Origin of the sequence: Amycolatopsis sp. H20-H5 (assembly GCF_035828755.1) — a bacterium.
Taxonomy (GTDB): domain Bacteria; phylum Actinomycetota; class Actinomycetes; order Mycobacteriales; family Pseudonocardiaceae; genus Amycolatopsis.
On sequence record NZ_JAYMZS010000029.1, the window covers coordinates 1 to 56,083 of the forward strand.

59 protein-coding genes and 1 pseudogene (1 of these 60 cut by a window edge) are annotated in these 56,083 nt (G+C 70.0%); 18 read left to right on the forward strand and 42 right to left on the reverse strand.

Annotation, left to right across the window (positions count from 1 at the left end):
* Positions 1-22: 22 nt before the first annotated feature.
* The 10 genes from QMK34_RS18075 to QMK34_RS18120 form a co-directional block, all read right to left on the reverse strand.
* Positions 23-1,300 carry a deoxyguanosinetriphosphate triphosphohydrolase gene (locus QMK34_RS18075; protein ID WP_326415208.1) on the reverse strand — a complete coding sequence of 426 codons (1,278 nt, stop codon included), beginning with the start codon at positions 1,298-1,300 and terminating at the stop codon, positions 23-25.
* A 27-nt stretch (positions 1,301-1,327) separates the two neighbouring features.
* Entirely contained in the window at positions 1,328-1,984 is a 657-nt protein-coding gene (locus QMK34_RS18080; protein ID WP_326415209.1) for a YdcF family protein, read from the reverse strand.
* Between the two features lie 46 nt (positions 1,985-2,030).
* Positions 2,031-2,636: a response regulator transcription factor gene (locus QMK34_RS18085; protein WP_326415210.1), complete on the reverse strand. Its 606-nt coding sequence runs from the start codon at positions 2,634-2,636 to the stop codon at positions 2,031-2,033.
* The gene (locus QMK34_RS18090; RefSeq protein WP_326415307.1) at positions 2,633-3,781 is read right to left on the reverse strand and encodes a sensor histidine kinase; all 1,149 of its coding nucleotides are present in this window, start codon (positions 3,779-3,781) and stop codon (positions 2,633-2,635) included. Before QMK34_RS18090 ends, QMK34_RS18085 begins: the two co-directional genes overlap by 4 nt.
* 86 nt (positions 3,782-3,867) lie before the next feature.
* On the reverse strand, positions 3,868-4,608 hold the full coding sequence (locus tag QMK34_RS18095; protein WP_326415211.1) for an ABC transporter permease: 741 nt from the start codon (positions 4,606-4,608) through the stop codon (positions 3,868-3,870).
* A complete protein-coding gene (locus QMK34_RS18100; RefSeq protein WP_326415212.1) occupies positions 4,605-5,552 on the reverse strand; it encodes an ABC transporter ATP-binding protein in 948 nt (315 codons plus the stop codon). Before QMK34_RS18100 ends, QMK34_RS18095 begins: the two co-directional genes overlap by 4 nt.
* Positions 5,553-5,718: 166 nt before the next feature.
* Positions 5,719-7,107: a glycine--tRNA ligase gene (locus QMK34_RS18105; protein ID WP_326415213.1), complete on the reverse strand. Its 1,389-nt coding sequence runs from the start codon at positions 7,105-7,107 to the stop codon at positions 5,719-5,721.
* Positions 7,108-7,200: 93 nt separating this feature from the next.
* Complete coding sequence (locus QMK34_RS18110; RefSeq protein WP_326415214.1) at positions 7,201-7,869, reverse strand: class F sortase; 669 nt, start codon at positions 7,867-7,869, stop codon at positions 7,201-7,203.
* 87 nt (positions 7,870-7,956) lie between these two features.
* A complete protein-coding gene (locus tag QMK34_RS18115) occupies positions 7,957-8,595 on the reverse strand; it encodes a class F sortase (protein WP_326415309.1) in 639 nt (212 codons plus the stop codon).
* Positions 8,596-8,601: 6 nt separating this feature from the next.
* On the reverse strand, positions 8,602-9,684 hold the full coding sequence (locus tag QMK34_RS18120; RefSeq protein ID WP_326415215.1) for a hypothetical protein: 1,083 nt from the start codon (positions 9,682-9,684) through the stop codon (positions 8,602-8,604).
* 204 nt (positions 9,685-9,888) lie between these two features.
* Between QMK34_RS18120 and QMK34_RS18125 the strand changes: the two genes are divergently transcribed.
* Complete coding sequence (locus QMK34_RS18125) at positions 9,889-10,311, forward strand: ArsR/SmtB family transcription factor (protein WP_442785170.1); 423 nt, start codon at positions 9,889-9,891, stop codon at positions 10,309-10,311.
* Between the two features lie 2 nt (positions 10,312-10,313).
* Complete coding sequence (locus QMK34_RS18130) at positions 10,314-10,733, forward strand: Fur family transcriptional regulator (RefSeq protein WP_326415217.1); 420 nt, start codon at positions 10,314-10,316, stop codon at positions 10,731-10,733.
* A gap of 401 nt (positions 10,734-11,134) precedes the next feature.
* Here the strand turns inward: QMK34_RS18130 and QMK34_RS18135 are convergent, their stop codons facing one another.
* From QMK34_RS18135 to hrcA, 19 genes are all read right to left on the reverse strand, one after another.
* Positions 11,135-11,854 (reverse strand): TIGR03943 family putative permease subunit, encoded by a 720-nt coding sequence (locus tag QMK34_RS18135; protein WP_326415218.1) that lies wholly within the window; start codon positions 11,852-11,854, stop codon positions 11,135-11,137.
* Complete coding sequence (locus tag QMK34_RS18140; protein ID WP_442785171.1) at positions 11,851-12,888, reverse strand: permease; 1,038 nt, start codon at positions 12,886-12,888, stop codon at positions 11,851-11,853. The genes QMK34_RS18135 and QMK34_RS18140 overlap by 4 nt, the downstream gene beginning before the upstream one ends.
* An 83-nt stretch (positions 12,889-12,971) precedes the next feature.
* Positions 12,972-13,415, reverse strand: coding sequence for a hypothetical protein (locus QMK34_RS18145; protein ID WP_326415220.1), 444 nt, complete (start codon positions 13,413-13,415; stop codon positions 12,972-12,974).
* A complete protein-coding gene (locus tag QMK34_RS18150) occupies positions 13,415-14,263 on the reverse strand; it encodes an isoprenyl transferase (RefSeq protein ID WP_326415221.1) in 849 nt (282 codons plus the stop codon). The genes QMK34_RS18145 and QMK34_RS18150 overlap by 1 nt, the downstream gene beginning before the upstream one ends.
* Before the next feature lie 39 nt (positions 14,264-14,302).
* On the reverse strand, positions 14,303-15,076 hold the full coding sequence (recO, locus tag QMK34_RS18155) for a DNA repair protein RecO (protein WP_326415222.1): 774 nt from the start codon (positions 15,074-15,076) through the stop codon (positions 14,303-14,305).
* A gap of 49 nt (positions 15,077-15,125) precedes the next feature.
* Entirely contained in the window at positions 15,126-15,623 is a 498-nt protein-coding gene (locus QMK34_RS18160; protein ID WP_326415223.1) for a CD225/dispanin family protein, read from the reverse strand.
* A gap of 74 nt (positions 15,624-15,697) precedes the next feature.
* Positions 15,698-16,663 carry an RDD family protein gene (locus tag QMK34_RS18165; protein ID WP_326415225.1) on the reverse strand — a complete coding sequence of 322 codons (966 nt, stop codon included), beginning with the start codon at positions 16,661-16,663 and terminating at the stop codon, positions 15,698-15,700.
* Positions 16,664-16,862: 199 nt separating this feature from the next.
* Positions 16,863-17,312 carry a DUF2752 domain-containing protein gene (locus QMK34_RS18170; protein WP_326415226.1) on the reverse strand — a complete coding sequence of 150 codons (450 nt, stop codon included), beginning with the start codon at positions 17,310-17,312 and terminating at the stop codon, positions 16,863-16,865.
* Complete coding sequence (locus QMK34_RS18175) at positions 17,309-17,677, reverse strand: CD225/dispanin family protein (RefSeq protein WP_326415227.1); 369 nt, start codon at positions 17,675-17,677, stop codon at positions 17,309-17,311. Before QMK34_RS18175 ends, QMK34_RS18170 begins: the two co-directional genes overlap by 4 nt.
* Positions 17,674-17,991, reverse strand: coding sequence for a CD225/dispanin family protein (locus QMK34_RS18180; RefSeq protein ID WP_326415228.1), 318 nt, complete (start codon positions 17,989-17,991; stop codon positions 17,674-17,676). Before QMK34_RS18180 ends, QMK34_RS18175 begins: the two co-directional genes overlap by 4 nt.
* 78 nt (positions 17,992-18,069) lie before the next feature.
* Positions 18,070-18,969: a GTPase Era gene (gene era, locus QMK34_RS18185; RefSeq protein ID WP_326415229.1), complete on the reverse strand. Its 900-nt coding sequence runs from the start codon at positions 18,967-18,969 to the stop codon at positions 18,070-18,072.
* Positions 18,969-19,304 carry a cytidine deaminase gene (locus QMK34_RS18190; protein WP_326415230.1) on the reverse strand — a complete coding sequence of 112 codons (336 nt, stop codon included), beginning with the start codon at positions 19,302-19,304 and terminating at the stop codon, positions 18,969-18,971. The genes era and QMK34_RS18190 overlap by 1 nt, the downstream gene beginning before the upstream one ends.
* Positions 19,297-20,649: a hemolysin family protein gene (locus QMK34_RS18195; protein WP_326415231.1), complete on the reverse strand. Its 1,353-nt coding sequence runs from the start codon at positions 20,647-20,649 to the stop codon at positions 19,297-19,299. The genes QMK34_RS18190 and QMK34_RS18195 overlap by 8 nt, the downstream gene beginning before the upstream one ends.
* 10 nt (positions 20,650-20,659) lie before the next feature.
* A complete protein-coding gene (gene ybeY, locus QMK34_RS18200; RefSeq protein ID WP_326415232.1) occupies positions 20,660-21,220 on the reverse strand; it encodes an rRNA maturation RNase YbeY in 561 nt (186 codons plus the stop codon).
* 2 nt (positions 21,221-21,222) lie between these two features.
* A complete protein-coding gene (locus tag QMK34_RS18205) occupies positions 21,223-22,308 on the reverse strand; it encodes a PhoH family protein (protein ID WP_326415233.1) in 1,086 nt (361 codons plus the stop codon).
* A 105-nt stretch (positions 22,309-22,413) separates the two neighbouring features.
* Positions 22,414-22,797 (reverse strand): HIT domain-containing protein, encoded by a 384-nt coding sequence (locus QMK34_RS18210; protein WP_326415234.1) that lies wholly within the window; start codon positions 22,795-22,797, stop codon positions 22,414-22,416.
* A 448-nt stretch (positions 22,798-23,245) separates the two neighbouring features.
* On the reverse strand, positions 23,246-24,013 hold the full coding sequence (locus tag QMK34_RS18215) for a 16S rRNA (uracil(1498)-N(3))-methyltransferase (RefSeq protein WP_326415235.1): 768 nt from the start codon (positions 24,011-24,013) through the stop codon (positions 23,246-23,248).
* A 6-nt stretch (positions 24,014-24,019) separates the two neighbouring features.
* A complete protein-coding gene (gene dnaJ, locus QMK34_RS18220; RefSeq protein WP_326415236.1) occupies positions 24,020-25,189 on the reverse strand; it encodes a molecular chaperone DnaJ in 1,170 nt (389 codons plus the stop codon).
* 54 nt (positions 25,190-25,243) lie between these two features.
* Positions 25,244-26,269, reverse strand: coding sequence for a heat-inducible transcriptional repressor HrcA (hrcA, locus tag QMK34_RS18225; protein ID WP_326415237.1), 1,026 nt, complete (start codon positions 26,267-26,269; stop codon positions 25,244-25,246).
* A 234-nt stretch (positions 26,270-26,503) separates the two neighbouring features.
* Between hrcA and QMK34_RS18230 the strand changes: the two genes are divergently transcribed.
* The 4 genes from QMK34_RS18230 to QMK34_RS18245 are packed head-to-tail and all read left to right on the forward strand — an operon-like array spanning position 26,504 to position 29,138.
* Complete coding sequence (locus tag QMK34_RS18230) at positions 26,504-27,019, forward strand: YbaB/EbfC family nucleoid-associated protein (protein ID WP_326415238.1); 516 nt, start codon at positions 26,504-26,506, stop codon at positions 27,017-27,019.
* Positions 27,019-27,336: a type VII secretion target gene (locus QMK34_RS18235; RefSeq protein ID WP_326415239.1), complete on the forward strand. Its 318-nt coding sequence runs from the start codon at positions 27,019-27,021 to the stop codon at positions 27,334-27,336. The genes QMK34_RS18230 and QMK34_RS18235 overlap by 1 nt, the downstream gene beginning before the upstream one ends.
* Positions 27,333-28,583 carry a hypothetical protein gene (locus QMK34_RS18240; RefSeq protein WP_326415240.1) on the forward strand — a complete coding sequence of 417 codons (1,251 nt, stop codon included), beginning with the start codon at positions 27,333-27,335 and terminating at the stop codon, positions 28,581-28,583. Before QMK34_RS18235 ends, QMK34_RS18240 begins: the two co-directional genes overlap by 4 nt.
* 6 nt (positions 28,584-28,589) lie before the next feature.
* Positions 28,590-29,138: a hypothetical protein gene (locus QMK34_RS18245; protein ID WP_326415241.1), complete on the forward strand. Its 549-nt coding sequence runs from the start codon at positions 28,590-28,592 to the stop codon at positions 29,136-29,138.
* A gap of 72 nt (positions 29,139-29,210) precedes the next feature.
* Here the strand turns inward: QMK34_RS18245 and QMK34_RS18250 are convergent, their stop codons facing one another.
* Positions 29,211-30,707 carry a CoA-acylating methylmalonate-semialdehyde dehydrogenase gene (locus QMK34_RS18250; RefSeq protein ID WP_326415242.1) on the reverse strand — a complete coding sequence of 499 codons (1,497 nt, stop codon included), beginning with the start codon at positions 30,705-30,707 and terminating at the stop codon, positions 29,211-29,213.
* A gap of 166 nt (positions 30,708-30,873) precedes the next feature.
* Here QMK34_RS18250 and QMK34_RS18255 point away from each other — a divergent pair, with 166 nt between their 5' ends.
* Positions 30,874-32,496, forward strand: coding sequence for a PucR family transcriptional regulator (locus tag QMK34_RS18255; protein ID WP_326415243.1), 1,623 nt, complete (start codon positions 30,874-30,876; stop codon positions 32,494-32,496).
* A gap of 59 nt (positions 32,497-32,555) precedes the next feature.
* The gene (locus tag QMK34_RS18260) at positions 32,556-32,927 is read left to right on the forward strand and encodes an SSI family serine proteinase inhibitor (RefSeq protein ID WP_326415244.1); all 372 of its coding nucleotides are present in this window, start codon (positions 32,556-32,558) and stop codon (positions 32,925-32,927) included.
* 43 nt (positions 32,928-32,970) lie between these two features.
* Here QMK34_RS18260 and QMK34_RS18265 read toward each other — a convergent pair whose 3' ends face one another.
* The 3 genes and pseudogenes from QMK34_RS18265 to QMK34_RS18275 all read right to left on the reverse strand — a co-directional run bounded on the left by QMK34_RS18265 (position 32,971) and on the right by QMK34_RS18275 (position 36,281).
* Entirely contained in the window at positions 32,971-34,488 is a 1,518-nt protein-coding gene (locus QMK34_RS18265; protein ID WP_326415246.1) for a DUF4153 domain-containing protein, read from the reverse strand.
* Between the two features lie 74 nt (positions 34,489-34,562).
* Positions 34,563-35,607, reverse strand: a pseudogene (locus QMK34_RS18270) (HAMP domain-containing sensor histidine kinase).
* Positions 35,604-36,281, reverse strand: a complete 678-nt coding sequence (locus QMK34_RS18275; RefSeq protein ID WP_326415311.1) for a response regulator transcription factor — start codon at positions 36,279-36,281, stop codon at positions 35,604-35,606. Before QMK34_RS18275 ends, QMK34_RS18270 begins: the two are co-directional and overlap by 4 nt.
* 239 nt (positions 36,282-36,520) lie before the next feature.
* Here QMK34_RS18275 and QMK34_RS18280 point away from each other — a divergent pair, with 239 nt between their 5' ends.
* The 4 genes from QMK34_RS18280 to QMK34_RS18295 are packed head-to-tail and all read left to right on the forward strand — an operon-like array spanning position 36,521 to position 41,305.
* On the forward strand, positions 36,521-38,113 hold the full coding sequence (locus tag QMK34_RS18280; protein ID WP_326415247.1) for an NCS1 family nucleobase:cation symporter-1: 1,593 nt from the start codon (positions 36,521-36,523) through the stop codon (positions 38,111-38,113).
* Entirely contained in the window at positions 38,064-38,906 is an 843-nt protein-coding gene (locus tag QMK34_RS18285) for a nitrilase-related carbon-nitrogen hydrolase (RefSeq protein WP_326415248.1), read from the forward strand. The genes QMK34_RS18280 and QMK34_RS18285 overlap by 50 nt, the downstream gene beginning before the upstream one ends.
* A 4-nt stretch (positions 38,907-38,910) precedes the next feature.
* Positions 38,911-40,296, forward strand: a complete 1,386-nt coding sequence (gene hydA, locus QMK34_RS18290) for a dihydropyrimidinase (protein ID WP_326415250.1) — start codon at positions 38,911-38,913, stop codon at positions 40,294-40,296.
* Positions 40,297-40,306: 10 nt separating this feature from the next.
* Positions 40,307-41,305 carry a TIGR03842 family LLM class F420-dependent oxidoreductase gene (locus QMK34_RS18295; RefSeq protein WP_326415252.1) on the forward strand — a complete coding sequence of 333 codons (999 nt, stop codon included), beginning with the start codon at positions 40,307-40,309 and terminating at the stop codon, positions 41,303-41,305.
* Positions 41,306-41,432: 127 nt separating this feature from the next.
* Here the strand turns inward: QMK34_RS18295 and QMK34_RS18300 are convergent, their stop codons facing one another.
* The 4 genes from QMK34_RS18300 to QMK34_RS18315 are packed head-to-tail and all read right to left on the reverse strand — an operon-like array spanning position 41,433 to position 44,292.
* Positions 41,433-42,671 (reverse strand): serine hydrolase domain-containing protein, encoded by a 1,239-nt coding sequence (locus QMK34_RS18300; RefSeq protein WP_326415254.1) that lies wholly within the window; start codon positions 42,669-42,671, stop codon positions 41,433-41,435.
* Between the two features lie 9 nt (positions 42,672-42,680).
* On the reverse strand, positions 42,681-43,496 hold the full coding sequence (locus QMK34_RS18305) for a siderophore-interacting protein (RefSeq protein ID WP_326415256.1): 816 nt from the start codon (positions 43,494-43,496) through the stop codon (positions 42,681-42,683).
* 56 nt (positions 43,497-43,552) lie between these two features.
* Positions 43,553-43,873: a hypothetical protein gene (locus QMK34_RS18310; protein WP_326415257.1), complete on the reverse strand. Its 321-nt coding sequence runs from the start codon at positions 43,871-43,873 to the stop codon at positions 43,553-43,555.
* A 5-nt stretch (positions 43,874-43,878) separates the two neighbouring features.
* Entirely contained in the window at positions 43,879-44,292 is a 414-nt protein-coding gene (locus QMK34_RS18315; protein WP_326415258.1) for an SgcJ/EcaC family oxidoreductase, read from the reverse strand.
* A 126-nt stretch (positions 44,293-44,418) separates the two neighbouring features.
* Between QMK34_RS18315 and QMK34_RS18320 the strand changes: the two genes are divergently transcribed.
* On the forward strand, positions 44,419-45,120 hold the full coding sequence (locus QMK34_RS18320) for a TetR/AcrR family transcriptional regulator (protein ID WP_326415259.1): 702 nt from the start codon (positions 44,419-44,421) through the stop codon (positions 45,118-45,120).
* A gap of 6 nt (positions 45,121-45,126) precedes the next feature.
* On the opposite strand, the gene QMK34_RS18325 is transcribed toward QMK34_RS18320, so the two are convergent.
* From QMK34_RS18325 to QMK34_RS18340, 4 genes are read right to left on the reverse strand one after another with little or no spacing between them, the layout of a single operon-like run.
* Positions 45,127-46,158 carry a GNAT family N-acetyltransferase gene (locus QMK34_RS18325; protein ID WP_326415260.1) on the reverse strand — a complete coding sequence of 344 codons (1,032 nt, stop codon included), beginning with the start codon at positions 46,156-46,158 and terminating at the stop codon, positions 45,127-45,129.
* The gene (locus tag QMK34_RS18330) at positions 46,155-47,237 is read right to left on the reverse strand and encodes a hypothetical protein (RefSeq protein ID WP_326415261.1); all 1,083 of its coding nucleotides are present in this window, start codon (positions 47,235-47,237) and stop codon (positions 46,155-46,157) included. The genes QMK34_RS18325 and QMK34_RS18330 overlap by 4 nt, the downstream gene beginning before the upstream one ends.
* On the reverse strand, positions 47,234-48,271 hold the full coding sequence (locus QMK34_RS18335; RefSeq protein ID WP_326415263.1) for a GNAT family N-acetyltransferase: 1,038 nt from the start codon (positions 48,269-48,271) through the stop codon (positions 47,234-47,236). Before QMK34_RS18335 ends, QMK34_RS18330 begins: the two co-directional genes overlap by 4 nt.
* Entirely contained in the window at positions 48,268-48,993 is a 726-nt protein-coding gene (locus QMK34_RS18340) for a hypothetical protein (RefSeq protein ID WP_326415265.1), read from the reverse strand. Before QMK34_RS18340 ends, QMK34_RS18335 begins: the two co-directional genes overlap by 4 nt.
* Positions 48,994-49,324: 331 nt before the next feature.
* Here QMK34_RS18340 and QMK34_RS18345 point away from each other — a divergent pair, with 331 nt between their 5' ends.
* The 5 genes from QMK34_RS18345 to QMK34_RS18365 are packed head-to-tail and all read left to right on the forward strand — an operon-like array spanning position 49,325 to position 55,365.
* Positions 49,325-50,338, forward strand: coding sequence for a glycosyltransferase family 2 protein (locus QMK34_RS18345; protein WP_326415266.1), 1,014 nt, complete (start codon positions 49,325-49,327; stop codon positions 50,336-50,338).
* Positions 50,335-51,552: an ATP-grasp domain-containing protein gene (locus QMK34_RS18350; RefSeq protein WP_326415267.1), complete on the forward strand. Its 1,218-nt coding sequence runs from the start codon at positions 50,335-50,337 to the stop codon at positions 51,550-51,552. Before QMK34_RS18345 ends, QMK34_RS18350 begins: the two co-directional genes overlap by 4 nt.
* On the forward strand, positions 51,549-52,829 hold the full coding sequence (locus tag QMK34_RS18355) for a hypothetical protein (protein ID WP_326415268.1): 1,281 nt from the start codon (positions 51,549-51,551) through the stop codon (positions 52,827-52,829). The genes QMK34_RS18350 and QMK34_RS18355 overlap by 4 nt, the downstream gene beginning before the upstream one ends.
* A 17-nt stretch (positions 52,830-52,846) precedes the next feature.
* Positions 52,847-54,664, forward strand: a complete 1,818-nt coding sequence (locus QMK34_RS18360) for a carbamoyltransferase family protein (protein WP_326415269.1) — start codon at positions 52,847-52,849, stop codon at positions 54,662-54,664.
* Complete coding sequence (locus QMK34_RS18365) at positions 54,661-55,365, forward strand: hypothetical protein (RefSeq protein ID WP_326415270.1); 705 nt, start codon at positions 54,661-54,663, stop codon at positions 55,363-55,365. The genes QMK34_RS18360 and QMK34_RS18365 overlap by 4 nt, the downstream gene beginning before the upstream one ends.
* Positions 55,366-55,466: 101 nt before the next feature.
* On the opposite strand, the gene QMK34_RS18370 is transcribed toward QMK34_RS18365, so the two are convergent.
* A protein-coding gene (locus QMK34_RS18370; protein WP_326415271.1) for an NADP-dependent oxidoreductase crosses the window boundary here: on the reverse strand, positions 55,467-56,083 show its 3' portion. 304 nt of this gene lie beyond the right edge of the window; the window shows 617 of its 921 coding nt (coding positions 305-921); its start codon lies beyond the right edge, outside the window; it ends in the stop codon at positions 55,467-55,469.

Genomic DNA, 56,083 nt, shown 5'->3' on the forward strand with positions numbered 1-56,083 from the left:
CCGACCACGGGTAGGGCCGGGGTCAGCCGTGGCGGCCGGTGTGCCAGGAGTGCCAGGCGTGGGCCTGGGCGTCGGTGAGGGAGGCGACCTGGTCGATCACCACGCGCAGGCGGGCGGCGTCGTCCGGGGCGGCGGCCCACAGCTGGGCGAAGATCGGGTCGAGGGGGTCCGGGGCCCGCGCGGTCAGCGCGGTGACGAGCTCGGCGAGCAGCTGACGCTGGCCGTCCTGCATCGCGAGCCGCCGCCGGTCGCTCATCACGTACCGCAGCGCAAGCGCCTTGAGCAGGGCGACCTCGCCCGCGACCTGCTCGCGCACCTCGAGCCGCGCGCCGTAGCGGCTGAGCGGGCCGTCGCCGTACGCCTGCCGGGTGCCGGTGACCGCGGCCGTGGCGAACCGCCCGACCAGCTCGCTGGTCAGCCGTTTCAGCGCGACCTGCGCGGCCAGCGAACCGTCGACGCCGGGACGGCCGAGCTCCGCGACCACCGGCAGGTCCAGCAGCTCCTTCGCCGCACCCTCCAAAGTGGACACCGACTGGGTCGAGAAGTGCTTGGCGGCGGCCTCCGCGACGGCGGCGCGCTCCTCCGGGTCGGCGAGCACGCGCAGCGAGATCCGGCCGGCGAGCACCCCGTCCTCGACGTCGTGCACCGAGTACGCCACGTCGTCGGCCCAGTCCATGATCTGCGATTCGAGACAGGTCGACCGGCCCGGCGCGCCCTCGCGCATCCACGCGAACACGGCGGTGTCGTCGGGGTAGACCCCGTACTTCGCCTGCCCCGGCAGGCGCGCCCACGGGTACTTCGTCGCCGCGTCCAGGCAGGCCCGCGTCAGGTTGAGCGCGGCGACCTGGCCGTCGGCGGCGATCACCTTCGGCTCCAGCCTGGTGAGGATCCGCAACGTCTGCGCGTTGCCCTCGAAACCGCCACACGCCTGCGCGACCTCGTCGAGCGCGCGCTCGCCGTTGTGCCCGAACGGCGGATGGCCGATGTCGTGCGCGAGACCGGCGGTGTCGACCAGGTCCGGGTCCGCGCCGAGCTCCTCGGCGATCCCCCTGCCGATCTGCGCGACCTCCAGCGAGTGCGTCAGCCGGGTGCGCGGGACACCGCTGACCTCGGCGCCCTCCCCCGGCCCGACCACCTGGGTCTTGCCCGCGAGACGCCGCAGCGCGGCCGAGTGCAGGACCCGTGCCCGGTCACGCGAGAACGCCGACCGCCCGTCCGCGCGCGCACCGTCGAGCACCGCGCCCTTGGCCGCTTCGGGCAGCAGGCGGGCCTTGTCGTGCTCGGTGTAGACGTCGCTCACCTGCACAGCTTAGGCGCGCGGCGGCCCTCAGGAGGTGAAGAAGAGGTCGAACAGGTCGTCCGCGGGCGTCTTGGTCAGCCGGTAGAACAGCAGCGCGCCGGTCTCCCGGACGATGTACTTGATCTGCGTCTCCCTGGCCTGCACGATCGGGCCGCTGTGGGTCGGCGAGGCCCAGGCCTCCAGCCCGAGGTCATCGGCCATGGTCCGCGCGCGGTACGAGTGCCACGGGTCGCTGACCAGCACCACGGTGTGCCAGCCCCGGTCGCGCACCTGCCCGGCGACAGCGCGCATGCTGCGCAGCGTGTCACTCCCCTCGCCCACGGCGAGCGTCGCGGAGACGGGCACCCCGCGCTTCTGCAGCCACAACGCGCCGGCCTCGGCCTCGGTGTAGTTGTCCTCGGCCTTCTTGCCGCCCGCGGTGACGATCGTGCTCGCGACCCCCGCCTCGTACAGCTGCTTCGCCTTGGCGAGCCGGGCCTGGAAGATCTCCGAGGGCCGCCCGTTGTACTGGGCCGCGCCGAGCACGACGATGACGTCGGCGTGCTCGCGGTCGTCGTCCCTGGCCACCTGCCACACGCGGAACGCGGTGCCGCCCACGACGAACAGCAGCAGCACCAGCGACCCGAACACGACCCGGCGCACCCAGCTCGCTCGCCCCGGTCTGGTCCGCTCGGTGCTGGTCACGCGGCCATCCTCCCACCACCGGCCGGAGGAGCCGTCGGGGCGCTCCCTACAACCAGCCGTGTTCTTCGGACAGGCGCACGGCCTCGGCACGGGTCCGCGCGCCCGTCTTCCCGATCGCGGAGGAAAGGTGGTTGCGCACGGTTCCCTCGGACAGGTGAAGAGCACGCGCGACGTCGGCGACCGTGCTGCCGTCCTTCGCCACCGCGAGGACGTCGTGCTCGCGCGCGGTGAGCGGGCTCGCCCCGGTCGCGAGCGATTCCGCGGCGAGCGCCGGGTCGACCACGCGGAGTCCACTGTGGACCCGGCGGACGGCGTCCACGAGCTGCTCCGGCGGTGCGTCCTTGACCACGAACCCGGACGCCCCGGCGGTCATCGCCCTGGCGAGGTAGCCGGGCCTGCCGAAGGTGGTGCAGATGATGATCCGGACCGACGGCAGCGCGCGGTGCAGTTCGGCCGCCGCTTCGAGCCCGTCCTTACCCGGCATCTGGACGTCCAGCAGCGCGATGTCCGGTTCGGACTCCTTCGCCGCCGCCAGCACCTCGTCGCCGGAACCGACCTGGGCGACGACCTCGATGTCGCTCTCCAGGTCGAGCACGGTGGCGAGCGCGCCCCGCACCATCGCCTGGTCGTCGGCGAGCAGCACCCGGATCACGCGAGACCCCCGGCGGGTTCCGCTCCGGAAACCGGGAGCTGCGCGGGCTGTCCCTCGACCTGGGGAACCTCGGCCCGCACCAGCAGCCCGCCCTTCGGCCGGACCGAGGCCACCACCGTGCCGCCGACCAGCTCCAGCCGCTCCGACAGACCTCGCAAACCGTTGCCCGGCAACACTTCCGCCGCACTCCCGTCGTCCTCGATCTCCAGCCAGGTCCGGCCGAACCGTACCTTCACCCTGGTCGCCCCGGAATGGCGGAGCACGTTCGTGACCGTCTCCCGCAGCACATAACCGAACGTCCGCTGCAGGTCCGGGCGCACGTTGTCGATCGCGTGCGGCAGGTCGGCGTCGATCTCCATGGCCCGCAACGCCGCCCGCGCCCCGGCCAGTTCGGCGGACAGCGAGACCTCGCGGTACTCCGACACCGTCGCCCTGATGTCGGACAGCGCGCTGCGGGACAGGCCCTCGACCTCGCGGATCTCCGTGATCGCTTTGCCCGTGTCACCCGAGGCCTCCAGCACGCGCCGGGCGAGCCCGGCCTTCACCGTGATCGTGGTGAGGCTGTGGCCGAGGATGTCGTGCAGGTCCCTGGCCATCCGCTCGCGTTCCCCGGCGACGGCGAGCGTCGCGATCTCCTTGTTGGCCGCGGTCAGCCGCCGCACCGCGCGGACCAGGCTCGCCAGGAGGAACATCGTGGCGGTGAGAGAAAGAATCGCGATCAGGTCACCCTTGCGCTCTTCGAAGCGGCCCGTCTCGATGACCCCGGCCAGGACGATCAGCAGCGCGAGGCCGTCGAAGATCAAGGCCCACGCCGGAGCCAGCGCGAACGCCAGCACCGCCGTCGCGTAGATCAGCACATACGGGTTCATGTCGAGCAGGAACGACAGCAGGACGCCGTCCGCGAGCATCAGCAGGCTGAACACCAAGGTCACGCGGCGCGAAGCCGGCGGCAGGAACAGCGGGAAGAGTGCGTAGCAGAGGTAGTAGAGCGCCGTGGCGGTCAGGAAAACCAGCTTGATCCCCAGCCCGTCGCCGTTCGCGACGACGCTCTGGACGGCGGGCACCAGCATCGGCAGCATGAACAACGTGCCACAGACCAGCCAGCCGATCGGGTTCTCCCGCGGGCCGGACGAATCGGGGGGCATGCCCTGCCACCAGACCGACTTGCTGTTCAGCCCGACCTCCGGCTGGCCAGGATAGTCCTGCTCCACCACGTCACCTCCCGTCCGGCTCAAACCCGAGCACTGTCCTTACGGTAACGCTTGATCATCAGCGCCCCCAGCACCACGGTGAACACGGCGAGCGCGCCCGCCGCCGACGCGAAGCTCACCGTCATCTCGTCGGTGACCACCGGCCGCACCAGCTGGGTCAGCCAGTACGTCGGCGTCACCTGCGCCACGGTGTGCATCCAGGCAGGCATCCCCTCGATCGGGATCCAAAGACCGCCGAGGAAACCCATGCCCATCATGGTCAGCATGCTGACCGGCTGCATCGACTCCGGCGTGCCGAACTGGCCGATCAGCAGCCCGAGCAGCACGAGCGGGATGGCGCCCAGCCAGATCCCGGCGATGATCCGCGCCCAGCCCGACGGGTCGATATGCACGTGCTCGACGAAGATCGCGACGACCGGCACGATGATGAGCGCGGGCAGCCCGACCAACATGGACGAAACGGCCTTGCCGCCGAGGTAGCCGGGGCCGCTCAGCGGGGTCAGCCGCAGCTGCCGCTGCCAGCCGCTGGAGCGCTCGATCGCCAGTTTCGTCCCGGCGGTCATCGCCGCGGCGAACGTGCCGAAGGCCATCATGTTGACCATGAGGACCTTGACCGTCGCATCGTGGTCCGGGGCACCGGCCTTGACGAAAACGCTGGCCTGCAAAAGGAACATCAGCACCGGGAAGGCGACGGCGAAGAGCACGAACCGCGGCGAGCGGAAGCTGCGCCGGGTCTCGGTCACCAGATAGGCGGGATTCATCGGCCGGTCTCCTCGGTGTTTTCTTCTGAGGTAAGGGAAAGGAACGCGCCTTCGAGGCCGACCGCGCTGATCTCGATGTCGCGCGCGCCGGGGACGGCGGCCAGCAGCGCGCGGAGGGTGGCGTCGGAATCGGCGCTGGAGAGCACGGCGCGGTCGCCGCGGAGTTCGTAGCCGGTGACCGCGGGCAGCCCCGCGATCACCGGCTCCGTCACCCCGGGCAGGACCGCCCGGACCGTGCGTCCCCCTGCCAGCGCACGGACCTCGGCGACCGAGCCGTCGGCGACGACCCGGCCGGACCGCATCAGCACCACGCGGTCCGCGAACTCCTCGGCCTCTTCGAGGTAGTGGGTCGCGAACAGCACCGTGCGGCCGGAGTTGGTGAACTCGTACATCGACTTCCAGAATTCCCGCCGCGTGCCGACGTCCATCGCCGCGGTCGGCTCGTCGAGCACGAGCAGATCGGGATCGCTGACCAGCGCGACGGCGAACCGCACCCGCTGCTTCTGCCCGCCGGACAGCTTGGTGGATCGCCGAACCCCCAGGTCCGCGATCCCCGCCCGGCGCAGCGCCTCGCCGACCGGCATCGGCTTGTGGTGCAGCGACGCCACCATGCCGACCATCTCGGCGACGGTCATGTCATCCAGCAGCGCTCCACCCTGCAGCATGGCGCCGATCGCCCCCTCGGCGACCGCGGCAGCGGGGGTGGAACCGAACACCGAGACGGTGCCGGAATCAGGTCTGGTGAGCCCGAGGATCATGTCGACGGTGGTGGACTTGCCGGCGCCGTTGGGGCCGAGCAGCGCGACGACCTCGCCAGGCGCGATGGTCAGGTCCACCCCGTCGACGGCGCGGACGTCGCCGTAGTGCTTGCGCAACCCGGTGAGGTGCACGGCCGCCCCCGCGGCCACTCCCGTTTCCCGGGGCTGGGTCTGTGTCTTGTGCATACCCGAAGCCTGCCGCCCGGCGGGCGTCCATCCGCAGGCCGAGCGTCACGACCTGGGGGTGACAGGTGTCAGGGGTGGTGGGCCCCCGATGTCATGAAAGGGTCTTTCAGGGCAATTTTTGCCCTGAAAGACCCTTTCATGACACTTGAGAGGCGGGAGCCGAGGCTCAGGCGCCGATCAGCCGCCCCGCCAGGTAGGACTCGAGCTGGTCGATGGAGACGCGCTCCTGGGCCATCGAGTCACGCTCGCGGACGGTGACCGCGTGGTCGTTGAGCGAGTCGAAGTCGACCGTCACGCAGTAGGGCGTGCCGATCTCGTCCTGACGCCGGTAGCGGCGGCCGATCGCGCCGGAGTCGTCGAAGTCGACGTTCCAGTGCTTGCGCAGGGCCGAAGCGACGTCCCTGGCCTTCGGGGTGAGGTCCGCGTTGCGGGACAGCGGGAGCACGGCGACCTTGAACGGCGCGAGCCGGTAGTCGAGCTTCAGCACCGCGCGGGTGTCGACGCCGCCCTTGGCGTTCGGCACCTCTTCCTCTTCGTACGCGTCGATGAGGAAGGCCATCATCGAGCGGCCGACACCGGCGGCGGGCTCGATCACGAACGGGCGGAACCGCTGTTTGGTCGCCTGGTCGAAGAACGACAGGTCGACACCCGAGTGGTTCGAGTGCGTGGTGAGGTCGAAGTCGGTGCGGTTCGCGACGCCCTCGAGCTCGCCCCACTCCTGGCCCGCGTTGAACGAGAAGCGGTACTCGATGTCGACGGTCCGCTTCGCGTAGTGTGCGAGCTTGTCCTTCGGGTGCTCGTAGTGGCGCAGGTTCTCCGGCTTGAGGCCGAGGTCCTTGTACCACTCGGTGCGCGTGTCGATCCAGTACTGGTGCCAGGTCTCGTCCTCGCCCGGCTCGACGAAGAACTCCATCTCCATCTGCTCGAACTCACGCGTGCGGAAGATGAAGTTGCCCGGCGTGATCTCGTTGCGGAAGGACTTGCCGATCTGGCCGATGCCGAACGGCGGCTTCTTGCGCGACGCGGTCTGCACGTTGAGGAAGTTGATGAAGATGCCCTGCGCGGTCTCCGGCCGGAGATAGTGCAGGCCCTCCTCCGACTCGACCGCGCCGAGGTGGGTCTTCAGCATCATCTCGAACGGACGCGGCACCGTGTACTCGCCACGGGTGCCGCAGTTCGGGCACGGCACCTCGGACAGGTCGTCCTCGAGGACGGTCTTGCCAGTGCGCGCCGAGAACTCCTCGGCGAGCTGGTCGGCACGGAAGCGCTTGTGACACGAGAGACACTCGACGAGCAGGTCGGTGAAGGCGCCCACGTGGCCGGACGCGACCCACACCTGGCGCGGCAGGATCACCGACGAGTCGAGGCCGACGACGTCGTCGCGGCCCTGGACGGTCGACTTCCACCACTGGCGCTTGATGTTGTCCTTGAGCTCGACCCCGAGCGGCCCGTAGTCCCACGCCGACTTGGTGCCGCCGTAGATCTCTCCGCAAGGGAAGACGAAACCACGGCGCTTGCAGAGGCTGACTACTGTTTCAATGGTTTTGGCGGGCACTCCACGCTCCGAAGCATGCGGGGACGGTTATTCGGACTGAGGGTTAACACTATCCGGCAGGCTCCGCAGCGCTTCGGGCGAGGTAAGCGAATGTCAAGGGTGCGACACGAGTGAAGCCGTGACGATCCGGTTGTCCTCGTAACCCTCGGTGCCGCCGACGTAGTCGCCACCACAGGTGACGAGTACCAGCCGCGGGTCGCCGTCCGGCCCGAACAGCTTGTCCGCCTGGCCGGCGAGCTGGTCCTTGTGGACGGTGACGACGTCGGAGATCCGGTACACCCAGCGGCCGCCGCCGGCGTCTGCGACGGTGACGTCCTGACCGGCCTTGAGCCGCCACAACTCGTCGAACGGGCCCCTCTTGCCCTTCCAGTTCACGTGCCCGGAGAACAGCGCGGCGCCGTGCGCGGCACCGAGTTTCTCGCCCCACCAGGCCGCCTCGCCGAGCCCCTGCGGGATGGGCAGCGTGCCGTCGCCGGTCAGCTCCTGGTACACCAGTTTCGCCGTGCCACCACCGGGAAGGGTGACCGTGCCCGGGTCCCGCTCGGCCGATCCGGCGGGCGCGTCGGCCTGCGTCGCCGAGGCCTCCTGTGAGGTGGAATCCGCCGCGGAGACGACGGAATCATCCTTTCCGGTGAATACCAGCAGCACCGCGACGAGCGCGGCGACCACGAGGACCCCGGCTCCGGTGAGGATCCAGCGCAGACCGGACCCCCGCGAGGGCGCTCCGCGGCCGGGCTGCGTGCCTTCGAACTGCTCCACCATCAGGGCGTACTCCTTCGTTCCACGTCTGCGGGCACCGCTAGGCACGCCGCGAACGGGCGACGAGGTTGCACCGAATGTCCGGTGCGGTCAGCGGGGGCCGGACACCGGGACGGCGGTGACGATCCGGTTGTCCCGGTAGCCGTCGGTGCCGCCGAGGTAGTCGCCGCCGCAGGTCACCAGCACGAGCCGGGGCGGGCCGTCCAGGCCGAACAGCTGTGCCGCCCGTGCGGGGAGCTCGTCCTTGTGCACCGTGACGAGGTCGCTGACGCGGTAGACCCACTGGCCGCCCTTGGCGTCGGCGACGGTGATGTCCTGGCCCGCCCGCATACTCCACAGCTCGTCGAACGGACCTTTCGCGCCAGCCCAGTTGACGTGCCCGGACAGCAAGGTGACGCCGTGGTCGGAGCCGAGCTTCTCGCCCCACCAGGCGGCGTCGCCGAGCCCGCGCGGGATCGGCAGCACGCCGGTGGAGGTGACCTCGGAGCGCACGAGCCGGGCGGAGCCGCCGCCGGGCAGGAGCACGGTGCCCGGCCGCTGGCCGAGGGCGGAGTCCGCGGGCAGCGCGACCGGGGCGCCGTCCTCACCGGGCAGCGCCGCGGGACCGTCGGCGGCGATCGCGGACGGCGTGGCCGCCGGATCGGCGGGCACCCAGGTCAGCACGATGATGCCCGCCGCGACGGCGAGGGTGGCCACCGCGGCCGAGAGTCCGGCCAGCCAGGTGCGCAGCACCGGCTACCGCCGCCGGACGGACCCGCGACGCCGGTACAGCAGCATCGCGACCGCGGCGAACAAAGCGCCGCCACCCAGCAGGCCCAGCCCGAGCGGAATCCGGGACGACGACTGCTCGGCGGGCGGCGGGAAAACGCCCGCCGGGACCTTCATCGGGGCCGCGGGCTGGTCCACCGCAGTGGTGTCGCCGCTGGCGGCGCCCGCGGCCTTGGCCGCGAATCCCTTCGGCAGCGAGCAGCTGACCCCGCCCAGCACGATGGCCACCCGCACGTCCCGCAGGTCCTTGTTGTTCGCGTCCCGGACGTGGGTGACGACGTCGACGCGCCAGCCCGCCGCGACCGTGACGCCGCCGTCGCGCCAGCCGTCCTGGCGGATCAGCTGGTCGAACGCGGTCACCTTGGTCAGGGTGAGGTCCGAGGTGGTGGTGTCCTTGCTGGTCCCGGCGACGTCGACGGCCGGGCCGAGCTTGACGCCCTTCACCTGCAGCCCGGCGTTGCCCGCCGGCACGGTGACCGGGCTGAGGACGTCCCCGGCGGCGCGGATCCAGACCTTGCTCGCGACCGACGAAGCCGAGGTGCGGTTCGTCGCGGAGCAGTCGACCGAGGTCTTGGCGCCCTGCAGCACGAGCACGGTGTTGTCGAGCGGTTTCGCGCCGCCGCGGGCGTTGTCGAGCAGCGCGTAGTTGGTTTCGGCGACGGCGGTGGGGACCGTGGTCGCCTGCAGGGCGGCGACGACGTTGTGGTCCCTGCTCGCGACACCGGCGGGGAACGCGCTCTGCGCCTGGGCGGAGAACCTGCCCAGGCTCAGCTCGTAGTGGCCGCCGAAGGCGCCCTTCTCCCCGGAGTCCTTCGGCACGGTGGTGCGGTCGGCGGACAGCTTGGACTGGCCGGGGCTGAGCGGCGAGCGCTGGGTTTCGGTGATGACGCTGCCGCCGCCGTCGACCTTCGCCGAGGCGACGTTGGCGAAGGACACCGGGCCGCTCTTCTCGTCCACCGGTTGCACGACCTGGGCGGACGCCGTGCCGGGGACGGCCACGAGGGCGCCGACGGCGCCGATCAGTGCCAGCTTGGTCACGAAACGAGTCATGCTCTCCCTCTGCTCCCCGACAACCGCGCCCTTGGAATCGCCGAGTCAACCTTGCACCGTTCGTGACAAGTTGCGAAGCGCTCTGGGCGATTCCTCACGAACTCACCCGAATGGAGTAGTAACGCCCGGCGAACCCGGACCGGGACCGGCGACGCCGACCCGTTGGCCGGGGAACACCTAGGATGGGCGGTGGTGTTATCGGGAATGACTTCGAGATTCATGGTTGAAACGACAGGCACGGAGGCGGTTATGGCGACGGTGATCCCGGGCGCGACCACGTCCGAACTCGCGGATGTGGCGGAACCGCATTCGCCGGGCCGCCCGCCGATCGCCCCCGGCCCGCCCGCGGCCGCGTTGATCGACGCGGGTGATCTGCTGCGAGCGCTGGCCGCGCCGGTCCGCATCGCGATCGTGCTGCAGCTGCGTGACGCGGACCGCTGTGTGCACGAGCTGGTGGACGCGCTGGACGTGGCCCAGCCCCTGATCAGCCAGCATTTGCGGGTCCTCAAGACGGCGGGTGTCGTCCACGGCGAGCGCCGCGGCCGAGAGGTGGTCTACCGCCTGGTGGACGAGCACCTGTCCCACATAGTCGTAGACGCGGTAGCCCACGTCCAGGAGGGGAAATGACGATGAGCTCAGCAGTGCCGGCGGCCCGGAGCTCAGCCCCGGTCCCAGGTCGCCGCTCGACGAAACAGCGCACGGCGGTGGTGGAACTCCTCAACGAGATCGACGACTTCCGCTCGGCCCAGGAGCTCCACGACGAGCTCCGCAAACGTGGCGACGGCATCGGCCTCACCACGGTCTACCGGACCCTGCAGTCGTTGGCGGAGGCCGACGAAATAGACGTCCTCCGCACCGCGTCGGGTGAAGCGATCTACCGTCGCTGTTCCTCCCACCACCACCATCACCTGGTCTGCCGCCTCTGCGGCCGCACGGTGGAGGTGGAGGGCCCAGCAGTAGAGCGCTGGGCGGAGAAAACAGCAGCAGAGCACAACTTCACCCAAATAACCCACACGGTAGAAATAGTAGGAACCTGCAACGCCCACTAAAAAACCAAAGCCCCTGAAGGCCACCATCACGGCGTAAAACGCCGTGATGGTGGCCTTCAGGGACAGTAAAACCCGAGCCCGACACGCACCACTAAAACCCCACCACCGCCGTGGTCCGGGACCACAGCGTCTCCGCGAGCCCCGCGAGCGGAGACTTCACCGCCGCGCGCCCTCTTTCAGGCCCGCCAGGGCCTCCCAACTCGCGACGGCAGGTCGCCCCCTAAAAGCAAAAGCCGCACTTACGCACGGTGCCAGGGGCGACCTGGCGGCGCGAGTTTGTAAGCGCGCTGGCCAAAAAACACAGGCTTCTAACCGCACCTCAGGACCCAACCAAAAACCCGCACCGCCGCTCAGTGCCAGGAGCGACCTGGCGGCGCGTGTGAGCACGCTGGCCAAAAAAACTAATACTCATAGGGGTCCTTAGGTGCCCCCACTCCACGCAGGGTAACGGGAGCCAAGTCCGGCGTGTAGCTGTTCCCTTTGGTCGCGCTCCCGGGCACCACCTGCCCGGTAACCTCGACCCAGGCATCCGAAGCGAACCGATCCGCGCTTCCCCCGGTCAACCGGACTGTCACCGGGAAAGCGTCAGCCGCACAACAACTGATCACCATCCGGGCGAGCAATGTCTGCCCGTCGGTATGCACGACGAACCCGGACAGTGAAACTGTCCGGCCGTTCAAGGTCCCGTTCCGATCCCACCCGGCCCGGCTGACGAACTCGTTGACCGCCAAGGGCACCACATCTCCCGGCGGCAGTGGCGGAAACGCCGCGGCGTCGGCCGCGACCGCGCTCTGCGGTGCCCTGGCCCCGGTCCGGGTGACGGAATCCGCGCCCAGCGCGGGTGGTGCCACCAAGAAGACCGCGAGCACGGGCACCATCAGCAGCCAGGCCGACCGCACCCGATGCTGATGGCCGTGTCCATCGTCCACATCGGACTTCCGGGTCCCCCGCAGGTCCCGCAGGATCGCGACGACGCCCAGCACGAGCATCACCACCCCACCGGCGATGATCCATGGCTGCTGCGAAGGCTTCACGTAGCGCAGGTAGTCCCCGTTGATGGCGATCTTCAGCAGCGCGCCGCCGAGCAGGATCAGCAGGATGTTCTGGGTCTCGCGTTTCACGCGCCGCCTCCGAGTACCAGCACACCGGCGAGCACGCCGCAGGTGATCGCGACCACGAACGTCACCGGCGCGAACCGCACGGCGAACGACTTGCCGAACGTCCCGGCCTGCAACGCGAACAGTTTGACGTCGATGGCCGGGCCGACCACCAGGAACACCAGTTTCGGCAGCATCGGCAGTGCGGACAGCGAGGCGGCGACGAACGCGTCGGCCTCGCTGCACAGGGCCAGCACCACCGCGAGCGCCGCCATCACCAGCACCCCGAGGACGATCTGGTCGCCGAGCACGCCGAACCACTTCGCGGGCACCAGCACGCCCAGCGCGGAGGAGATCAGCGCACCGAGCACCAGGAAGCCCCCGGCCTCGACGAGGTCCGTGCGGGCCGTCTCGGCGAAGGTCTTCCACCGCGCGCCGCTCTGGACCTCCGGCAGCCGTCGCAGCGCCCGTTCGGTGATCCATTCGAGCTTGCCCCACTTCGCCCACAGCCAGCCCATCACCATCGCGGTGGCGAGCGAGCCGAGGAAGCGCGCGAGCACCATCTCGGGTTTGCCGGGGAACGCGACGGCTGTCGCGACCAGGACGACCGGGTTCACCGCGGGCGCGGCGAGCAGGAAGGTCAGCGCCGCGGCCGGGGCGACGCCTTGGCCCATCAGCCTGCGGGCCACCGGCACCGACGCGCATTCGCAGCCCGGCAGGGCGACGCCCGCGAGCCCGGCGACGCCGACAGCGGCACCGGCTCGGCGTGGCAGCACCCGTTCCAGCACGCGGGCGGGCACGAACGCGGCGATCGCGCCGCTGATCAGAACGCCCAGCACCAGAAAGGGCAGCGCCTGCACGCAGACGGCGACGAACACCGTCGATCCGGTGCGCAGCGCCGGGACGTCGAAAACCCGCTGGAGCCAGCCCTGGGCCAGGATCGCGATGAGCAGGATCGCGCAGAGCACCTCGACCGAGGTGACCTTGAACCGGCGCCGGGATCCCCGCGGCCGGGATTCCAGGTTCTCCTCGGCGGCGTTACCGGAAATGGTTTCCACCCGGGTGATGATGCCAGGTGGGTCTCATCCGGGTCACGGCCGGACACCGCGCGACCGGTACGTCTCGTACGGTTTGCCGGTAACTATTCGGTCTCGGCGTCCGTTTCGCCGGGCACGAGCCCGAGCAGATCCGTCCGGAGCTGCGACGCGGTCGACACGACCAGCATCAGCAGGGTGCCCAGCGGCGTCGGGTCCATACCCTCGGCCGGGAACGCGTAGCGCAGGGTGATGTCGAGCCCGCGATCGGTGTGGACCACGCCGAGGGTGCCGAACAGGCCCTGGCCGGCCCGCTCGGCGGCCGAGGTGGCGATCGACGGGTCGTCGGGCAGGTCCCAGGCCACCACGCAGGTGAGGCTCAGCACGGTGAGGCCCTCGGCGAGCCTGGTCGCCTGGATGACGCAGGGGACGTCGGCGTGGGAAAACGTCAGCGCCCCGTCGTCGTCGACGTGGACCTCGAGATAGCGCTCCAGCGCTTCCCTCGCGGCTGTCAGCAGAGCCGCGGTCTCCGCCGCCTCGGTCGTGCTCATCACTGGCCTCCGGTCGCCGCTTCGGCGTCGTGTGCTCGGGCGGCCGCGGCGTCGATCGCCGCGCCGAAACGCCTGTCGCGCTTGGCGAATTCGAGGCAGGCGCGCCACAGGTGCGTCCGGTCGAAGTCGGGGAAGAGGGTGTCCTGGAAGACCAGCTCGGCGTAAGCGGACTGCCACAGCATGAAGTTCGAGGTCCGCTGCTCGCCGGAGGGCCGCAGGAACAGGTCCACGTCCGGCATGTCGGGCTGGTAGAGGTACTTCGCGATCGTGCGCTCGCTGATCTTCTCCGGGCTCAGCTTGCCCTCGGCCACGTCGCGGGCCATCCGGGTCATCGCGTCGGCCAGTTCGGCGCGGCCGCCGTAGTTGACGCACATGGTCATGTTGAGCGCGGTGTTGTCCTTGGTCTTCTCTTCGGCGACCTGGAGTTCCTTGATCACGCTGGCCCACAGCTTCGGGCGGCGGCCCGCCCAGCGGATGCGCACGCCGATCGAGCCGAGGTAGTCGACCTGGCGGCGGATGGTGTCCCGGTTGAAGCCCATCAGGAACCGGACCTCTTCGGGGCTGCGCTTCCAGTTCTCGGTGGAGAACGCGTACACCGAGAGCCATTTGACGCCGAGCTCGACCGCGCCGCTGGCGACGTCGATCATCACCGCTTCGCCGCGCTTGTGGCCCTCGATCCGCGGCAGGCCGCGCTGGTTGGCCCAGCGGCCGTTGCCGTCCATGACCAGCGCCACGTGCTTCGGCAGCAGCTCCTTCGGGATCTCCGGCGGCTTTGCCCCGGACGGGTGAACGTCGGGCGCACGCAGCTCGAACCGCGACGCTTTTTGTTCCCGTCCCCTGCGCAACACTGGAGTGCCTCCCTGATGGGTGAATCCGATCTTCCGACCCTACTGGGCCGTTTCGGGACGGGCGGGAACGGCCTCCCGCGCACGCCGTTCGACCAGGGGAAGCGATCGGAGTTGCCGTTCCAGGTGCCACTGCAGATGCGCGGCGACGAGCCCGGAGGCATCGCGGCGGGAATGCTGGAGCGAGGCCTCCGCGACTGGCCATTCGCCCTGCATGAGGGCGTCGAGCAGGGTCAGGACCTCGGGTGCCGGATGCACGCAGCCGGGCACGCGGCAGTCCTGGCACATCGAGCCGCCCGCGGAGACGCTGAACGCTTTGTGCGGCCCTGGCAGGCCGCAGCGGGCGCATTCGGTGATCGCGGGCGCCCAGCCCGCGTAGGACATGGCGCGCAGGAAGAAGGCGTCCAAGACGAGGGAGGCGTCCCGTTCGCCGCCGGCCAGCGCGCGCAGCGCCCCGACGACGAGGAGGTACAGCTTGAGGACCGGCTCGCCCTCTTCGGCGGACAACCGGTCGGCGGTCTCCGCGATCGCGGAACCCGCGGTGTAGCGCTGGTAGTCGGCGACCAGCTGCACCTGGAAGGCGTCGACGGTCTCGACCTGGGTGATCACGTCGAGCGTGCGGCCCGTGTAGAACTGCAAGTCGACGTGCCCGAACGGCTCCAGCCGCGCACCAAACCTCGAGGAAGTGCGGCGGACACCCTTCGCGACGGCACGGACCTTGCCGTGCCGCCGCGTTAACAGGGTGACGATCCTGTCGGCTTCACCGAGTTTGTGCGTCCGCAATACCACTCCGGTGTCGCGATAGAGGTTCACCACCCCGTCATCGTCCCACCATCGGGCGACAACGGCGCGCGGCGACCCGGCTTCAGCAGTAGCTGCCGTAACAGGAGCTGTACGTGCTCACCGCGGTGGCGGCGACGATGATCCACACGATGCTGAAGACACAGCTGATGCCGCCGACGATCGAAGCGATCAGGCAGAGCGTCTTCGTGGTGCGCGAGGCCTGCTCGGCCATCGCGTAGTTGCCCTGCATCTTGTAGGTCTTGACCTCGTTGGACTTGATGATCGCGAAGATCGCCAAGATCCAGAAGAGGAAGATGCAGCCGATCGCCCAGCCCTTGTAGTCCTTGATGGCGTTGATGTCGCCGCCACCGCCGTAACCACCCGGCTGCCCATAGGGCGCGGGCTGGCCGTAGGGCGCGGGAACGGCGCCATACGCCGGCATGCCACCGGAAGGCGGGCCGTAGCCGGGCGGGGGCTGCTGGCCGTAAGGCGGCTGTCCCGGCGGCGGCTGCTGGCCGTAGGGCTGCTGCCCGGACGGCTGCTGACCGTGAGGCGGCTGCTGCCCATAGGGATTGGTCATGACGTGTTCCCCAATTTTCGTGTTCTTCCGGCGAGCCTGTCCCGCCGGTTACCGGAAAAGCGTGCGGGCCGGACCTACTGCTGCTGCTGGTTCGGCGGGATCTTCTGCGTCTCGTCCGGCGTGCCGCCGGGCTGGATCATCTGCGTCCGCTCGACCGAGTCGAACGCGGACTCGGGCGGCTGCTGCTGCGGCCCGGTCCCCGGCTGGGGCGGCTGCGGCTGCTGGGCGAACCCGCCGGATTGCGGCGGCTGGCCGTACCCGCCCTGCTGGGGTTGACCGGGCTGGGGCTGACCGAAGCCACCCTGCTGCGGCTGACCGAAACCACCGGGCTGGGGCTGCTGCGGGAATCCGCCCGACTGGGGCGCCTGGCCGTACCCGCCCTGCGGCGCCTGGCCCGGCTGCGCGCCGAAGGGGGACGCGGGCTGTGCGGGCTGGGCGCCGTACGGGGCCAGGGGCTGGCCGTAGGGCTGCTGCTGCGCGCCGTACGGATTGCCCTGGGCGGCTGGGTCGACGTTGACGACGATGGTGCCGACGATCTTGTCCGAAAAGGTCTGGGACTTCGGGTCCCACGCCGGCCAGAGCCAGCCGAGGTAGCAGGCGACGTTGTCGACGAAGTGGGCGAGATCGCGCACGAACGCCATGCCCGCGCCCAGCGGCTGGCCGGTCTCCTCCTTGAGGAGCTTGATCTTGAGCACCCGCTTGCCGAGCGACTGGCCGGTGTTCCCGCCCTGGATCCACCGGTTGTAGATGGTCCAGCCGAGACCACCGAAAAGGCCGATCACCACGATGATGCCGCCGACGATGTTGGAACCGATCATCACCAGGTACCCGACCAGCATCACCCCGAGCATCGGGGCGAGGTCGATCAGATAGGCGCCGGCGCGCTGTCCCCAGTTCGCGTAGTCCTGCCGCAGGCCGCCGAACGGGGGCTGCCCGGGATAGCCATAGGGCGCGGGCTGGCCGTACGGCTGCCCGTACCCAGGCTGCTGCTGCCCACCCGGCGGCTGGCCGAAAGGCTGCTGGCCGTACGGATTGGTCATCGAAATCCCCTCGCTGGTTTCGTACGCCGCGCACGCGGTACCTCGTGCGGGAACCGGCCCGAATGTACGGCATCACCCCGCGCGCCACAGACCGGTGCGCGGATCGTACTAGGTCCGGCGCCGAATCCGGGGATCAACCCGCGCTCAGAGCCGTTTTCACCGGGCTTGGACGAGCTTCGGGGCCGCGCGGTTCCCCGGCTCAGACGAACAGACCGGTGAACGGGGCGAACGGCAGGTTACGCACGACGAACCAGAGCGCGAACACCACGGCGAACACCAGCGGTGTCCGCCGCCAGTGCAGCCAGCTGCTCACCGCCCGGCCGCGCAGCCGACCCGCCGTCCAGGCCGCCGTGCTCCAGACGAACAGCAGCACGACCACCAGCGAAACCGCGTTGTAGTGCAGCGCCGCCGGGATGTCACCGTGCAGCAGGCTGTACGCCATCCGCAGGCCACCACAGCCGGGACAGTCGATACCGAACAGCAACTTGGTGGGACACACCGGCGACGGCCCGCCCGGGGTGGTCGGGTCGGCCAGCCACACCGCGGCGCAGCAGACCCCTGCCCCGGCGACGACCGCCAGCGGCGGCACCAGCGCCCGGCTCCGCGCGCGCCAGCCCCGCGCGGGGACTCCCGTGTAGACAGTCGTCATCGCGCCGACACCACCGGCACCATCGTGGTGATGCTGGTGCCGATGATGACGACGAACACCACGATGAACACGACGTAGAGCACCAGCCCGACGCCCGCCGCGATGGCCGACCACATGGCCCACTTCTTCGCGTCGTCGGCGGCCTTGTGCGCCTCGGCGAAGAAGCCTTGGAACCACAGGTTGTTGACCTGGCTGGACTTCACGATCGACACGATACCCAGCGGCAGGCAGCAGAGCACCGTGGTGAGGATGGCCCACACCAGGTTGTTGTCCGGCGGCGGACCGTAGTTCGGCGCCCCGTAGTAGTACGGCGGCGGTGGTGGCGGCGGGCCCTGTGGCGGATAGGGCGGGTACTGGTTCGTCATGCGGCATCTCCCAGGCTCAGCACACCCACCACGATCAACACGGCCACCAGCACCCACAGCACCAGCCCGAAAACCGCCGCCGCGATCGCCCAGGTCCTGGCGGACCTGGCCGCGGCCAGCGCGGCCTCCGGCTGCTCGTTCGCCCACAGCCCGGCGACCTTCGCGGCCTGCACGATCGACACGACACCGAACGGCAGGCAGCACAGGACCGTCGTGACGATGCCCCAGACCAGGTTGCTGGCCGGGGGCGGCCCGGGGTTGTACCCGGCGCCCCGGCCCTCCGGCGGTGGCGGTGGAACCTGGCTCTCGGTCATGGTGTGGTGCTCCCCCTTCGCGTCACTGTGCTTCGGACTCCCGTCACCCGCGCCCGGTTCCCTGCCGGGCGAAGCTGCTCAGAAACCGAGGCGGCGCAGCTGCTTGGGGTCGCGCTGCCATTCCTTGGCGACCTTGATGTGCAGGTCGAGGTAGACCTTCGTGCCGAGCAGCGCCTCGATCTGCTTGCGGGCCTGCGCGCCGACCTCGCGCAACCGCTCGCCCTTGTGGCCGAGGATGATGCCCTTCTGGCTGTTGCGCTCGACGTAGAGGAACGCGTGGATGTCGATCATGTCGTCGCGGCCCTCGTGCGGCAGCATCTCCTCGACGGTGACCGCGATCGAGTGCGGCAGCTCGTCGCGGACGCCCTCGAGCGCGGCCTCGCGGATCAGCTCGCCCACCAGGGTCTGCTCGGGCTCGTCGGTCAGCTCGCCGCCCGGGTAGAGCTGCGGGCCTTCGGGAAGCTTCGTCACGAGCAGCTTCGCCAGCGCGTCGACCTGGAAACCGTCCACAGCGGACACCGGGATGAGGTCGGCGAACTCCATCACGTTCTGCAGCGCCATGAGCTGCTCGGCGATCTGCTCCGGGCGCACCAGGTCGGTCTTGGTCACGATGCCGACGATCGGCGTCCGCTTGGCGATCTTGGTCAGCTCGTTGGCGATGAAGCGGTCGCCGGGGCCGATCTTCTCGTTGGCCGGGATGCACAGCCCGACAACGTCCACTTCGGACCAGGTCGCGTGCACGACGTCGTTGAGCCGCTGGCCCAGCAGCGTGCGCGGCCGGTGCAGGCCGGGGGTGTCGATGAGGATGAGCTGGCCGTCCTCGCGGTGCACGATGCCGCGGATGGCGTGCCGCGTGGTCTGCGGCTTGCTGGAGGTGATGGCGATCTTGGTGCCCACCAGCGCGTTGGTCAGCGTCGACTTGCCGGCGTTGGGCCTGCCGACGAAACAGGCGAAACCGGAACGATGCGGTTCGGTCATCAGCGCAGCACCTCCTGCACGGCGCCGTCCGGGCCGGTGCGGATGATCGGGGCGTCCTTCGCCAAGTCGCGGACCGCGTGGACGGAGGACTCCTTGACGAGCGCGTCCGCGGTGACGACCACGGCCGCCTCGACGCCCTCGGCGCCACTCGACAGCGCGGCCGCGACGGCGGCCTGCAGGGCGGTGAGCTGGAACGACGGCTGGTCCACCGTGGCGGCCGCGTAGGTGCGGCCGTCAGTGTCCCGCACCGCCGCGCCTTCGGCGGCCTCGGTGCGGGCACGTGCCGACCTGGCCAGGGTCACCAGCTTCTGGTCCTCGGCGTCGAGGTCAGGCATGTTCGACACTCCTGTCGCGTTCATCGGGGTGGGGCACGCGGGTGCGGCGACGACCGGTCGTCGCGTCGGACACCGCTTCGGAGTCGGCCGGGTGCACGACCACCGAGGTGATCCGCATGCGTCCCCGCCGGTCCTTGCCCCCTTCGGCGAACAGCCTAAGGCCCGCAACCTCGGCTTCCGCCCCCGGTAGCGGAACCCTGCCGAGCCGCTCGGCCAGCAGGCCACCGACGGTTTCCACGTCGTGGTCGTCGAGGTCGATGCCGAACAGGTCGCCGAGGTCGTCGACGGACAGCCGCGAGGACACCCGCACGGCGCCGCCCTCGAGCTCCTCGACCTCGGGCCGCTCGTCGGTGTCGGACTCGTCGGTGATCTCGCCGACGATCTCCTCCAGCACGTCCTCGATGGTGAGCAGCCCGGCCGTGCCGCCGTATTCGTCGACGGCGATCGCCATGTGATTGTGGGAGAGCTGCATCTCCTTGAGCAGCTCGTCGAGCCGCTTGGAGTCCGGGACGAAGCCCGCGGGGTTCATCAGCTCGCCGACGAGCCGCTGCGGCCCGCCGTCGGCCATGTACGCGGGCATGAGGTCCTTGATATTGGCGACGCCGACGATGTCGTCGACCGATTCGTCGATCACCGGGAGCCGGGTGAACCCGGTCCGCAGGGCGAGCGCGAGGGCCTGCCGGACGGACTTGGTGCGCTCGATCCAGACGATCTCGGTCCGCGGCACCATCACCTCGCGGGCGACGGTGTCCCCGAGTTCGAACACCGAGTGGATCATCTCGCGTTCGGAGTCCTCGACGACGCCGCGTTCCTGCGCGAGGTCGACGAGCTCACGCAGCTCGACCTCCGAGGTGAACGGACCCTCGCGGAAGCCCCGGCCAGGGGTGATCGCGTTACCGAGGACGATGAGCAGCCTGCTGAGCGGCCCGAGGACCTTGCCGAGCACGCGGACGGGCCCGGCGACCAGGGTGCCGACGCGGTAGGGGTGCTGGCGGCCGATGGTGCGCGGGCCGACGCCGATGAGGACGTAGCTGACCACGACCATCACCACCGCCGAGACCAGCACGGCCAGCCCGAGCTGGTCGAACCAGTGCACGAAGACGACCGTGACCAGCACGGTCGACGTCAGCTCACAGCTCATCCGCAGGAGCAGCAGCAGGTTGATGTGCCGCCGTCGTTCGGCGATGACCAGCGCCAGCTGCCTGGCGCCGACGCGGCCCAGCCGGACCAGGCCTTCGGCGCGCGCCTGCGAGACGGTGCTCACCGCCGCGTCGGCCGCCGCGAACACGCCCGCGAGCAGGACCAGCGCGACGGCGACGATCAGCAGGGCCGTGGAACCACCCATGAGGGCCGCCTCAGGCAGGTGGTTCGGTGGCGGGCGACGCGGCCGCGTCGAGACCGGCCGTGCCGAGCAGGCGATCGTCCGCGGTGCGCTGCGCGTCTTGGCGCTGCAGCGCTGTCACGGCCGCCTGGAACTCGCCGAGGATCCGCTTCTGCAGGCCGAACATCTCCCGCTCTTCGGCGGGCTCGGCGTGGTCGTAGCCCAGCAGGTGCAGCACGCCGTGCGTGGTGAGCAGGTGCAGCTCGTCGATCAGCCCGTGCCCGGCCGCCTTGGCCTGGTCCTTGGCGAACGCCGGGCACAGCACGATGTCGCCGAGCAGTGCGGGCGAGGCGTCCGGTGCGTCGGGACGGCGTGAGGAGTCCAGCTCGTCCATCGGGAAGGCCATCACGTCGGTCGGGCCGGGGAGGTCCATCCAGCGTTCGTGCAGGTCTTCCATCACTTCGAGGGTGACGCAGAGGATGGACAGCTCCGCGAGTGGGCTGACCTCCATCTTGTCGAGCGCGAAGCGGGCGGCGGAGACGATCGACGCCTCCTCGACGTCGACGCCGGATTCGTTGGCGATTTCGATGCTCATGGTTAGCGGCGCTGCCCTTTCCAGCCGTTCGCGGGCGGGTCCTGGGCGTCCTGCACGGCCTGCCATTTCTCGTAGGCGTCGACGATGTCGCCGACCAGCTGGTGGCGGACGACGTCCTGGCTGGTCAGCTGGGCGAAGTGGATGTCGTCGACACCCTCGAGGATGTCGCGCACGACCCGGAGGCCGCTCTTCTGGCCGTTCGGCAGGTCGATCTGGGTGATGTCTCCGGTGACCACGATGCTGGCGCCGAAACCGAGCCGGGTGAGGAACATCTTCATCTGTTCCGGCGTGGTGTTCTGCGCCTCGTCGAGGATGATGAAGGCGTCGTTGAGGGTGCGGCCGCGCATGTACGCGAGCGGCGCGATCTCGATGGTGCCTGCCTGCATCAGCCGCGGGATCGACTCGGGATCGACCATGTCGTGCAGCGCGTCGTAGAGCGGGCGCAGGTACGGGTCGATCTTCTCGTTCAGGGTGCCGGGCAGGTAGCCGAGCCGCTCGCCGGCCTCGACGGCGGGGCGGGTCAGCACGATGCGGCTGACCTGCTTGGCCTGCAGCGCCTGGACGGCCTTCGCCATCGCCAGGTAGGTCTTGCCGGTGCCCGCGGGGCCGACGCCGAACACGATGGTGTGGGTGTCGATGGCGTCGACGTAGCGTTTCTGGTTGAGCGTCTTGGGCCGGATCGTCTTGCCGCGCCGGGAGATGATGTTCATGCTCAGCACTTCGGCGGGCGACTCGCCCTCGCCGGCGGAGAGCATGCCGACGGTGCGGCGCACGGTGGCGGGGTCGACCTGCTGGCCGCGCCCGGCGAGGGTCACCAGCTCGGCGAACACCCGTTCGCCGAAGGCGACGTCGGCGGGGGCGCCGCTGAGGGTGACCTCGTTGCCGCGGACGTGCACGTCGGCTTCGAGGAGTTCCTCGACCACGCGGAGGTTTTCGTCCCGGGAGCCGAGCAGCACGAGCGTGGCGGCGTCGGGGATGGGGAATCGGGATTGAGCCGCCTGGGGGGCGTTGGCCTCATCGGACTTCGATGACGCGGCGTCCCGTGGGACGTCGGGTCGGGCGGCTCCACCCTGTGCGGTACCGGCCACGTGGCGTCGGGCCTGCTTTCTGCGCTACGGAATCGGACACTGCTGACCCCACGATGCTAGCGGCACAGCCACCTCCGGCGCAGTCCGGTTTCCCGGAACCCCTCATCAGGGGGCGTGAGCCCCGAAAAACCCGAGCTGCTCCCCACCCAGAACATGCGCGTGAACATGAAAAACGGTCTGCCCGGCATCCCGATCGGTATTGAACACGACCCGGTACCCCGACCCATCGATTCCCTCGAGCTCGGCCACCTTGGCGGCCGACGAGATCACCTCGGCCAGCAGGGCCGGATCAGCAGCGGCCAGCTCGGCAACATTCCGGTACCGCTTCTTCGGCACCACCAGCACATGCGTCACAGCCTGCGCATTGATATCCCGAAAAGCCAGGGTCCCCGCGGTCTCATAGACCACCTCAGCCGGAATCTCCCGAGCAACAATCCGCTCAAAAAGCGTCTCACCACCACCACCATCACCATCACCATCATCACTCATACAACCACCCTAACGCCCCAAAATCTGGCCAAAAACAGGCCACACCCCACACCGGACACAGGGACACGGACAGCGACAGCGACAGGGGACACAGATACACGACCAGCGAGCAAAGCGAGCTAGGTCAACCCAGCAACCCACCCAACAGTTACGTACCGCACCGTGGGGGGTCCGGGGGGCTCGGCCCCCCGGGAGATACGCGGAAACCGCGTCCAGCGAAGGTGCAAAGCACCGAGTAGACGCCGCGGCGCGGTGGAGCCTGGGGGTCGCTCCACCGCTGCCGCGGCTCCGCCGGACCGAGGGGGGAGGTGTCCGGCGGTGTCACACGGGCGCGTCCGGGTAGGGGTCCCAGTAGCGCGCCCAAGCCTTGTGTTGCGCGTTAGTTAACGAGCGTAACGGCTCGGAGTGTGATCGCGCCATAACTCGCCGCAAATTTTCTGGCCAGTTTTTACTGCCAGCGGGCGGTGAGTGCGCCCAGTGCGCCCAGCGCAACCGCCGCGGCGGTGGAGGTGCGGAGGACGGTGGGGCCGAGGCGGATCGCGGTGGCTCCGGCTTGGGTGAGGGTGGTGAGTTCGTCGTCGGTGATGCCGCCTTCGGGGCCGACGATGAGGAGGAGGTCGCCGGTGGCGGGGAGGGTGAGGTCGGTGAGGCGGGTGGTGATGCCGGATTCGAGGACGAGGGTGGCGGACATCGTCTGGGCGAGTCCGGCGAGTTCACGGGTGGTCACCGGGTCGGCGACCTCGGGGACGTGGGCGCGGCGGGCTTGTTTGGCGGCGGCGCGGGCGGTGGAACGCCAGCGGCCCAGCGCCTTTTCCCCGCGAGTGCTGTCCCCTCGGGTGCCGTCTTCCCATTTGGCGACGCTGCGGGCGGTGCGCCAAGGCACGATCGCGTCGGCGCCTGCTTCGGTGGCGAGTTCGACGGCGAGTTCGCCGCGGTCGCCCTTGGCCAGCGCCTGGGCGACGGTGACGCGCAGGGCGGGCAGGTCCTCGGTCCAGCGGTGTTCGATGCCGAGGGTGAGTGACGCGTCGCGCCCGGCCTGGACGGCTTCGACGACGCAGCGGGCCATGCCGCCCACGCCGTCGGAGAGCACGAGACGCTCCCCCACGCGCAAGCGGCGCACGGTCGCCGCGTGCCGGGCCTCCTCGCCGTCGAGGCTGACGCGGCCCGTTTCGGGCAGCGACTCGGCGAGGAAGACCGGCAGGGTGGTCTCGGGCACCGTGGGTTACCGGTGGTTCTTGGTGCGCAGCTTGGAGAACAGGCCGCCGGGCTTGCCGTTGGCCGCCAGTGTCGGCACCTCTTCGCCGCGCTGCTGGGCGAGCTCGATGAGCAGGTCCCGCTGGGCGTCGTCGAGTTTGGTCGGGACCACGACGTCGACGTGGACGTGCAGGTCACCGCGGCCGTCGACGCGGCCGGAGGACCGCAGCCGGGGCATGCCCTTGCCGGTGAGCACGAGCTCGGTGGCGGGCTGGGTGCCGGGCTCGACGTCGAGCTCGTAGTCGCCGTCGATGAGGGTCTCGATCGGGATGGTCGCGCCCAGCGCCGCGGTGGTCATCGGAATGCGGAAGTTGCAGTGCAGGTCGTTGCCGTGGCGGACGAACACCTCGTGCGGGGCCTCGTCGATCTCGACGTAGAGGTCGCCTGCCGGGCCGCCGCCGGGGCCGACCTCGCCCTGGCTGGACAGCCGGATGCGCATGCCGTCGCCGACGCCGGGCGGGATCTTCGCGGTGACGTTGCGCCGCGCGCGGACCCGGCCGTCGCCGCCGCACTGGCGGCACGGGTCGGGGATGACCTCGCCGAAGCCACGGCAGACCGGGCACGGCCGCGCCGTGACGACCTGGCCGAGGAACGAGCGCTGCACCGACTGGACCTCGCCCGCGCCACCGCAGGTGTCGCAGGTCTTGGTGCTGGTGCCCTCGGCGGTGCCGCCGCCGCGGCACAGGTCGCACACGATCGCGGTGTCGACGGTGATCTCGCGGTCGGCGCCGGTGGCGCACTCCTCCAGCGTCAGGCCGAGGCGGATGAGCGCGTCGGAACCGGGCTGGGTGCGGCTGCGCGGGCCGCGACGGCTGCCGCCGCCCTGGCCACCGGCCGCGCCGAAGAAGGCGTCCATGATGTCGCCGAGGCCGCCGAAGCCGGAGAACGGGTCGCCGCCCCCGCCGCCACCGCGGGCGCCGCTGTCCATCGGGTCGCCGCCGAGGTCGACGATCTTGCGCTTCTGCGGATCCGACAGGACCTCGTACGCGGTGGTCACCTCGCCGAACCGGTGCTGCGCGTCCTCCGACGGGTTGACGTCGGGGTGCAGCTCACGGGCCATCTTGCGGTACGCGCGCTTGATCTCCTGATCCGACGCGTTCTTGGCCACCCCAAGAGTGCCGTAGTAGTCCCTCGCCACCGTCCTGCTTCTCCTTCTGCTTGCCCTGCTGCCGTCCGTGCGCCCGAAGGCGGCTTACCGGGCGGAGAGGATCTGCCCCACGTAGTTGGCCACCGCGCGAACCGCGGCGATCGTGCCCGGATAGTCCATCCTGGTCGGCCCGACGACCCCCATGCCGCCGAGCACCATGTCGTCCATCCCGTAGCCGATGGACACCACCGAGGTGCTGCGCATCTGCTCGTCCTCATTTTCCTCGCCGATGCGCACGGTGATCGCACCGGGGTTGCGCGCGGCCGCGAGCAGCTTGAGCACGATGACCTGTTCTTCGAGCGCTTCGAGGACCTGGCGCAGCGAACCCGGGAAGTCCGCGACGTTGCGGGTGAGGTTCGCCGTGCCGCCGAGGACCAGTCTCTCCTCGGGATGCTCGACCAGTGATTCCACCAGTACGGTACAGACCCTGGTCAGCACGTCACGCAGCTCACCTGGCGACTGTTCGGGCAGCTCGGCGACGCGGACGGCGGCCTCGGTCAGCTTGCGGCCGGACAGCGCGGTGTTCAGCGAGGTCCGCAGCCTGGCGACGGACTCCTCGGTGACCACGTCGCCCAGGTCGACGGTGCGCTGGTCGACGCGGCCGGAGTCGGTGATCAGCACCAGCATCAGCCGGGCCGGGGTGAGCGGCACCACTTCGACGTGGCGGACCCTGGTGTTGGTCAGCATCGGGTACTGCACGACGGCGACCTGCCTGGTCAGCTGCGCGAGCAGCCGCACCGACCGGCGCAGCACGTCGTCGAGGTCGGTGCCGCTGTCGAGGAAGCTGGTGATGGCGCGGCGCTCGGCGCCGCTGAGCGGCTTGATCTCGGCGATGTGGTCGACGAAGAGCCGGTAGCCCTTGTCCGTCGGGATACGCCCGGCGCTGGTGTGCGGCTGGGTGATGTACCCCTCCTCCTCCAGTGCGGCCATGTCGTTGCGCACGGTGGCGCTGGACACACCGAGGTTGTGGCGGTCGACGATCGCCTTCGAGCCGACGGGCTCCTGGTTGGAGACGTAGTCGGCGACGATCGCGCGCAGTACGTCGAAGCGGCGTTCCTCCGCGTTGGCCACCGGCACCTCCTCAAGCTCGTTGCCCTCACAACGAGTTTACGGACACTTGAGTGCCCGGTGCTCAACCAGCCGGGGCGGGCGCGAGACCCGGCCCGCGGTATGCCCTTGTTAAAGAATAGTAATCACTCATTAATAACCCCAAATAGGACAATTAATTTCTCGGCTTGATCGGGGAACCGGAAACCGGTTTGCTGCCTCTCACCGACATGTTCGAGGCGAGGATCCGAGGTCACCGTGAACACCACTGAACCGGTTTCGACCGGCATGCCCGATACGGCCGATATCGGCAGGCGCGCCGCCGAGGCGAAGGACAGGCTCCAGCACGTGGTCAGCACGGTGACCAGCGGTGACGGCGCCGCCACGGTCACCGTCAACGTCAGCGGGGCGCTGCAGCAGCTTTCGTTCGGCCCGAAAGCCGACGAAATGCCGCGCGCCAAACTCGCGGAGACGATCGTCGCCGCCGCACATCGCGCGCAGGCCCAAGCGGCCCAGCAACTCACCGCGATCATGGCACCCTTGATCGGGACCGACAGCGACGCGATGAAATTCCTCGAAGAACAGATTCCGGCGCCCGAGGTCGAGGAAGAACCGCCCGCCCCGGAGCAGCCGCGCTGGGAGCTGAACACGGAGCAGCAGGAGCAGCCCGCCCCGCCGCCGCCCGCCCCGCCCGCGCGCCCGGCCCGGCCGCGGCCGCCCGTTGACGAAGAAGACGACTACTACGGGGACTCGATCCTGCGAAGGGGGCTGTGATGGGACTGACTGTCGGCTTCGACGAGCTGGCCGCGCACGAGGCTGAGACCAGGGAGGTCGCCGACCAGGTCAAGACCGCGGTCGAGGCCTCCGGAGAGGCACAGGCGCTCAACAGCGACGCGTTCGGCATCGTCGGGCAGGTGTTCGCGATCCCGATCCAGATCTTCCTGACCCAGATCAACGGGATGCTCCGGGATGCCTCGGACGCCGGGCACGAGGTCGCCGACCGGCTCAAGACGGCGCACACGCTGTACAAGAACCACGAGACCACGACCAAGGCCGCGCTCGAGGGCATCGGCAAGGAGCTGCCGTCATGACCGAAACGCAGGAGAACCCGCTGGTCGCGAAGAGCGAATCCCCAGACGGCTTCTGGACCGGCATGGGGGACCCCGCAAAGAGCGAACCCGACCGGCTGAACGCCCAGACGGGCGGCTCCGGCCTGTTCAGCGACGCGGCGTCCACGCTGACCGACGCGCGGAAGGGCGACTGGGGCAACCTCGCGATGGACGCCGCCACGGACGGGCTGGACCTGCTCGGCGCGGCGATGGACCCGCTGGGCACGCTCGCCAGCGCGGGCGTCGGCTGGCTGATCGAGCACATCAGCTTCCTCAAGGAGGGGCTGGACCTGCTCGCGGGCAACCCGGAAGCCGTCACGGCCAAGGCGGTGACCTGGGACAACATCGCCAAGCAGCTCATCGCGAGCGCCGACCAGTACGAGAAGTCGGCGTCCGAGGTCGGCAAGTCGTTCTCCGACGGCGGCGGCGCCGTCGCTTATCAGGCGACAGCGAAGACCTACTCCGACACGCTGCGTGGAGCGTCGGGGCACGCGCAGGACGCGTCCAAGGCCATGAACGTCGGCGCGGCGCTCGTCGGTGTCGAGCGGGGACTGATCCGGGACCTGATCTCGTCCTTCGTCGGCGAGCTGATCATCAAGGGACTCGCCGCGCTGGCGACGTCCTGGTGCTCGTTCGGGGGGACGATCGCGGCGTTCATCGCCGACACCGTGCTGGAGGGCGCGGCGCTGGCGGAGCGGATCGGCAGCAAGATCGCCAAGGTCGTCGAGAAGCTGGAGACGCTCGCCAAGAGCGCGGGCAAGGCGGGCGCCGCGATCGAGTCCGCCGCGAACGCGCTGCGGAAGGTCGGCAAGGGCGTCAGCAAGATCGCGGACAAGGGGCTGAACGCGGCGGTCAAGATCGACAGCAAGGCGGGCGAGCTGAAGCAGGCCGGTGCCGAGTGGAAGGCACTGAGCAGCGAGGAAAAGGCAGCCGCGCGAACCGCGAAGGTCGACGGCTGGAACGAGGCGGCGGAGCACTCTGTACCAGGACGCGAGCACGTGGAAGGCCTGGGCAAAACGTACTCTGAGGACGGCCGCAACCTCCTGAACCAGAAGAAGCTACGGGACCCCTCGTCCGACATCAGCCCCAACATCGCCGACGGCACCGGGGTCATCGCGGAGGGCCGCCGTCAGGAGAACGAGCAGATCGACCGGTACAAGGAAGGCACGGAAGCCTACGAAAAGGAGCACCCCGAGGGTGAGTCCGAAGCGAAACCCGCGGGGGAATAACGCCAGATGGCGAACCAGGACGAAGTGAATCGGGCCAACCTCAGCGGCCGGGTGCATCCTTCACAACGTTTCGCGGTGCTGGGCTGGGACTTCTGGCCGTCGCTGGTCATAGTGCTGGCCTGCAGCTGGGTCGTGGGCTACGCCTACAAGAGGGCCCAGGACATCAACATGCTGAGCGAGCACAACGAGTTCATCAAGCCCGTGTCCGTATTCGACGATCTGCTCTACCTGATCCCGGTCTTGCTGCCGATCGCGTGGTTCCTCCGGGTCTGCATCCGGCGGATCGTGGAGGTGTCCCGGGGACGGCTGGACGTGATCGGCGGCCGGACCCACGACGTGGGCGACCGCCGGAAGACCCCGGTCCTGCCCCAATGCCCGCTCGTGCTGTACACGACCTACTCCCGGGGCAACAACCCGTACTACCATCTCCAGGCTGGCGGCAAGAGTCACGCAGTGGACCGCGATATGCACGCGAAGATCAAACCCGAGGGCAACAACACCGCCTTCGTGACACCGATCACCAAACGGCTCATCAACGTCGCCCCGAGCCCCTGAGCACCTGCCTCTGAAGGCCACCTTCACGGCGTTTTACGCCGTGAAGGTGGCCTTCAGGGGCAACCAAACAGGTCAGGTGTTGCGCGGGAAGCCGAGGTTGACGCCGCCCTGGGAGGGATCCGGCCAGCGGGAGGTGACCACCTTGGTGCGGGTGAAGAAGTGGAAACCCTCCGGGCCGTAGGCGTGGCTGTCGCCGAACAGCGAGTCCTTCCAGCCGCCGAACGAGTAGTAGCCGACCGGCACCGGGATCGGCACGTTGACGCCGACCATGCCGACCTCGACCTCGTTCTGGAACCGCCGCGCCGCGCGCCCGTCGTTGGTGAAGATCGCCGTGCCGTTGCCGTACGGGTTGGCGTTGAGCAGGTCCAGCGCGTCGGCATAGCCCGCGACGCGCGCGACGCACAGCACCGGGCCGAAGATCTCGTCGGTGTAGATCGACATCTCCGGGCCGACGCGGTCGAACAGCGTCGGCCCGAGCCAGAACCCGCCGTCCTCACCGTCGACCTCTACGCCCCGGCCGTCGACCACCAGCGCGGCACCCGCCGCCACCCCGGCGTCCACATAGGACTCGACGCGCTCGTGGTGCGCGGCGGTCACCAGCGGGCCCATCTCGGAGTCGGGACGCCGCCCGTCGCCGACGCGCAGGCGTGAGATCCGCTCGGCGATCTTCGCGACGAGCTCGTCGCCGACGGGGTCGACCGCGACCACCACCGAAACGGCCATGCACCGCTCCCCCGCCGAACCGAAGCCCGCCGATACCGCGGCGTCGGCGGCCAGGTCGAGATCGGCGTCGGGCAGCACCACCATGTGGTTCTTCGCCCCGCCGAGCGCCTGGACCCGCTTGCCGTGCCGGGTGCCGGTTTCGTAGACGTAGCGCGCGATCGGCGTCGAGCCGACGAAGGAGATCGCCTTGACGCGGGGGTGCTCCAGCAGCCCGTCGACCGCGACCTTGTCGCCGTGCAGCACGTTGAGCACGCCGTCGGGCAGACCGGCCTCGGCGAACAGCTCGGCGATGAAGTTGGCCGCGGACGGGTCCTTCTCGCTCGGCTTGAGCACGACGGTGTTGCCGCAGGCGATCGCGTTGGGCACGAACCACAACGGCACCATCGCCGGGAAGTTGAACGGCGAGATCACGCCGACCACGCCGAGCGGCTGCGCGAGCGAGTAGACGTCGACCCCGGTGGAGGCGTTCTCGCTGAACCCGCCCTTGAGCAGTTGCGCCGCGCCGCAGGCGAACTCGACGTTCTCGATCCCGCGGGCCACTTCCCCCGCGGCGTCGGACTCGACCTTGCCGTGCTCGCCCGTGACGATCTTCGCCAGCTCGTGCTTGCGCGCCGAGAGCAGCTCGCGGAAGGCGAACAGCACCCGCGTCCGCCCGGCGAGCGAGGTGTCGCGCCACGCCGGGAACGCGCGCGCGGCCGCGGCCACCGCCTGCTCGACCTCGGCGGGCCCGGCGAAGTCGACCTTCGCCCGGACGGCCCCGGTCGCCGGGTCGAACACCTCCCCCGCGCGTGCGGCGACGCCCTCGAACGGCTTGCCGTCGATCCAGTGGCTGATGCGGTCGGTCACGGGGTCCGCTCCATTCTCTCGGAAATCTCGGAAAGCGAGTGCCACCCGAGTGTCGTGGCGCGCGCCACGCGGACACCATGCTCAACGTGTACGGACTCGCTCTCGCGGCCGTACAGTCTGTCTCTCCTGGGGCTGTCTCTCCTGGAGCCCGCGAACGAGGAGGCCGATGTACCCGACCGTCGCCGAGGTGCTCGCGCTGCCGGTGCTGCGCCAGGGACACCCCCGGGTGGTGGCGGGCGCGGGCGGGCTCGACGCGCCGGTCCGCTGGGCGCACGTCGCCGAGATCGCCGAGATCGCGCCGCTGCTGCGCGGCGGGGAACTGGTGCTGACGACCGGGGTGGCGCTGCCCGACGACGGCCCGGCGCTGACCCGCTACGTCGCCGACCTCGCCGGGGTCGGCGTCGCGGGGCTGGTGATCGAGCTGGTGCGGCACTGGAACGACAAGCTGCCCGCGGCGCTGGTCGACGCCGCCGACCGGCACGGGCTCCCGCTGGTCACCCTTTCGAGGGAAACCCGCTACGTCACGGTCACCGAAGCGGTGAACAGCCTGATCGTCGACGCTCAGGTGGCCGAGCTGCGCGCCGCGGAACAGGTGCACGAGACCTTCACCGCGCTCACCGTCGCGGGGGCCGAGCCCGGGGTCGTGCTGCGCGAGGTCGCCCGCATCACCGAACAGCCGGTCGTGCTGGAGACGTTGTCCCACGAAGTCCTGGCCTACGACGCCGCGGGCACCGACCCCGCCGAGCTGCTGACCGGCTGGCCCGCGCGCTCGCGGCCGGTACAGGTCGGCGAGCGGACCGGGTACCACGCCGCGTCGGGCAGGCTGGTCACGGTGGTGGGCGCGCGCGGGCACGACTGGGGACGTCTCGTCCTCGTCTGCGCCGAACCGCCGCCGCACCGGCACCGCGTGGTCGCCGAGCGGGCCGCGTCGGCGCTCGCGGTGCACCGGCTGGTCGCCAAGGACCCCGACGGGCTGGAACGCCAGGCCCATCGCGCCGTACTCACCGAACTGCTCGCCTCGCCGGTGCCGTCGGCCGAGCTACTCGCCCGCGCGTCGGCGCTGGGGGTGCCACTGGCCGGGCGGTTGCTGATCGGGCTGGCCGTGCGGCCGCGGATCACCGCGACGACGAGTCCCGCCCTCTCGACCCCGCCGCTGCTGCGGGAGCTCGCCGAAGCGACCGCGCTCGCCGCGCGGCGGGCGAAAGTGTCCGCGCTGGTGTCGACCGACGACACCGGGGTCCGCGCGCTGATCGCGCTGTCCCCCGAAGCGAACGCCGACACCGTCCTGCAGCGCCTGGCGACGGACATCCACGAGGCTCGCGCCAGCGCGCCAGGGGTGATCGCGGTCGGCACCACCGTCAGCGGCACCGGCGGCGCCCGGCGCTCGCTGGTCGAGGCCGACCAGGTCGCCGCGGCGGCGCTCGGCGAGGGCGTGGAAAGGGTGCTGCACCGGCTCCACGACGTCCGGCTGCGCGGGCTCCTGCACCTGCTGGCGGGCGACGAACGGGTGACGGCGTTCTCGGCCAGGGAGCTCGGGCCGTTGCTGAGCCGCGACGCGGCGTCAGGAAGCAGACTCGTACAGGCGTTGCGGCACTACTGCGAGCACGGCGGCAACAAGTCCGCGGCCGCGGCGGCCGCGCACACCTCCCGCACCGCCTACTACCAGCAGCTGGCGCGGATCGAACAGGTGCTCGGGGTCCGGCTGGAGGACCCCGAATCAATGCTGTCGCTGTACGTGGCGCTGCTCGCGCACGATCTCGGCCAACAAGGCACTCACTCGTCCGAGTGAGTGAAGATCACCCGGCCGTGGACCACAGTGAGCACCCCCCGGCTGCCGATAGAACAGGTATGGCATTTCTCCCCCTCGCACCGATCGCCGCCGGCCTGCTGGGGCTGACCGCCCTGGTCCCGGCCCAGCCGTCCGCCTCGACCTTCGAGCTCAGCAGCCACGACTCGGCGGGCCGGGTGGCCGCGGTCTCCCTGGCGTGCGACCCCACCGGCGGCAGCCACCCGAAGAGCGACGCGGCCTGCGCCAGCCTGGCCAGGGCCGGGGGCGACTTCGCCAAGCTGCGCCCCCGCAAGCAGGCGTGCACGCTCATCTACGCCCCCGTCGACGTCACGGCCACCGGCACCTGGCGCGGCGAGCCCGTCACCTTCAGCGCCTCCTACGGCAACCGCTGCGCCGCCGACAGCATGTCCGACGGGGTCTTCGGCTTCTGATCCCGCGTGCCGGGCCGCCCCCTCGGCGGTCCGGCACCCCCGCTCAGCAGGGCGACGGGACGGGCGGCGGCGCGCTCACCACCTGCCGGGCCCCCGCCCGGCTGAGGTTCCACGCCTGCCAGCCGTCGGCGTCCAGCTGCCAGACGACAGGGCGTAGTACGCAGGAACGCCGCGGTTCCGGCAGGCGGTCGACGGCGGACACGACGTCGGTGGAGAACCCGGCGAGGTAGCGGGTGTCGAGTTCCTTGCCGTGTGCGGCCCGGTCGATGTTGCGGTCGGCGATGAAGCCCTCGGGGTTGAGCACGGCCAGCGCCAGTAGCGCCGCGGCGGCCGCGCCGATCGCCGCGCGGGGCAGCCACTGCGGGCGAAGCCGCACCAGCGACAAGAGCACCAGCACGAACAGCGCGCCCAGCCACAGCTCGCACACCTCGACGAGCAGCCGCAGCACGGTGAAGCCGTACGCCTGCTGATACGTCCACATGCGACTCAACGCCGAAGCCACCAGCACCAGGCTGAGTGCGCTCAGTGCGCCGAGCAGGCCGCGCTGCCAAGCGCGGTCGGCCGCCTCGGTGACCGGTGCCCACCGCAGCGCCGCCGCGACCAGCGCCAGTGTCAGCACGGTGATCGTGCACAGCTGCCAGAATCCGCTCCTGGCGTACTCCGCCGATGTCAGCCCGCCGGTGCGCAGGACATAGCCGGTGCCGCCGAACAGCACCACGAGCCGCACGCCGACGAACACCGCGAAGAGCGCGACCAGCACGCCCAGCGGCAGTGTCCACTCCAGACGGTGGGCGAGCCTCCGGCGAGGCGACTCGCCGAGCGCGGGCGGCGGCGGGGAGGCGAGCACGTAGCAAGCCCCGACGACACCGAGCCCGGCCAGCGAAAACACGAGGATCCAGCGGAAGACCGTGCCCACACGGATCTCGGGGGTCATCGAGCTGACCAGGTCGGCGAACGTGGCGTCCGCGCCGGCGAGCAGCGGGACGAACACCGCGAGCAGCAGCAGGGACGCGCCCACGGCCAGCAGGACCGAACGCCGTTCGCGTCCGCCGGTCCTGGGTTTCGGGGTGAACGCCCGCCGGATCCACGGCAGGGCGAGCAGCGCTTCGATGGGGACGGCGAGCACCTCGTAGAAGATCGTGTTCACCGTGCGGCGCCCGACCACGGCCAGCGAGCCCGTCACGAACGCGGCGATCACGCACAGCACGAAAAGCCAGCCCGACGCGCGCACGAAACCGACCGCGAGCAGCGCGAGAGCCGTGGCCGCCCACAGTGCACTCGCGGGCGTGAAGTGGCGGGGAGCGTCGCCGCGGGCCCGCCGGTCGACCACGAACACCGCCGCCGCGAGGATCAGCCCGCTCAGCACCCAGCCGAGGCCGGGCCGGTCCAGCGGCAGCAGCACCAGGACGCCGATCCCAGCGGCGATCGCGGCGGGCAGCACCGCCGGGGGCAGCGGCACCACGGACGCCTTCGGCGGGTTCCAGGCCGCCGTGCCGGTCAAGATGGGCAGGGCAGCCGGCGGGGCCGCGTGCGCCGGGCCGTCGTGCTGGATTTTGGGCATGGATCCTCCAGGGGACAAGGGAAAGCGGGTTTTCCGGGCAGGGTTCGGCGCCCGGTGGAAGCGAGGAAAACGAGTTACGGCGTGGGCAGCACGACGCGGATGCGGGAGCCCTCGGGCTCGGCCTGTCCCGGCACGACGACGCCGATGCTGCCGCCGTGCAGGTCGACCACCCAGCGGGCGATGGCCAGGCCCAGCCCGGTGCCCCCCGCCGCCGGCCCGCTCGCCGCGGGTGAAACGTTCGAAGACACGCTCGCGTTCGGCGGGCGGGATGCCGGGGCCTTCGTCGTGGACCTCGATCACGACGTCGGTCTCGCGTGCCTCGGCGTGCACGTGGACCTTGCCGCCCGCGGGGCCGTGGCGGGCAGCGTTGTCGAGCAGGTTGACGACGACCTGGTAGAGCCGCCCGCGGTCGGCGACGGCGCTCGCGCCGGGCGGGGAGACGTCGACGGTGAACCGCACGCCCCGCCCGACCGAGGCGGCCATCAGCTCGGCCTCGGCCGCGACCTCGTCGAGCAGCAGTTCGAGGTCGAACTCCTCCAGGTCCAGCGACAGCGCGCCGGCGTCGATCTGGGAGAGGTCGAGCAGCTCGGTGACCAGCAGCCCGAGCCGTTCGGTCTGGGCGAGCGCGGTCCGCAGGGCCGCCGGGTCGGCCTCGGCGACGCCGTCGACGAGGTTCTCCAGCAGGCCGTTCAGCGCGGTGATCGGCGTGCGCAGCTCGTGGGAGACGTTGGCGATGAGCTCGCGGCGCTGCTGGTCGGCGGTGTCGAGGTCGGCGGCCATCTGGTTGAACGCGTGGGCGAGCTCGCCGACCTCATCGCGGGCGGTGGCCCGGATGCGGCGGGTGTAGTCGCCCCTGGCCATCGCCATGGCCGCGGCCGTCATCTCCCGCAGCGGCCTGGTCATGCCGTGCGCGAGGATCTGCGAGGTGATCAGGGCGAGCACCATCGCGGTGATCGTGGTGCGCGGCGGCAGCCAGCCGATCTGGTAGTTGAAGAAGGCGAACGCGACCCCGCCCGAGCAGACCAGCAGGATGGCGAGCTTCAGCTTGATCGACCGGATCGGGTCGAGCGGGCGCGGCAGGAAGTCGGCGGTCTTGTCCAGCAGCTTGCGGACTCTCACGCGCTGACCTCCAGCGCGTAGCCGACGCCGTGGACGGTGCGGATCAGGTCGGCACCGAGCTTGCGCCGCAAGGCCTTGATGTGACTGTCCACGGCGCGGGTGCCCGAGCCCATTCCGTGCACGTCCCAGTCCCACACCTCGCTGAGCAGGCGTTCCCTTGGCAGGACCGTGCGCGGCCGCTGGGCGAAATGCACGAGCAGGTCGAACTCGATCGGGGTCAGCTGGGCCGGGACGCCGCCGCGCTCGACGCGGCGCTGGTCGATGTCGATCTCCAGGTCGCCGAGCACGATCCGCGCCCCCGCGGTCTCCACCCGCGCCGAACGCTCCACCCGGCGCAGCAGCGCGTGGACGCGGGCGGTGAGGACCCGCATCGAGAACGGCTTGGTGAGGTAGTCGTCGGCGCCCACGCCGAGGCCGACCAGCAGGTCCGTCTCGTCGGCGCGGGCCGTGAGCATGAGCACCGGCACCGGGCGGCGGGCCTGGATGCGGCGGCACACCTCGAGCCCGTCGAACCCGGGCAGCATGATGTCGAGAACCACCAGGTCGGGCTCACTTTCGGCGTCGGCGGCCACCGCGGCGGGCCCGTCGTGGGCCACCTGCACGGTGAAGCCCTCCGCGCGCAGCCTGGCCGTGATCGACTCCGCGATGGTGACGTCGTCCTCGACGACCAGCACGCGCCGTCCCCCAAGTTCCATGCCGATGACTCTAGGCATCGGCCGTGGAGACGGTCCGTGCGAGATGTGGAGATCCTGTGGGTGTTTCGGCTGGTTTGCCGGGACGCTACCGCCAGGTGTGTGACGTGCGCCATGCACCGGCCGCCGGTTCGCGCAATCGTCAGTCTGCGTTTCGACGCGGCGAAGAGTGAACACTCTGCCAGTCCCACCCGCGCGCACCGGGCGCGCACCATTCCGCAATGGAGCCGACGGCACGCGGAACGCAGCTCGTGCACAGTGATGGCCGGGTCGAACTCGACGATCCGGGTTTTCTGAAAAGCAGTCGTTTCTACAACGACGAGCTCGCCCCGGTGCCGGTGTCCAAACGCACCTGGAGCACCTACAACTACTTCGCGCTGTGGATGGGGATGGCGCACAACATCCCCAGCTACGGGCTCGCGGCCGGGCTCATCGTGGTCGGCATGAACTGGCTGCAGGCGCTGATCACGATCACGCTGGCCAACCTGCTCGTGCTGATCCCGATGCTGCTCAACAGCCACGCCGGGACGAAGTACGGCATCCCGTTCCCGGTGTTCGCCCGCGCCTTCTACGGCACCCGCGGCGCGAACCTGGCGGCGCTGCTGCGGGCGTTCATCGCCTGTGGCTGGTTCGGCATCCAGACCTGGGTGGGCGGTGAGGCGCTCTACATCATCATCGGACGGCTCGCCGGGTCCGGCTGGAAGGACTCGGCCGTGATCGGCGGGCAGCACTGGACGCTGTGGCTGTCGTTCGCGGTCTTCTGGATCGTCCAGATGCTCATCATCTGGCGCGGGATGGAAGCGGTGCGGAAGTTCGAGAACTGGACCGCGCCGCTGGTGTCCGTCGGGTTCCTGATCCTGCTGGGCTACGTCCTGATCAAGGCGGGCGGCTTCGGCCCGATCCTGTCGGAGAAGGGCAAACTCGGCTGGGGCCCGGACTTCTGGAAGATCTTCGCGCCGTCGCTGATGGCGATGATCGCGTTCTGGTCGACGCTGTCGCTGAACATGCCGGACTTCACCCGCTTCGGCGGCAGCCAGCGCAAGCAGGCCCGGGGGCAGATCCTCGGCCTGCCGACCACGATGACGTTCATCTCGATCGTCGCGATCCTGACGACGTCGGGCGGCGCGGTGCTCTACGGCGAGCAGATCTGGGACCCGGCGAAGCTCGCGGACCGGTTCGACTCCCCCGTCCTCGTGGTGATCGCCCTGATCGCGCTGGTGCTCGCGACGATCTCGGCGAACCTCGCGGCCAACGTGGTCAGCCCGTCCTACGACTTCTCCAACGCCTTCCCGAAGAAGATCACCTTCGCGATCGGCGGCCTGATCACCGGCATCATCGGCGTCCTCATCCAGCCGTGGCGCCTCTACTCCGACCCGAACATCTACATCTTCACCTGGCTCGGCTTCTACGGCGGCCTGCTCGGCGCTGTCGCCGGGGTGCTGGCGGCCGGGTACTGGGTGGTCCGGCGCACCAAGCTCGACCTCGCCGGGCTGTACGAGGACCGCGGGCCGTACTGGTTCACCGGCGGCTGGAACTGGCGCGCGCTGGTGGCGACGCTGGTCGGCGCCGTACTGGCGGTCGGCGGCGCGTACACCGCCGAGGGCACGAGCGGCCCGTTCCCCGCCGACGGGCTGATCCCGTTCCTCAAACCTCTCTACGACTACAGCTGGGTGGTCGGCCTGGTCGGCGCGTTCGTCGTCTTCCTGGCGTTTTCCCTGCCCTCGAACAGTTCTGCCGACAACGCCGACAACAAGGAGGAAGTCAGTGAGCCAAGTGGTCCGGGCCGGATTGATCCAGCAGCGGTGGACGGGTGACAAGGAGTCCATGATCGCCAACGCCGTCGACGCGATCGGCAAGGCGGCATCGCAGGGCGCACAGGTGATCTGCCTGCAGGAGTTGTTCTACGGACCGTACTTCTGCCAGGTGCAGGACCCCGACTACTACTCCTACACCGAGGCCATCCCGGACGGCCCGACCACCAAGCTCATGCAGGAGGTCGCGGCGCGGCACGGGGTCGTGCTGGTGGTGCCGATGTACGAGGTCGAGCAGCCGGGCGTCTACTACAACACCGCGGCGGTGATCGACGCCGACGGCACCTACCTCGGCAAGCACCGCAAGAACCACATCCCGCAGGTCAAGGGGTTCTGGGAGAAGTTCTACTTCCGGCCGGGCAACCTCGGCTACCCGGTGTTCGACACCGCGGTCGGCCGCATCGGCGTCTACATCTGTTACGAGCGGCACTTCCCCGAAGGCTGGCGCGCGCTCGGGCTGGCCGGGGCGAAGATCGTGTTCAACCCGTCGGCGACCAGCCGCGGCCTGTCGGAGTACCTGTGGCGCCTGGAGCAGCCCGCGGCCGCCGTCGCGAACGAGTACTTCGTCGGCACGATCAACCGTGTCGGCGTGGAACCCTTGGGCGACAACGACTTCTATGGCCAGACGTACTTCGCCGACCCGCGCGGGCAGCTCGTCGGTGAGGCGGCCTCGGACACCGAGGAGGAGATCGTCGTCCGCGACCTCGACATGGGCAAGCTCGCCGAGGTCCGCGACCAGTGGGCCTTCTACCGCGACCGCCGCCCGGACACCTACGGCCCGCTCGCGGAGGCCTGAGCCGATGACGACGCTCATCAGGGGCGGGCAGGTCGTCGGCACGAGCGGCGCGACACTCCAGGACGTCCTGGTCGACGGCGAAAAAATCGTCACCGTCGCCGCGCCCGGCGTGCTGACCCAGGCCGACGAGATCCTCGACGCGACCGGGAAGTACGTGCTGCCCGGCGGGATCGACGGCCACACACACATGGAGATGCCGTTCGGCGGGACGCATTCCGTCGACACCTTCGCCACCGGCACCACGGCGGCGGCGTGGGGCGGCACGACCACGATCGTCGACTTCGCCGTGCAGGCCAAGGGCACCTCTCTGTTGTCCACTTTGGACAAATGGCACGAGAAGGCCGACGGGAACTGCGCGATCGACTACGGGTTCCACATGATCGTGAGCGACGTGAACGACGCGTCGCTCAAGGAGATGGAGACCTGCATCTCCGGCGGGGTCACCAGTTTCAAGATGTTCATGGCCTACCCCGGGGTGTTCTACTCGACCGACGGCGAAATCCTGCTGGCGATGCAGAAGGCCCGTGAAACCGGGTCGACGATCATGATGCACGCCGAGAACGGCATCGCGATCGACCAGCTCGCCGCGCAGGCCTTCGCCTCGGGCCTCACGGAACCGGTGCAGCACGGGCTCACCAGGCCGCCGGAGCTCGAGGGCGAGGCGACGTCACGGGCGATCACGCTGGCCAAGGTGACCGGCTCGCCGCTCTACATCGTGCACCTTTCGGCGGCGCAAGCGCTGGCGGCCGTGGCGGAGGCACGCAACGAGGGCCAGAACGTCTTCGCCGAGACCTGCCCGCAGTATCTCTATCTGTCCATAGAGGACTTGGCGAAGCCGGACTTCGAGGGCGCGAAGTTCGTGGCCTCTCCCCCGCTGCGGGAGAAGTCGCACCAGGCGGACCTGTGGCGTGGCCTGCGGACGAACGACCTGTCCGTGGTGTCGACGGATCACTGCCCGTTCTGTTTCAAGGACCAGAAGGAGCTCGGGCGCGGCGACTTCCGGGCCATCCCCAACGGAATCCCCGGGGTCGAGCACCGGATGGACCTGCTGCACCAGGGCGTCGTGGCGGGCGAGATCTCGCTGGGCCGCTGGGTGGAGACCTGCTCGGCGACCCCGGCGAAGATGTTCGGGCTGTATCCGCGCAAGGGCGTCATCGCGGCGGGTTCGGACGCGGACATCGTGATCTACGACCCCACGGCCAAGCAGACACTGTCGGCCGAGACGCACCACATGAACGTGGACTACTCGGCGTACGAGGGTTTCGAGCTCACCGGCAAGGTCGAGACCGTGCTCTCGCGCGGGCGCGTCGTCGTGTCGTCCGCGGGCTTCAGCGGCAGCACTTCGCACGGGCGGTTCCTGCACCGGGACCTGAACCAGTACCTCAACTAGGGAGCCGGGCATGGATTTCGGAATCGTGCTGCAGACGGACCCACCCGCGCGCGAGGTCGTCCGGCTGATGAAAGCCGCCGAGGACCAGGGTTTCCGCTACGGCTGGACGTTCGACTCGTGCGTGTTGTGGCAGGAACCGTTCGTCATCTACTCGCAGATCCTCGCGGCGACGTCGTCCCTGATCGTCGGGCCGATGGTGACCAGCCCGGCCACCCGGGACTACTCGGTGATGGCGTCGACCTTCGCCACGCTGAACGACATGTTCGGCAACCGGACGGTCTGCGGCATCGGGCGTGGCGACTCGGCGCATCGGGTGGTCGGCAAGCCACCGTCCACTTTGGCCACGTTGCGCGAGTGCATGCACGTGGTCAAGGACCTCGCGGAGGGCCGCGAGGTGACGATGAACGACACGGCCGTGCGGATCCCGTGGGTCCGCAATGGACGGCTCGAGATGTGGATGGCCGGGTACGGGCCGAAAGCGCTCAAGATGGTCGGCGAGCACGCCGACGGATTCATCCTGCAGTGCGCGGACCCGGCGATCACGAAGTGGACGATCGGCTCGGTCCGTGAGGCGGCGCGGGCGGCCGGGCGGGATCCCGGCGGCATCACGATCTGCGTGGCCGCACCGGCGTACGTGGGCGACGACCTGGCGCACCAGCGGGAGCAGCTGCGCTGGTTCGGCGGGATGGTCGGCAACCACGTCGCGGATCTCGTCGGCCGCTACGGCGACACCGGACAGGTGCCGCGCGAGCTGACCGATTACATCCGCGAGCGGCAGGACTACGACTACGCCCACCACGGCCGGGCAGGGAACCCGTCGACCGACTTCGTGCCGGACGAGATCGTCGACCGCTTCTGCCTGCTGGGCCCCGCGTCCGCCCACATCGCGCGCCTGGAGGAGCTGGCCGAGCTGGGCGTGGACCAGTTCTCCCTCTACCTCATGCACGACGAGCGCGAGGACACCCTGGCCCGCTACGGCTCGGACATCGTCTCCAAACTCACCACCTGATTGCCCCTGAAGGCCACCTTCACAGCGTAAAACGCCGTGAAGGTGGCCTTCAGGGGCAGTCCCCGCGACGGGAGCCGGGCCGCATTGCGCCGGAGTTACGCCACGGTGGCGGGCATCGGACCCGGCGTCAGTCCACCAGGGCCTGGTAGACGAGCTGACGCAGCTGGGCGCGGATCGGGTACGTGCTCGACGGCAGCAGCTGGGTGAAGAACAACACGGTGAGGTCCTCGTCGGGGTCCACCCAGAACGCCGTGCTCGCCGCGCCGCCCCAGGCGTACTCCCCGGCGCTGGCCAGGGTTTTCGCCGCCACCGGGTCCTGCAGCACCGAGAAGCCGAGGCCGAAACCGTGGCCGTCGAACGGCGTCTCGGCGAACAGCGGCCTGCCGAAGGCCTCCAGGTCGGCGTTGCCGGGCAGGTGGTTGCTGGCCATCAGCTCGACCGTGCGCGGGCCCAGCAGGCGGACACCCTCAAGCTCGCCGCCCCGCAGCAGCATCTGCGTGAACCGGTGGTAGTCGGCGGCGCTGGACACGAGCCCGCCACCGCCCGAAAGACAGGACGGGGGACGGACGCCGACCGTGCCGAAGCTGTCGTTCCTCTTCGCGACACCGGTTCCCGGGGTGGGCACGTACAGCGCGGCGAGCCTGTCGCGCTGGGCCTCGTCCAGCACGAAAGCCGTGTCGTGCATGCCGAGCGGGGTGAAGATCCGCTCGGCGAAGAAGGTGTCGAGCGGCGAACCGGACACAACCTCGACCAGGCGGCCGAGGACGTCGGTCGCCACCGAGTAGTTCCATTCGCTGCCCGGCTGGAACACCAGCGGCAGCCCGGCCCACGCCCGGCAGGCTCCGGCGAGGTCGAGGCCGTCGGGGACGCCCCATTCGAAGCCCGCCGCGCGGTACATCGCGTCCACCGGATGGGTGTGGTGGAACCCGTAGGTCAGGCCTGCGGTGTGGGTCAGCAGGTGCCACAGGCGGATCGGCTCGGTGGCCGGTTCGGTCATCGACCGCAGCGCCGAGCCCTTGACGTACACGCGGGGCTCGGCGAACTCGGGCAGCCAGCGCGAGATCGGGTCGGTGAGGTCGATGAGCCCCTGTTCGACCAGCATCATCGCAGCGACCGAGGTGACCGGCTTCGTCATCGAGAAGATGCGCCAGAGCGTGTCGGTCTCCACCGGCAGCCCGGCCTCGAGGTCGCGCTGCCCGGCACTGCCCAGATGCGCTATCCGGCCGTGCCGGGTGACGACGGCGAGCCACCCCGGCAGCCTGCCGTCCTCGACGTATTTCGCGAAATGGGTGTCGATCCGCTTCAACCGCTCGGCGTCGAATCCGACCTCGGCCGGATCGACGTCCACCTTCAACTCAGTCGCCATGCCAGCAGGCTACGCGTTTTCGCGCGCCCGCTCGGCCGCCTTCTCCTCGCGCCAGGCCTCGTCATCCTTGCCGACGCGCCAGTACCCGGAGATCGACAGCAGGTCACGCCGGACGGCCCGGTCGCCAAGCAGGTAGGTCCGCAGCTCGCGGACGAAGCCTGCCTCGCCGTGCACGAAAGCCTGCACGACGCCGTCATGCCACTGAAGCCCGCGCACGGTCTCGGCGACGTCGCCGCCCGAAGCGCGGTGGACCCAGGTGATCTGCGCGTCGCCCTTGGTGGGCAGCGGCAGCTCCTCGGCGGCGTCCTCGACGAGGATCACCGCCCGGACGGGTGACCCCGGCGGGATGGCTTCGAGCGAAGCGGCGATCGCCGGCAGGGCGCTCTCGTCACCGACCAGCAGATGCCAGTCCGCTTCGTCACCGGGCGCGTAACCGCCACCCGGCCCGGCGAGCAGCAGCTCGTCACCGGGTTTCGCGGCGGCCGCCCAGGGCCCGGCGAGGCCCTCGTCCCCGTGGTGCACGAAGTCGAGCACCAGCTCACCGGCCCCGGGGTCGTACGAACGGACCGTGTACGTCCGCGTCTTCGGCCACTGCTCGCGCGGCAGCTCCGCACGGACCTGCCGCAGGTCCAGCGGCTCGGTGTACTCGACGCCCGGCACCCGGAAGGTGACCTTGACGTAAGCGTCGGTGAACGCGTTCGGGGTGAAGGTGGCGAGCCCCTCGCCCCCGGCCACGATCCGGATCATGTGTGGGGTGAGGCGCTCGGTGCGCAGCACCTTCAGGCGGGTCAGCGGCGCCGCCTTGCGTCCTTTTTGCTCGGCCATCTGCGGCTCCCTGTTCGACGTTCGCTGCCTTGAACTAAGGCTAGCCTAAGCCCACCCTACCCCCGACGCGAATCGTCGAGCTCCCGCAGCAGCTCGGCGAAGCCGGTCCGCACCCGGGCGCGGAACCCGATGAACAGCCGATTGGCCAGCGGCACCGCCCAGCGACCCCGGGACGCGACGTTGTACACACGGTGCGTCACCCTGGTCCCGGCCGGATCCTCGGCGACCAGGTATTCGCCGCGATACCACCAGCCGCCCTGCCGCGCGACGAGCCCGCGTTCGCGATCGGCTTCCCAGCCAGGGGACCGGAGCCGCCCGGCGATCCCGTCGAAGACCTCGGTGACCGGCGCCCTGACGACGCCGGTCACCTCGACCATCGGCTTCACGCCGCGCGCGGGTCCGAAACCCGGGTGTTGTGGAACGACGCGATGAGCCAGCCACCGGACTCCCGGACCAGCACGTACGTCAGCATCGACTCCCGGCCCGGCCCCGGCACCCCGCGCCCGTCGAGCGCGGACCCGCCACCGGCGACCACGACGGCGACGTCCTCGCGCAGGAACCGGACCCGCGGAGGCGATCCGGCTTCCACCAGTTTCATGCCACTGAGCGGGCCCTCGAACAGTGCGCGGTGACCGTCCTCGATCGCCTGGCGGCCGGGCATGTTCATCCCGAAGAAGGTGATGTAGTCGGCGTCCTCGGTGAACAGGCGGCCGTAGGCGGCGGCGTCCCCGGCGTTCCAGGCCTCGGGCAGCGCGGCGAGGACGGCGAGTACTTCGGACGTTGACGCGGTGGTCATGACAGCCTCCCAGACTGGGCGCGAACGCTGTTCGTTCGACGAACACTGTTCTACAGGCGAACGGCGTTCGCGTCAAGTACAGTGTTCGTAATGTTCACAGCCCACCACCTCAGGAGGTAGGAACCCGTGACCGTCCCCTCGCCGCCGTGGCGCCGCGAACCCCCGCGCCGTGCCGCGAAGCCGGTGCTCTCCCAGGACCTCATCGTGAAGACCGCGCTCGAGATCGTGATCGCCGAGGGCGTGGACGCGGTGAGCATGCGGCGGGTCGCGCAGGCGCTGGACACGGGACCGGCCTCGCTCTACGCGCATGTGGCGAACAAGGACGAGCTCCAGGAGCTGATGGTCGATCGCGCGCTGAACCTCGGCGAGCTGCCGGAACCCGACCCGGCGCGGTGGCTCGAGCAGGTCAAACAGCTGCTGCGGCAACAGGTCCAGGCGCTGATGACCTATCCGGGCATCGCGAAGATCGCCTGGAACGTCGTGGTCCCGGTCGGCGAGAACGCGCTGCACCAGGGCGAGGCGATGCTGAAACTGCTGCGGGCGGGCGGCCTCGACCTCCGCCAGGCCGCGTTCGCCGGGGACGCGCTTTGGCTCTACACCAAGGCGTACGCCTACGAAGCCAGCGGCTGGGCGTCCGGCGAGTTCGACGAGGCGGAGGTCGCCGAGCGCGGCAGGCAGATGACCGAGTACATGCGGTCCTTGCCGCCCACGGTCTTCCCCAACATGCTGCAGATCGGCGAGCTGTTCAACGCCGAAACCGCGCGGGAACGCTTCGAGTTCGCCCTCGACATGTTCCTCGGCGGCCTCAAAACACTGGCGGACAGCTGAAAATTCTCACCACACCGGGATCACCGCGGCGTACTGCGGCACCAGCTCGGCGCCGAGCGACTTCTTCACCTTCGACATCTTCTTGCCGAGCACGAGGGCGGGCCTGCCGACTTCGAGGGCCCAGCGCACGCATTCACCGTAGCAGTGGAAGTACAGATTGGGCCTGCCACCGGCTTCGACGGGCACGGCCGACCAGTGCCGCATGATCGGGCGCACCGGGTCGTCCAGCACGATCGCGACCGCGAGCAGCCGCCCGGAACCCGTGTCCGTGTACCGGATCACCACGACGTCGGGCTCCGCCAGCAAGGCCGTGAGGTAGCCGGTGAACTGCGGCAGCGGCACGATCGGCACGTCCCGGTGCTTGACCTCGTTGTGGCGCAGCAGTTCCGCCACCGCGGGGACGTCCGCGTCCCGGCCGGGCACGACGTCGATCGCGAGGGCGGTGTCCGCGTCGACGTCCCGGCCGATCTTGCGCAGGCTGGTCCGCCGGGCCTTCGGCAGCGACGCCGCCCACTCCGCACGGGTGGCGAACCTGGTCAGGTCGAGCACCGCGACGTCCTCGGTGCGCCGCACCAGGCGCAGGCGCCCGCTCACGGTGGCGACGCCCTCCTGCCCGACCTGCCGCAGGAGCATCACGCGGAACCGCGTGCCGAGTTCGGCCCGCATGGCGCGGGCGTACCCGTCGAGCAGCTCGCGCACGCCACCGTCGGGGCCCGCGTCGGCGAACCACCAGCCGGGCGTGGCGCTGGTTCCCGGCGCACGCACGTCGAGGCCACCCAGCAGGCCCAGCCCGGAGCCCGCGCGGGCGAACCGGTTGCGCCGCACCCCGCCGGTGACCCAGGCGGCGCAGACCACACCGCGCACGTCGCCGCCGTCCTTCAGCACGGTCACCGGCTGGTACGTCCGCGCGCACCAGGCCTGCCGGTTCAGCACCTCCCAGCTCCAGTCCGCGCGCAGGCCCGCCCGTTCCCGCAACGCCGTCCAGTACTCCGGCCGCGGGTCGAACCGCGGATCCAGCACCTCCGCCGTGACGCTCACCGGCCGAGCACCGGCCTCGGGACGGCGACGGAGAACAGGGGCCGGGTGCCGAACCCCAGTGCCCGCTTGACCGGCAGCAACGCCCGGCCCGCGGTCAGCTCCGGCCGGTCGTGCTCGATCATGAGCCGCACACACCTCGCGTAACAGTCGACATGGAGATCCTTCCGGCCCCCGTCCGCGTTCGGCCGGGCCGCCCAGTGGTGCACCGCGGGGCTCGTGGGGTGGTCGAACATCGTGTTGAAGCCCAGCAGCCGCCCGCGTTCGTCCCGGTAGGTCCTGGTGACGACCTCAGGCCGGGCAGTGAACGCCTGGAGGTACGCCGACGCGACCGGGCTGCGGGTGTCGAGGTGCAGGCCGCCGATGCGGCTGCGCTGGCCATCGCGCCAGGCACGGTCGTCCTGCCGGGCCCGATGCGCGTTGAGCAGCGTGGCCAGTGCGGGCAGCTGCGGGATTTCCTTGCCCTGGAACGTTTCCGTGTGCACCCCGGAGTCCTCGGCGAAGGCGCGCACGGTCTTCCGCAGCACGGGGTCGAGCGTCGCGGCCCAGTCCTGGGCGGAGTCGAACCTGTTCTCCAGCACCGCCACCGGGTCGATCTCGCGCGTCAGCCTGCCCCGCCCGTCGATCGCCGGAACCAGCTCGGGGGTCATCGCCCGGTAGACCACGCCGAGCAGACCCGGTCCCAGCCTCCGCCGCAGTTCCCGTTCGAACAGCCGGATCGCGCCGCGGCGAGCGTCGGCGTCGAGACGGCCACTGAAGACACACGCGGGATAGCCGCTGAGCAACGGCAGGTAGACCTCGGCCCACCGGGGCCGCAGCCGCCGGGTCCTCGCGGACGGCCGGGGCGCGAAGGCCTGCTCACGCCAGCCGCGGCACACCAGTACCGAAAGCGCGCCCACCACCGCCCCGCCCGCACGGATCAGCGCGAGCACAGGCGGGTTGCGCGAAAGCCAGGCCTCGGCGCGCAGCACCTCGTAGTCCCACACCGGCGGCAGTTTGGCGCGGTGACGGAAGAACGACCAGCCCTCGGGTTCGACGCCCTCGCGCGGGTCGACGATCTCGACCGCCAGTACGTCGTTCACCGGCCCAGCACCGGCCTCGGCACCACGGCCACGTGCAGCTGCCGTGGCCGGAAGCCGAGGTTCAGTTTCAGCTCCCCCATCCCGCGCCCCGCCGAGAGCTCCTTCGCCCCGCGCTGCGTCATGTACCGCACGCCGCGCAGGTAGGAGTCGAAGTAGATCTGCCGCCGTCCGCCCTCTTCGGGCGTCAACGCGGCCCAGTGCTGCAACGCCGGGCTGTCGGGGTGGTCGAGCATCGTGTTGACGCCCAGCAGCGTGCCCTGGTCATCGTGGTAGGTCAGTGTGTGGACGTCCGGGCGGCGCACGAAACTCTCGAAGTACGCGGGCGCCGGCGGCGTGCGGGTGTCCAATTTGGCCTTGCCGAAGCGCGTGCGGTGGTGGTTGACCAGGTGGGTGATGGTGACGATGTCGAGGTCGGTCCGGCCGGGGCCGCCGCGCACGACGAGCGTCGGATCGTCGCGCAGCTTGCGGGTGTGGCGCCGCATGCTGCTGCGCCGGTTGACGTCCAGCGACGCGATCCAGTCCTCCTCGGTGGTGAACGTGTTCTCCAGGATCGCGGTCGTGTCGACCGCCTTGATCAGCCGTCCCGGCCCGGCGGCCAGTGCCGCGAACTCCTCGCCCAGCGCGCGGTAGAGCACACCGAGCAAACCGGGGCCGAGGCGGAAACGCAGGTGCCGTTCGAACCGGCGGAGCAGCTCCCGGCGGTCACCGGCCGGCACGTCCGGCGAGAACGCGACACCGGGGTAACCACTGAGCCACGGCTGGTAGACCTCGGCCCAGAACGGTCGCAGCAGTGGCCTGCCCGGCAACGGGGCGAACCGGGGCGACAGGCGCGGGCGGCAGACGAGCACGGACATCGCCGCCACGATCGCGCCGTCCGCGGTGGCGGTGACCAGCACCGGCGGATTCCTGGCCAGCCAGGCTTCGAGGCGCATCAGCTCGTAGCCCCAGACGGGGTGCAGCCGGGCCTTGGCGCGGAACCGCGCCCAGCCCGCCGGTTCGGGATCGGTGCGGGGGTCGAGGATCTCGAACTTCACGTCAGCACGACCGGGGTGCCGTGGCGGGGGCAGGGTTCGACCGTGCCGCGGACTCCCCCGGCGACAACGACGTCCACCAGCCGAGGGGAATGCTGACGCAGCAACGTGAAAACGAGCCCGGCGCTGGTGCTCCTGGCGTACACACGGGTCCAGTCGAGATGCCAGCGCCCGCACTCGCCGAAGGCGCCGAGATAGCCCAGCAGCGGGTCGTGCAGGACACCGAAGGGCCCGTTGTCGAGCGAGTCGAGCTCGCGGTGTGGCACGGCGGCGACCTGGCGGACGAGCTCATCGGGCAGGGTCGCGGCGAACGCGGCGACGGTCTTGTCCTGGCCGACGGCCACCACGGTCCCGTTGCCCCGCAAGGTGTTGACGAGCGCGGACAGGGCGGTGTCTGGCGGGGAGTCCGGGTCCAGCACGCAGCCGCGTACGCCGGGCGGGAGGTACGCGGGCGGGCGCGGCAGCCGCGGGTCGAGCACCACGACGACGTCCCCGGCGGCGACCGGCCGGGCGATCCGCAGGACGCGGCCCAGCCCCCGGCACGGCTCGCTCGTAGCGGCGCCCCCGGCGAGCGGGACCAGGTCGACGAGCTTGCGGACAGCCTCCTCGGCCGGGAGCGCCCCGCCCGTGCTGCCCGTCCGGCCCTTCACCACGACGGGATCTTCCCGGCCGTCGAGCGCCCAGCGCTCCCGGTAGAGCGGCACGGTCGCGAAGGAAGAACGCACGGTCCTCAGATAAGCGGCACGCCAGAGTGCGCCGACCCCCAGATTCCACATGGCGGCGGAGTCTGCCACTTCGACCGGCCCGGCGGCACCACCGAGACCGAAGCGCTACCCGAAACACGAAAGACCAGACTTTATTGCTGGGCTGAACGGACGAATTCACAGAAGAACAGTCCCCAAATACCGGTTCGTCTGCCTATAACGGTCGGAACTTCAACTTCCGGCGGAGGCACAACCGGCCTCACCTGACCTGATCTGGGGACCCCATGCACAGCACTGACACGGTCGGTAATTCCCTGGCCACAGAAACAGTACTACCGACCGGAACCAGACGGTGACCAGCACCTTCACCCTTCCGGCCGAAGGTGGACTCACCGTAGTCGTTCCGTGCTTCAACGAAGTCGAAAACGTCGAACCCTCTTATCGGGAAATAATAAACGAACTCGCTGAGTACACACTCGACATACTGTACGTGGACGACGGCAGCACCGACGGAACACTCGAAGTGATACGACGACTGGCCGCCGCCGACCCTCGGGTCCGGTTCGTGTCCTTCACTCGTAATTTCGGCTTCGAGGCCGCTTTTTCTGCCGGATATCGCTACGCGCGACTACCGTGGGTACTACATATAGACGCCGATCAGCAGTTCCCGGCTGCCGAATCGAAAAAATTGATCATGAAGGCCGGGCAGGGTTTCGACGCGGTCTTCGGAATACGGACGAATCGCCAGGATCCGCTACTGCGGCGCTGGGGCACGGCGACCTTCCACTTCCTGGGCGGGCGGGTGCTGCGCATCGAGATCCCCCGGGGCGCGACCGCCTTCCGGCTGGTGCGCACCGAACTCGCCAGGACGATCGTCGAACTGCGGCTGGGCACCCCGTACTTCCTCGCCACGGTGCCCCGGCTGACCAGCCGCTACGCCACGGTCCCGGTCGCGCACCGCGCCCGCGAGCGCGGGGAGTCCAAGGTGGGCTTCGGTTTCCTGAGCTCGCACGCGATCGAACTGTTCGTCGGCTTCACCCGCAGGCTCACCACGGCGGCTTCCGCGACGGCGCTGCTGGCGTCCGGGGTGGCCCTGCTCGCCGGGGCCGGTGTCGCGGTCGGGGTACTCGGCGCGGCCGCGGTGTCGGTGACGCTCTTCGTCCTGCTCGCGGTGCTGCTGGTGGTGCTGTCGCTGACCGTGCGCTACCTCGTCGTGGTCGGCGCCGGGCAGGCCCGGCCACGGCAGTTCTACGTGCGGGAAGCGAACTTCGCCGTACAGGCGGAAGACCGGCTCTTCGCCCCGGGGGACGAGGCAGCGGGACACAGATTGAAGAACGTGAACCTGGGGAAAGGCGTTTCAGCGTGAGAACACTCGTAGTACTCGGTGGGGCCGACGGCTCGGTGGGGACCTACCGGCGAGCCAGGGAGCTCGGCTACCGCACACTCTGCGTGGACATCCGGTCCGGGGCACCGGGAGTGGCGTTCGCCGACGAGTTCCTGCAGCTCAGTGTCCGGGCCCCCGAACAGATCGCGGCCGCGCTCGACGGCCGCGACGACATCGCCGCGGTGCTCTGCCCGGCCAGCGACGTCGGCCTCCCGGCCCAGGCGTGGCTGACCCGGCACTGGAACCTGCCCGAACCGCTGCCCGACGCCGCCGTGGCCGCGTCGGTGGACAAGTCCGTGTTCCGCACCCTGTGCGACCGGATGGGCCTGCCCAGCTACCGCAGCGTCGGCGGCGTGCCGGGGCCGGAACTGGTCCACGCCGCGCAGCAGCTGCGTTTCCCCACCCTGGTCAAGCCGGTCGACTCCTCGGGCAGCCGCGGCGTGGTCGCCTGCGCCGGGCCGGGGCGGCTGCACACCTCGTTCACCGAGTCGATCGCGTTCTCGCCGTCCGGGCGGCTCGTGGTCGAGGAACACCTCGACGGCAGGCACTTCACCATCGAGGCGCTGGTCTCGCGCGGGCGGATCGTCTTCCACGCCGTCACCGAGCGCACGATCACCCCGCCGCCGTTCTTCGTCACGTCCTCGCACCTGCTGCCCGCGGAGATCACGCCGGAGACCGACAGCGAGATCGAGCGGATGCTCACCGACGTGTGCGCCGAGCTCGGCTACCGCACCGGCGCGCTGACGGTGGACGCCGTACTCGGGCGCGACGGCAGGCCGTACCTGATCGAAATGGGCGCGCGGATGGGCGGCAACGGCCTCGCCGAGGTCATCGAGAGCTGCTACGGCGTCGACCTGATGGCCGCCGGGATCGCGCTGGCCGTCGGTGAACAGCCGGTGATCACGCCGCGACCGCCGATCCCGACGCTAGTGCACATGCTGGCCTCGGACCGCGGCGGGCACCTCGCGCGCATCGAGGGCGTCGACGAGGTCCGCGCGATGCCCGAGGTCGTGGAGCTGCGCCTGTTCGCCGAGGAGGGCTCGTACATCCGTCCTTACGAGCAGGCGGGCTACAAGCTCGGCCAGGTCGTGCTCAGCGCGGACTCGGTGCCGAAGCTGCTGGCGGCCGAAGGCGCTGTCCGTGGCACGCTGAAGTTCCTGCTCGACGAGCAGGACATGGCGGTACCCCTGCCTTGACGACCCCAGCCTTGACGCCGTTGACCGGAGCCGGGCCCGCGGCGTCCATCAGACCCGCGATGGTGCTGCGGTTGCTGGCCGGGCGTGGCGCGTTCCGGCTGGCGATCCAGGTGATGGGCGTGGTGCTCATCGCCGCCTGGGGCAAGGGCGACTACGGGCGCTACGCGAGCGCGCTCGGCCTGACCACCTGGCTCAACTTCGTGCCGACAGCGGCGGAAAAGTCCGCGCTGAAGATCATCCCGCGCACGCGGCTCACCCGCGACGCGGTGGCCGGGCTCGCCGTGCGGATCGCGGGTGTCCCGGTGCTGGCGGTGCTCGCCGCGCTCGTCGTCGCGCTGGTCGTCGCCCCGCGTTCGGAGGCCGCGCTGTACCTCGCGGCGGCGGCGTGGTCGATCTCCGGGGGCATGCTGATGACCTCGTCGGGGCTGCACCGGCTGCGCGGGAGGTCCGGTCGCGACGCGGCGGCGTTCACCGCGGGCGCGCTGCTGGTGGGCCTGGCGACCGTGGCGACCTGGTCGGTGCGCTGGTCCCCCACCGCGCACCTGATGCTCCTGCTCGGCGGGCTCCTCGTCATCCTCGGCTGTTCGATGGCGGCGCAGCCCCGCGCGTGGCTGCGGGGCGAACGGCTGGACGGGCACCGGTTGTTCCCGGCTTTCGCGCGCACCACGGTGCTGCTGGGGATGACCGAGCTGCTCGACGTGCTGGCCGTCTCGGCGGTGTTCGGCGTGCTCGCACTCACCGGGCAGACGGTGGAGAGCGGGCCGTTCTACCTGGCGCTGATGGCGTCGAGCGCGTTCTGCTCGCTGTTGTTCTACCAGCTGCGGCTGCACCAGCCCGGGGCGTCGCACCGCCTGCGCGGCACCGGCGCGGCGGCCGGGCTGGTCCGGGCGGCCGGGCTGATGCGGCTGATCGAGCGGGCCGGACTCGCCTTCACGATCGTGATCGCGCTCGCCTTGGCCGTCCCCACGACACGGGACGTACTGTCCGAAAAGGACACACTGGCGGCGTATGTGACCCTCGGGGCGTTGGTGCTGTTCGAAACCGTGCTGTACGCGATCGCACTGTACGCGGGGTATCTGGTGGAGAACACCAACAGCAAGGTGCTCACGCTGACCTCGTCCTCGGCCGTCGTGGCACTGGTCGTCACGATCGCCATCGCGGCGCTGGCCGTCCCCGTGCTCGGGCCGATCGGCGGGTTCGTCGCGCTGATCCTCGGCATCGCCGCCAAGTCCTTCGCACTCCGGCGCCTGCTGCCGCGCCGCCCACTCGGATCCTGACACGGGAGAAAAGAACCATGTACGTACTGGGAATCAGCAGGGTCCACGACTCGGCCGCGGCGCTCGTGCACGACGGCGAGATCGTCGCGTTCTGCGAGGAAGAACGCTTCACCAGGGTGAAGCACGACGGCGGTTTCCCCGCCGAGGCCATCCGGTTCTGCCTCGACCGCGCGGGCATCACGCTCGCCGACGTCGACCACGTCGCCTACTACTGGCAACGCTGGAAGGAACCGATCCACGCCGCCAAGGTGTTCGCGAAGTACTTTCCCGCCACCCTGGAGGTCTTCCGCAACGACAACGGCGAGGAAGGCGGCAAGTCCGCCAGCCTGGTGGAGACGCTCAAAACGGGTGGCGGCAAGGGCGTCGACAACTACCATGTCGGCGGCGCCGTCCTCGCGCACTTCAAGCGTTCGTACACTTTGGAGCGTGACCTCAAGGACGCGCTGGAGTTCACCGCGCCGACGAGGTTCAAGGTGCACCTGGTCGACCACCACCGCTCGCACGCGGCGAGCGGCTACTACATCTCGCCGTGGGACGAGTCCGCGGTGCTCACCCTCGACGGCATCGGCAGCGACGGCACAAGCACGTATCTGGCGCACGGCAAGGGAAACCGGATCGTCGACCTGCGCCGGATCAAGTTCCCGCACTCGCTCGGCGCGATGTACGCCGGCGTCACCGGCCACCTCGGGTTCTACCCGACGATGGACGAGGGCAAGATCATGGGCCTCGCGCCGCTGGGCGACGACACCTTCGTCGACGCGTTCAAGCAGCTCATCCACCTCGACGACGACGGCGGTTTCGAGCTCGACCTGAGCTGGTTCCGCCACCACCGCACCGGCAAGCACCTGATGTCGAAGAAGTTCGCCGACGCCTTCGGTCCCGCGCGGCCGAAGACCAGGGTGACCGCGGAAAACCCGGTGCCGCAGCACTACTGCGACCTCGCGTACGCCCTCCAGATAACCCTCGAAGAAGCCGGGCTGCACCTCGCACGCTGGCTGCAGCGTGAGACGGGCTCGAAGCGGCTGTGCGTCGCGGGCGGTGTCGCGCTCAACAGTGTGATGAACGGCCGGATCCTCCTGGAGACACCGTTCGAGGACTTCTTCGCCCAGCCCGCGGCGGCCGACGACGGCTGCGCGCTCGGCGCCGCGCTGGAGGTGTCGGTCGCGAAGTACCACCGCCCGCGCCCGCGCACCGGCTACACCTACACCGGGCCGGAGTACACGGAGAACGAGATGGAGGTCGCGCTGCAGGACGCCGGGGTCGAGTACGAGCGCGTCGCCGACATCGCCGCGCACACCGCGAAGAGCATCGCGGACGGCCGGATCGTCGGCTGGGTGCAGGGCCGGATGGAATGCGGCCCGCGCGCGCTGGGCAACCGCTCGCTGGTGGCCGACCCGCGTGACCCGGAGTCGAAGACGCGGATGAACGAGAAGGTCAAGCACCGCGAGGCGTTTCGCCCGTTCGCGCCGTCCTGCCTGATCGAGCGGGCCGGTGACTACTTCGTCAGCGACTACCCGTCACCGGTGATGCTGCTGGTGTTCGACGTCCTGCCGGACAGGCGCGACGAGGTCCCGGCGATCACGCACGTCGACGGCACCGCGCGCGTGCAGACCGTCAGCCGCGAGGACAACGAGCTGTACTACCGGATGATCAGCGAGTTCGAGAAGCTCACCGGGGTGCCGATGGTGGTCAACACCTCGTTCAACGACAACAATGAGCCGATCGTCGCGAGCCCGCAGGACGCGATCGCGTGTTACCTGAAGACCGACGTCGACGCGCTGGCGCTCGGACCGTTCTGGGTCGAGAAGACCCGGCTGGAGGAAGAGACCGAATGACCGCGGAAACCGTCCGTCCCCCGGCTCCCGCGCAGAGCGGCTGGGTGGGCGCGCTGTACCGGCACCGGAGCTGGCTGTGGCTGGTGCCCGCGGTCCCGGCGGTGCTGATCACGCTGCTGGTGATGGTGGTGCTGCCGCCGGACCAGACGCTCGACAACCTGGGCGACTGGCTGTTCAAGGTGAGCCCGTTCGTGTTCGCCGTGGCCACGGTCGCGCTGTTCCCCCGCACGAAGGTGGGCCCGGCGCTGATCGTGCTGGCCGTGTTCGCCTACATGTCCTATTTGGACACCGAGCTGGTGATGCGGGTGCAGGCGTACGCCCGCGACGCGGCCACGGACGACAACGCGTTCCAGCCGGTGTACCAGTTCGAGCTGTTCGTGACGACGTTCATCGTGCTGTTCGGCCTGCTCGCCTACCGCCTCGGCGGCGGCCGCACGGCGAACGTCCTCAAAGCCGGGATCGCGTCGATCCTGGTGGTCGTCTCGGGCGTCAACGACCTCACGTTCTGGGCGCTCAACGACGTCTGGGCGGCGGGAACGAAACCGACCGAGCTGAAGTGGGCGTCGCATATGATCGTCTTCCTCGGCGGCCCGCCCAGCGTGCCCGCGGCGGTCGCCTTCATGGCCGTCCACCTCATCCTCGCCGCCGCCGTACTCGCGCTCCCCCTTGGCCGCTGGGTCAACCGCGCCCTCGCCGTCTAGAGGTCCCTGAAGGCCACTGTCTCTTCTCAGGCCCGTCGCCTCGTCGGCGACGGGCCTGACGGCGTAATACGCCGTCATGGTGGCCTTCAGGGACAGTCGGGTCAGGGGCGCAGGACGATCTTGCCGCGGGTGTGGCGCTGTTCGAGGTCGCGGTAGGCGGCGTGGACCTCGGCGAGGGGGTAGACGCGGGCGATCGGGACCTCGAGGAGACCCTTCGCCGCGAGGCTCACGAGCTCCCCGAGGACAGTGGCGTTGGCTGCCACGGCACTGCCTTCGACCTTGACGCCGTACTTTTTCGCCGCCGCGTAGTCGATGATCGTGTCGATCCGGTCGGTGTGGACGCCCAGCCGCAACGCGAGTTCGACGTAGCCGTCGCCGTAGGTGTCGATGAACGCGTCGATCTCGCCGTCGGCGGCGGTCCGGATCCGCTCCTCCACCCCGTCGCCGTACGCGACCGGGATGACGTCCTGCTCGGTCAGCCACGCGTGGTTCGCTTCGCTCGCCAGGCCGATCACGATCGCGCCGGTGTACTTGGCCAGCTGCACCACCAGCGAGCCGACCCCGCCCGCCGCCCCGGAAACGACGACGATGTCACCCTCGCGCAGGTTCACCGAGCGCACCGCGGCGTACGCGGTCGTGCCCGCGATGAACAGGGCTCCGCCGGTCTCCCACTCGACGCCGGTGGGACGCGGCACCAGGTTCTCCGCTTCGACCAGCA

Bases quoted from the DNA above. Each gene is read 5' to 3' on its own strand.
- QMK34_RS18090 (WP_326415307.1), bottom strand. From the start codon at position 3,781: ATGCCCCCCGATTCGTCCGGCCCGCGGGAGAACCCGATCGGCTGGCTG.
- QMK34_RS18095 (WP_326415211.1), bottom strand. From the start codon at position 4,608: ATGAATCCCGCCTATCTGGTGACCGAGACCCGGCGCAGCTTCCGCTCG.
- QMK34_RS18100 (WP_326415212.1), bottom strand. From the start codon at position 5,552: ATGCACAAGACACAGACCCAGCCCCGGGAAACGGGAGTGGCCGCGGGG.
- QMK34_RS18110 (WP_326415214.1), bottom strand. From the start codon at position 7,869: ATGGTGGAGCAGTTCGAAGGCACGCAGCCCGGCCGCGGAGCGCCCTCG.
- QMK34_RS18120 (WP_326415215.1), bottom strand. From the start codon at position 9,684: ATGACTCGTTTCGTGACCAAGCTGGCACTGATCGGCGCCGTCGGCGCC.
- QMK34_RS18125 (WP_442785170.1), top strand. From the start codon at position 9,889: ATGACTTCGAGATTCATGGTTGAAACGACAGGCACGGAGGCGGTTATG.
- QMK34_RS18130 (WP_326415217.1), top strand. From the start codon at position 10,314: ATGAGCTCAGCAGTGCCGGCGGCCCGGAGCTCAGCCCCGGTCCCAGGT.
- QMK34_RS18145 (WP_326415220.1), bottom strand. From the start codon at position 13,415: ATGAGCACGACCGAGGCGGCGGAGACCGCGGCTCTGCTGACAGCCGCG.
- QMK34_RS18160 (WP_326415223.1), bottom strand. From the start codon at position 15,623: ATGACCAATCCCTATGGGCAGCAGCCGCCTCACGGTCAGCAGCCGTCC.
- QMK34_RS18165 (WP_326415225.1), bottom strand. From the start codon at position 16,663: ATGACCAATCCGTACGGCCAGCAGCCTTTCGGCCAGCCGCCGGGTGGG.
- QMK34_RS18170 (WP_326415226.1), bottom strand. From the start codon at position 17,312: ATGACGACTGTCTACACGGGAGTCCCCGCGCGGGGCTGGCGCGCGCGG.
- QMK34_RS18175 (WP_326415227.1), bottom strand. From the start codon at position 17,677: ATGACGAACCAGTACCCGCCCTATCCGCCACAGGGCCCGCCGCCACCA.
- QMK34_RS18180 (WP_326415228.1), bottom strand. From the start codon at position 17,991: ATGACCGAGAGCCAGGTTCCACCGCCACCGCCGGAGGGCCGGGGCGCC.
- era (WP_326415229.1), bottom strand. From the start codon at position 18,969: ATGACCGAACCGCATCGTTCCGGTTTCGCCTGTTTCGTCGGCAGGCCC.
- QMK34_RS18190 (WP_326415230.1), bottom strand. From the start codon at position 19,304: ATGCCTGACCTCGACGCCGAGGACCAGAAGCTGGTGACCCTGGCCAGG.
- QMK34_RS18195 (WP_326415231.1), bottom strand. From the start codon at position 20,649: ATGGGTGGTTCCACGGCCCTGCTGATCGTCGCCGTCGCGCTGGTCCTG.
- ybeY (WP_326415232.1), bottom strand. From the start codon at position 21,220: ATGAGCATCGAAATCGCCAACGAATCCGGCGTCGACGTCGAGGAGGCG.
- QMK34_RS18210 (WP_326415234.1), bottom strand. From the start codon at position 22,797: ATGAGTGATGATGGTGATGGTGATGGTGGTGGTGGTGAGACGCTTTTT.
- QMK34_RS18235 (WP_326415239.1), top strand. From the start codon at position 27,019: ATGGGACTGACTGTCGGCTTCGACGAGCTGGCCGCGCACGAGGCTGAG.
- QMK34_RS18240 (WP_326415240.1), top strand. From the start codon at position 27,333: ATGACCGAAACGCAGGAGAACCCGCTGGTCGCGAAGAGCGAATCCCCA.
- QMK34_RS18245 (WP_326415241.1), top strand. From the start codon at position 28,590: ATGGCGAACCAGGACGAAGTGAATCGGGCCAACCTCAGCGGCCGGGTG.
- QMK34_RS18255 (WP_326415243.1), top strand. From the start codon at position 30,874: ATGTACCCGACCGTCGCCGAGGTGCTCGCGCTGCCGGTGCTGCGCCAG.
- QMK34_RS18260 (WP_326415244.1), top strand. From the start codon at position 32,556: ATGGCATTTCTCCCCCTCGCACCGATCGCCGCCGGCCTGCTGGGGCTG.
- QMK34_RS18265 (WP_326415246.1), bottom strand. From the start codon at position 34,488: ATGCCCAAAATCCAGCACGACGGCCCGGCGCACGCGGCCCCGCCGGCT.
- QMK34_RS18280 (WP_326415247.1), top strand. From the start codon at position 36,521: ATGGAGCCGACGGCACGCGGAACGCAGCTCGTGCACAGTGATGGCCGG.
- hydA (WP_326415250.1), top strand. From the start codon at position 38,911: ATGACGACGCTCATCAGGGGCGGGCAGGTCGTCGGCACGAGCGGCGCG.
- QMK34_RS18295 (WP_326415252.1), top strand. From the start codon at position 40,307: ATGGATTTCGGAATCGTGCTGCAGACGGACCCACCCGCGCGCGAGGTC.
- QMK34_RS18300 (WP_326415254.1), bottom strand. From the start codon at position 42,671: ATGGCGACTGAGTTGAAGGTGGACGTCGATCCGGCCGAGGTCGGATTC.
- QMK34_RS18305 (WP_326415256.1), bottom strand. From the start codon at position 43,496: ATGGCCGAGCAAAAAGGACGCAAGGCGGCGCCGCTGACCCGCCTGAAG.
- QMK34_RS18310 (WP_326415257.1), bottom strand. From the start codon at position 43,873: ATGGTCGAGGTGACCGGCGTCGTCAGGGCGCCGGTCACCGAGGTCTTC.
- QMK34_RS18315 (WP_326415258.1), bottom strand. From the start codon at position 44,292: ATGACCACCGCGTCAACGTCCGAAGTACTCGCCGTCCTCGCCGCGCTG.
- QMK34_RS18360 (WP_326415269.1), top strand. From the start codon at position 52,847: ATGTACGTACTGGGAATCAGCAGGGTCCACGACTCGGCCGCGGCGCTC.
- QMK34_RS18365 (WP_326415270.1), top strand. From the start codon at position 54,661: ATGACCGCGGAAACCGTCCGTCCCCCGGCTCCCGCGCAGAGCGGCTGG.